This is a genomic window from Alistipes sp. 56_sp_Nov_56_25 (assembly GCF_001915285.1).
GTDB classification, from domain to species: Bacteria; Bacteroidota; Bacteroidia; order Bacteroidales; family Rikenellaceae; genus Alistipes; species Alistipes shahii.
Window position 1 is genome coordinate 1 of record NZ_MNQF01000007.1, and the last position, 50,416, is coordinate 50,416.

The 50,416-nt window shown below is 60.7% G+C and carries 45 protein-coding genes, 4 tRNA genes and 1 pseudogene; 26 read left to right on the plus strand and 24 right to left on the minus strand.

From position 1 onward, the window contains the following. A partial coding sequence (locus tag BHV64_RS03795) for a glycoside hydrolase family 125 protein (RefSeq protein ID WP_288115579.1) occupies positions 1-106 on the plus strand: 106 nt, incomplete at its 5' end. A 218-nt stretch (positions 107-324) separates the two neighbouring features. Beyond that, positions 325-1,857: a bifunctional GNAT family N-acetyltransferase/carbon-nitrogen hydrolase family protein gene (locus BHV64_RS03800; RefSeq protein WP_022061461.1), complete on the plus strand. Its 1,533-nt coding sequence runs from the start codon at positions 325-327 to the stop codon at positions 1,855-1,857. 1,346 nt (positions 1,858-3,203) lie between these two features. Here the strand turns inward: BHV64_RS03800 and BHV64_RS03805 are convergent. From BHV64_RS03805 to BHV64_RS03830, 6 genes and pseudogenes are all read right to left on the minus strand, one after another. Further along, complete coding sequence (locus BHV64_RS03805; protein ID WP_015547667.1) at positions 3,204-3,476, minus strand: hypothetical protein; 273 nt, start codon at positions 3,474-3,476, stop codon at positions 3,204-3,206. 136 nt (positions 3,477-3,612) lie between these two features. Continuing rightward, positions 3,613-4,812 carry an L-serine ammonia-lyase, iron-sulfur-dependent, subunit alpha gene (locus BHV64_RS03810; RefSeq protein ID WP_022061460.1) on the minus strand — a complete coding sequence of 400 codons (1,200 nt, stop codon included), beginning with the start codon at positions 4,810-4,812 and terminating at the stop codon, positions 3,613-3,615. Positions 4,813-4,990: 178 nt separating this feature from the next. Continuing rightward, a tRNA-Arg gene (locus BHV64_RS03815) sits at positions 4,991-5,062 on the minus strand. Positions 5,063-5,125: 63 nt separating this feature from the next. Further along, positions 5,126-6,589 (minus strand): OmpP1/FadL family transporter, encoded by a 1,464-nt coding sequence (locus BHV64_RS03820; RefSeq protein ID WP_022061365.1) that lies wholly within the window; start codon positions 6,587-6,589, stop codon positions 5,126-5,128. A gap of 502 nt (positions 6,590-7,091) precedes the next feature. Next, positions 7,092-8,288 carry a pyridoxal phosphate-dependent aminotransferase gene (locus BHV64_RS03825; protein ID WP_015547664.1) on the minus strand — a complete coding sequence of 399 codons (1,197 nt, stop codon included), beginning with the start codon at positions 8,286-8,288 and terminating at the stop codon, positions 7,092-7,094. Positions 8,289-8,314: 26 nt separating this feature from the next. Next, positions 8,315-8,581 (minus strand): annotated as a pseudogene (locus tag BHV64_RS03830) (HU family DNA-binding protein); the annotation flags it as partial. A gap of 166 nt (positions 8,582-8,747) precedes the next feature. Here BHV64_RS03830 and BHV64_RS03835 point away from each other — a divergent pair. Both BHV64_RS03835 and BHV64_RS03840 read left to right on the plus strand, forming a co-directional pair. Then, positions 8,748-8,835, plus strand: a tRNA-Ser gene (locus BHV64_RS03835). 376 nt (positions 8,836-9,211) lie between these two features. Beyond that, positions 9,212-10,072 carry an enoyl-ACP reductase FabI gene (locus tag BHV64_RS03840; RefSeq protein ID WP_022062555.1) on the plus strand — a complete coding sequence of 287 codons (861 nt, stop codon included), beginning with the start codon at positions 9,212-9,214 and terminating at the stop codon, positions 10,070-10,072. A gap of 376 nt (positions 10,073-10,448) precedes the next feature. On the opposite strand, the gene BHV64_RS03845 is transcribed toward BHV64_RS03840, so the two are convergent. The 3 genes from BHV64_RS03845 to BHV64_RS03855 form a co-directional block, all read right to left on the minus strand. Next, complete coding sequence (locus BHV64_RS03845) at positions 10,449-11,591, minus strand: cytochrome d ubiquinol oxidase subunit II (RefSeq protein ID WP_288115575.1); 1,143 nt, start codon at positions 11,589-11,591, stop codon at positions 10,449-10,451. Between the two features lie 172 nt (positions 11,592-11,763). Beyond that, the gene (locus BHV64_RS03850; protein ID WP_288115576.1) at positions 11,764-13,326 is read right to left on the minus strand and encodes a cytochrome ubiquinol oxidase subunit I; all 1,563 of its coding nucleotides are present in this window, start codon (positions 13,324-13,326) and stop codon (positions 11,764-11,766) included. 166 nt (positions 13,327-13,492) lie between these two features. After that, positions 13,493-13,708, minus strand: coding sequence for a DUF4492 domain-containing protein (locus BHV64_RS03855; RefSeq protein WP_015547662.1), 216 nt, complete (start codon positions 13,706-13,708; stop codon positions 13,493-13,495). 340 nt (positions 13,709-14,048) lie between these two features. Between BHV64_RS03855 and BHV64_RS03860 the strand changes: the two genes are divergently transcribed. Continuing rightward, positions 14,049-15,488 (plus strand): Na+/H+ antiporter NhaC family protein, encoded by a 1,440-nt coding sequence (locus BHV64_RS03860; protein WP_118406896.1) that lies wholly within the window; start codon positions 14,049-14,051, stop codon positions 15,486-15,488. Further along, positions 15,485-16,135 carry an HAD family hydrolase gene (locus tag BHV64_RS03865; protein ID WP_015547660.1) on the plus strand — a complete coding sequence of 217 codons (651 nt, stop codon included), beginning with the start codon at positions 15,485-15,487 and terminating at the stop codon, positions 16,133-16,135. The genes BHV64_RS03860 and BHV64_RS03865 overlap by 4 nt, the downstream gene beginning before the upstream one ends. A 607-nt stretch (positions 16,136-16,742) precedes the next feature. Here the strand turns inward: BHV64_RS03865 and BHV64_RS03870 are convergent. Continuing rightward, a complete protein-coding gene (locus BHV64_RS03870) occupies positions 16,743-17,876 on the minus strand; it encodes a sigma-54-dependent transcriptional regulator (protein ID WP_118406898.1) in 1,134 nt (377 codons plus the stop codon). Between the two features lie 192 nt (positions 17,877-18,068). Here BHV64_RS03870 and BHV64_RS03875 point away from each other — a divergent pair, with 192 nt between their 5' ends. The 13 genes from BHV64_RS03875 (at position 18,069) to BHV64_RS03935 (ending at position 28,300) form a co-directional block, all read left to right on the plus strand. Next, positions 18,069-18,767, plus strand: a complete 699-nt coding sequence (locus tag BHV64_RS03875) for a DUF4290 domain-containing protein (RefSeq protein WP_138266255.1) — start codon at positions 18,069-18,071, stop codon at positions 18,765-18,767. A 62-nt stretch (positions 18,768-18,829) separates the two neighbouring features. Beyond that, on the plus strand, positions 18,830-19,969 hold the full coding sequence (locus tag BHV64_RS03880; RefSeq protein ID WP_015547659.1) for a TlpA disulfide reductase family protein: 1,140 nt from the start codon (positions 18,830-18,832) through the stop codon (positions 19,967-19,969). Between the two features lie 4 nt (positions 19,970-19,973). Beyond that, a complete protein-coding gene (locus BHV64_RS03885; protein WP_015547658.1) occupies positions 19,974-20,756 on the plus strand; it encodes a UDP-2,3-diacylglucosamine diphosphatase in 783 nt (260 codons plus the stop codon). Positions 20,757-20,782: 26 nt separating this feature from the next. Further along, a complete protein-coding gene (gene thyA / locus BHV64_RS03890; RefSeq protein ID WP_044054539.1) occupies positions 20,783-21,676 on the plus strand; it encodes a thymidylate synthase in 894 nt (297 codons plus the stop codon). Positions 21,677-21,687: 11 nt separating this feature from the next. Further along, a complete protein-coding gene (locus BHV64_RS03895; RefSeq protein WP_149885808.1) occupies positions 21,688-22,335 on the plus strand; it encodes an HAD family hydrolase in 648 nt (215 codons plus the stop codon). Then, a complete protein-coding gene (locus tag BHV64_RS03900) occupies positions 22,332-22,811 on the plus strand; it encodes a dihydrofolate reductase (RefSeq protein WP_138266253.1) in 480 nt (159 codons plus the stop codon). The genes BHV64_RS03895 and BHV64_RS03900 overlap by 4 nt, the downstream gene beginning before the upstream one ends. A gap of 78 nt (positions 22,812-22,889) precedes the next feature. Next, on the plus strand, positions 22,890-23,588 hold the full coding sequence (locus tag BHV64_RS03905; protein WP_015547656.1) for a 4Fe-4S dicluster domain-containing protein: 699 nt from the start codon (positions 22,890-22,892) through the stop codon (positions 23,586-23,588). A 2-nt stretch (positions 23,589-23,590) separates the two neighbouring features. Then, positions 23,591-24,682, plus strand: a complete 1,092-nt coding sequence (locus tag BHV64_RS03910; protein WP_044054538.1) for a CoB--CoM heterodisulfide reductase iron-sulfur subunit B family protein — start codon at positions 23,591-23,593, stop codon at positions 24,680-24,682. Continuing rightward, on the plus strand, positions 24,682-25,689 hold the full coding sequence (locus tag BHV64_RS03915; RefSeq protein WP_015547655.1) for an FAD-dependent oxidoreductase: 1,008 nt from the start codon (positions 24,682-24,684) through the stop codon (positions 25,687-25,689). Before BHV64_RS03910 ends, BHV64_RS03915 begins: the two co-directional genes overlap by 1 nt. 2 nt (positions 25,690-25,691) lie before the next feature. Next, entirely contained in the window at positions 25,692-26,027 is a 336-nt protein-coding gene (locus BHV64_RS03920; RefSeq protein WP_015547654.1) for a 4Fe-4S dicluster domain-containing protein, read from the plus strand. 2 nt (positions 26,028-26,029) lie between these two features. Then, positions 26,030-27,811 carry a (Fe-S)-binding protein gene (locus BHV64_RS03925; protein ID WP_118406899.1) on the plus strand — a complete coding sequence of 594 codons (1,782 nt, stop codon included), beginning with the start codon at positions 26,030-26,032 and terminating at the stop codon, positions 27,809-27,811. A gap of 138 nt (positions 27,812-27,949) precedes the next feature. Continuing rightward, positions 27,950-28,025, plus strand: a tRNA-Met gene (locus BHV64_RS03930). Positions 28,026-28,135: 110 nt separating this feature from the next. Further along, complete coding sequence (locus tag BHV64_RS03935) at positions 28,136-28,300, plus strand: hypothetical protein (RefSeq protein ID WP_015548054.1); 165 nt, start codon at positions 28,136-28,138, stop codon at positions 28,298-28,300. Positions 28,301-28,358: 58 nt separating this feature from the next. On the opposite strand, the gene BHV64_RS03940 is transcribed toward BHV64_RS03935, so the two are convergent. After that, entirely contained in the window at positions 28,359-29,810 is a 1,452-nt protein-coding gene (locus BHV64_RS03940) for a sulfatase family protein (protein WP_229028868.1), read from the minus strand. A gap of 144 nt (positions 29,811-29,954) precedes the next feature. On the opposite strand from BHV64_RS03940, the gene BHV64_RS03945 reads away from it, so the two are divergent. Then, entirely contained in the window at positions 29,955-30,860 is a 906-nt protein-coding gene (locus BHV64_RS03945; RefSeq protein ID WP_015548052.1) for a PLP-dependent cysteine synthase family protein, read from the plus strand. A 69-nt stretch (positions 30,861-30,929) separates the two neighbouring features. On the opposite strand, the gene BHV64_RS03950 is transcribed toward BHV64_RS03945, so the two are convergent. Further along, on the minus strand, positions 30,930-32,975 hold the full coding sequence (locus tag BHV64_RS03950) for a protein-disulfide reductase DsbD family protein (protein ID WP_022061396.1): 2,046 nt from the start codon (positions 32,973-32,975) through the stop codon (positions 30,930-30,932). A gap of 69 nt (positions 32,976-33,044) precedes the next feature. Here BHV64_RS03950 and BHV64_RS03955 point away from each other — a divergent pair, with 69 nt between their 5' ends. Beyond that, positions 33,045-33,944, plus strand: coding sequence for a glycosyltransferase family 2 protein (locus tag BHV64_RS03955; RefSeq protein WP_149887104.1), 900 nt, complete (start codon positions 33,045-33,047; stop codon positions 33,942-33,944). A gap of 195 nt (positions 33,945-34,139) precedes the next feature. Here the strand turns inward: BHV64_RS03955 and BHV64_RS03960 are convergent, their stop codons facing one another. From BHV64_RS03960 to BHV64_RS04005, 10 genes are all read right to left on the minus strand, one after another. After that, positions 34,140-35,141: an adenosine kinase gene (locus tag BHV64_RS03960; protein WP_015548048.1), complete on the minus strand. Its 1,002-nt coding sequence runs from the start codon at positions 35,139-35,141 to the stop codon at positions 34,140-34,142. Positions 35,142-35,210: 69 nt separating this feature from the next. After that, a complete protein-coding gene (gene pfkA / locus BHV64_RS03965) occupies positions 35,211-36,191 on the minus strand; it encodes a 6-phosphofructokinase (RefSeq protein WP_015548047.1) in 981 nt (326 codons plus the stop codon). 138 nt (positions 36,192-36,329) lie between these two features. Beyond that, positions 36,330-37,679, minus strand: a complete 1,350-nt coding sequence (locus tag BHV64_RS03970; protein ID WP_217727678.1) for a PspC domain-containing protein — start codon at positions 37,677-37,679, stop codon at positions 36,330-36,332. A 22-nt stretch (positions 37,680-37,701) separates the two neighbouring features. Continuing rightward, on the minus strand, positions 37,702-38,496 hold the full coding sequence (locus BHV64_RS03975) for a head GIN domain-containing protein (protein ID WP_217727679.1): 795 nt from the start codon (positions 38,494-38,496) through the stop codon (positions 37,702-37,704). 21 nt (positions 38,497-38,517) lie between these two features. Beyond that, positions 38,518-38,853 (minus strand): PadR family transcriptional regulator, encoded by a 336-nt coding sequence (locus tag BHV64_RS03980; RefSeq protein WP_015548044.1) that lies wholly within the window; start codon positions 38,851-38,853, stop codon positions 38,518-38,520. A 4-nt stretch (positions 38,854-38,857) separates the two neighbouring features. Beyond that, positions 38,858-39,067 (minus strand): PspC domain-containing protein, encoded by a 210-nt coding sequence (locus BHV64_RS03985; RefSeq protein ID WP_015548043.1) that lies wholly within the window; start codon positions 39,065-39,067, stop codon positions 38,858-38,860. 4 nt (positions 39,068-39,071) lie between these two features. After that, positions 39,072-39,611: a PspC domain-containing protein gene (locus tag BHV64_RS03990; RefSeq protein WP_015548042.1), complete on the minus strand. Its 540-nt coding sequence runs from the start codon at positions 39,609-39,611 to the stop codon at positions 39,072-39,074. Positions 39,612-39,944: 333 nt separating this feature from the next. Then, complete coding sequence (locus BHV64_RS03995) at positions 39,945-40,688, minus strand: succinate dehydrogenase/fumarate reductase iron-sulfur subunit (protein WP_015548041.1); 744 nt, start codon at positions 40,686-40,688, stop codon at positions 39,945-39,947. A gap of 38 nt (positions 40,689-40,726) precedes the next feature. Beyond that, a complete protein-coding gene (locus tag BHV64_RS04000) occupies positions 40,727-42,673 on the minus strand; it encodes a fumarate reductase/succinate dehydrogenase flavoprotein subunit (protein WP_015548040.1) in 1,947 nt (648 codons plus the stop codon). Between the two features lie 36 nt (positions 42,674-42,709). Next, on the minus strand, positions 42,710-43,405 hold the full coding sequence (locus BHV64_RS04005; RefSeq protein ID WP_217727680.1) for a succinate dehydrogenase cytochrome b subunit: 696 nt from the start codon (positions 43,403-43,405) through the stop codon (positions 42,710-42,712). A 132-nt stretch (positions 43,406-43,537) separates the two neighbouring features. Here BHV64_RS04005 and BHV64_RS04010 point away from each other — a divergent pair, with 132 nt between their 5' ends. The 3 genes from BHV64_RS04010 to BHV64_RS04020 are packed head-to-tail and all read left to right on the plus strand — an operon-like array spanning position 43,538 to position 45,648. Continuing rightward, positions 43,538-44,071 (plus strand): 5-formyltetrahydrofolate cyclo-ligase, encoded by a 534-nt coding sequence (locus BHV64_RS04010; protein WP_015548038.1) that lies wholly within the window; start codon positions 43,538-43,540, stop codon positions 44,069-44,071. A gap of 3 nt (positions 44,072-44,074) precedes the next feature. Next, the gene (locus BHV64_RS04015; protein WP_044054896.1) at positions 44,075-44,803 is read left to right on the plus strand and encodes a DUF169 domain-containing protein; all 729 of its coding nucleotides are present in this window, start codon (positions 44,075-44,077) and stop codon (positions 44,801-44,803) included. Beyond that, entirely contained in the window at positions 44,800-45,648 is an 849-nt protein-coding gene (locus BHV64_RS04020; RefSeq protein ID WP_015548036.1) for a patatin-like phospholipase family protein, read from the plus strand. The genes BHV64_RS04015 and BHV64_RS04020 overlap by 4 nt, the downstream gene beginning before the upstream one ends. A gap of 321 nt (positions 45,649-45,969) precedes the next feature. Here BHV64_RS04020 and BHV64_RS04025 read toward each other — a convergent pair whose 3' ends face one another. Beyond that, positions 45,970-47,343 carry a DUF5723 family protein gene (locus BHV64_RS04025; RefSeq protein WP_149885810.1) on the minus strand — a complete coding sequence of 458 codons (1,374 nt, stop codon included), beginning with the start codon at positions 47,341-47,343 and terminating at the stop codon, positions 45,970-45,972. 13 nt (positions 47,344-47,356) lie between these two features. After that, positions 47,357-48,304, minus strand: coding sequence for a hypothetical protein (locus BHV64_RS04030; RefSeq protein ID WP_288115578.1), 948 nt, complete (start codon positions 48,302-48,304; stop codon positions 47,357-47,359). A 117-nt stretch (positions 48,305-48,421) separates the two neighbouring features. Here BHV64_RS04030 and uvrC point away from each other — a divergent pair, with 117 nt between their 5' ends. Continuing rightward, the gene (gene uvrC / locus BHV64_RS04035) at positions 48,422-50,245 is read left to right on the plus strand and encodes an excinuclease ABC subunit UvrC (RefSeq protein ID WP_022061265.1); all 1,824 of its coding nucleotides are present in this window, start codon (positions 48,422-48,424) and stop codon (positions 50,243-50,245) included. A gap of 73 nt (positions 50,246-50,318) precedes the next feature. After that, a tRNA-Leu gene (locus tag BHV64_RS04040) sits at positions 50,319-50,402 on the plus strand. Positions 50,403-50,416 lie beyond the last annotated feature (14 nt).

Sequence of the window (50,416 nt, forward strand, 5' to 3'; positions counted from 1 at the left end):
GGATTTCACCCGCGCGTGGTTCGCCTGGCAGAACACCCTCTTCGGGGAACTGATTCTCAAGCTCGTAAACGACGGGAAAACGGACCTGCTGAATTCCATATACTAACCATGAAGAAACTTACAATTTACGCCACCTTCAACGAGGAGGGTATTTCGTTCCCGTTTCCGCAACTTACGATTCTTAATTCGGGGTGATAAAGTCTGCGGCACCGGCAGAGAGGAGAGCGGTGTGAATTTCGAGTGCCGCTCTTCTTATATTTTCCTCTCTCTGGCGTTTTCGGAAGTTAAAGAGTATCTTTGTACGTTTTTTCAACCCATGTGTTTATGGAAACGTTAGAAATCAATAAAGTAGAAATTCGCAATCTTCAGAAAGAGGATTACGACCAACTGGCCAGTTCCTTTACCCGCGTCTATGCCGATGGAAGCGACGTTTTTTGGACGCCGAAGCAAATCGACAAACTGATTCGCATCTTCCCGGAGGGGCAGATCGTCGTAGTCGTGGACGGCAAGATCGTAGGCTGCGCGCTTTCGATCATTGTGAATTACGATGACGTGAAGAACGACCACACCTACGCCCAGGTTACGGGGAATGAAACATTCGACACCCACACCCGCAAGGGTAACATCCTCTACGGCATCGAGGTCTTCATCCATCCCGACTACCGGGGACTGCGTCTGGCGCGGCGCATGTACGAATACCGCAAGGAACTGTGCGAAAAACTCAACCTGAAAGCCATCATGTTCGGGGGCCGTCTGCCCAACTACCATAAGTATGCGGAACAGATGCGCCCCAAGGAATATATAGACAAAGTGCGCCAACGTGAAATTGTCGATCCTGTGCTGTTGTTCCAGCTCTCGAACGATTTCCATGTCCGTAAAGTAATGCGCAACTATCTGCCCAACGACGAGGAGTCGCGCCACTACGCCTGCCTGCTTCAGTGGGACAACATCTATTATCAGGCTCCGACCGAGGAGTACATCCTGCCCAAAACCACGGTGCGCGTAGGCATCGTACAGTGGCAAATGCGCAGCTACAAGACCCTTGACGACCTGTTCGAACAGGTGGAGTTTTTCGTCGATTCCGTGAGTGGCTATCAGAGCGATTTCGTTCTTTTTCCCGAATATTTCAACGCTCCGCTTATGGCGCGGTTCAACGATGTCAGCGAATCGGAGGCCATTCGCGGGCTGGCGCAATATACGGATGAAATCCGGGACCGGTTTATCGCATTGGCCATTAAGTTCAACATCAATATCATCACGGGCAGCATGCCCCAGATCAAAGACGACGGGCAGCTTTACAACGTGGGGTTCCTCTGCCGCCGTGACGGAACTTACGAAATGTATGAAAAATTGCACGTTACGCCCGACGAGATGAAGTGCTGGGGATTGAGCGGCGGCAAGACGATCCGCACGTTCGAGACGGACTGCGCGAAGATCGGCGTATTGATCTGCTACGACGTTGAGTTTCCGGAACTTTCACGCATTATGGCCTCCGAGGGGATGCAGATTCTCTTCGTGCCGTTCCTCACGGATACGCAGAATGCCTATTCGCGCGTGCAAGTCTGCGCCCATGCCCGCGCCATCGAGAACGAATGTTTCGTGGTGATCGCAGGCAGTGTGGGCAACCTGCCCAAGGTGCACAACATGGACATTCAGTATGCGCGCTCCGGAGTCTTCACGCCCTGCGATTTCGCTTTTCCGACGGACGGACGGCGTGCGGAGGCGACGCCCAATACGGAGATGATCCTTATTTCGGACATTAACCTGAACCTGTTGAACGAGCTGCACACCTACGGCAGCGTCCGCAACCTCAAGGATCGCCGCAGCGATCTGTACGAGGTGCGGGTGAAAAGATAATCCGGTCGCGTCTGAACCCGTAAATATTATTCGATACTCGAAATCATAACGTCGTCGAATTCTCGATTTTAACTTCAGTTTCAGCACCTCCATTTCTGCCTCTTCAGGCTCTGCCTCGGGCTTCATCTACTCCCGCAGACAAAGGTATAGGTTGTCGGAGGCTGTCAGCCCCGAGTTCCCTGTGTATATATGTTCTCTGGCTGGTAATGTTACCCGTGCTTTGACCGAGTATTTGCATTATCTCACTCTGCTTCTTTTCTCGTAGTATATGCCAGCAGCTCCTGATCTTCAAGCGGCTCAACTTGAGGAATACCCCTATCTTTGATGTCTGGACCCATGCATTCGAGTTTTAGACATCTTCTGAACTTTTTACAATCACCTTCACGCTCGCAAGTGGCGAAGAACTAATTTATCCGATTCCTGCTAGCTGTAAATCAATAGTATAGCTTTTTCGTCGATCTGGATGCCCTTCCGGGTTAAGAGAACACAATAGTACCGACACTTGTTATTACCGGCGCGACCAGATGGGACTTGTTGCGAAAATAAACGGTTATCTTTCTCCGCTCGACAAAGATAATTACGATAATTTTATGCTGAATAGCAGCAGTCAGCGGATTCAGCTTGTTGCAACTCGATGAAATCAATGTTTTCTTTCCCAGTTATATTCGGTGGAAGATATTTTCCTAATCGATGATGATGTATGAGATCAGGCGAAGAGGGGGTTTAGGCTGTATTTCAGAACAGTAGTAAACTGGGAAGGTGTTTGGTTTTTTGATGCTGAACAACCTCAATTTATCTTCGGACGAAAGGCCCCGATGACTGTACGTTGCCACGACAAGGGTACGATTCAAGCGTTCAATGATCAATTTCATTGTTTGTTGACAGAGCGAGAATGCTGCAATAGAGATAAAATCATATTGCCCGAACCCTTCTTTGAGAGGAAGAAAATAAGTGAATGATTGTTTTTATTGCGATGATTATTCGGTTGAATTTCCTTCATCATAACTGACACATAAAACTGTTCAAGCATCTTGTGTTTTGACACTAATGATAACTTCTTGTTCTATTTCTTCCAACAAGAACCTTGTATGCTTGAGAAAATGGAATATCCATGCGTTAGAATGCTGCCCTTTTAGCAAATTTGTCAAATCCGCATTTTTTTTGTATTTTGTAATCGGTTATTTGAAATGCGGTATTTGAGCGCAAGACGCTGAAAATAAACCGTTGCCTTTTCGTTACCTATTATCCCTATACAAAAATGTAATGATCCGATAAATCAGGTCGTTATGCCCTTTTAATCCCGCTCCCGAAAGGGTGCGGCTTTTTCATTGGGACGGATCGGCCGCTTATTCGAAGGCGACCGTCTGACCGTTGATTTTCACATCGCTGAAGACGGCTTCCGAGGTCTTCTTGCTGTCGCCGCTGTTGGCCGCCAGGCCGATCAGCAGTTTGTCGGGCAGTCCGCTGACGGTGACGGACTTTCCCACGCCGAAAGGATCGTCCCTGGTCCCGGCCGGCAGCGTCGTTGCGGGCGGATCGGGGGTGTCTTCGGTGGCGTCGTCGCCGCACGCTCCGGCGAGCAGCGGGAGGACCAGCAGAAGGAGTAAGAATCGTCTCATACGTATTGTGGTTTTAGGTTGACGTTTGCTGATAACAAAATTAACCCGCCGGAGGTTGTCCGACGGGGAAAATTTATCCGTTTACAGGGAAAAATCGTCACACGCCCGGAAGGATGCTTCCGGCGCGCCCGAAACCTTATCGTTTGAAGCGTTTGGCAAGGCCCCCTTCGGAGGTTTCGCGGTAGAGGCTCGGAAGGGCGTGGCCCGTTTCGTTCATCACCTCCACGACCTTGTCGAAGCTCACCATGTGCGAGCCGTCGGAGAGCGTGGCGTAGGCGTTGGCGTCGAAGGCCCGGGCTGCGGCGATGGCGTTGCGCTCGATGCAGGGGACCTGCACCAGTCCGCACACGGGGTCGCATGTGAGGCCCAGGTGGTGTTCGAGACCCATCTCGGCGGCGTATTCGATCTGCGAAGGGGTTCCGCCGAAGAGCTGGCACGCGGCGGCGGCAGCCATGGCGCACGCCACGCCGACCTCGCCCTGGCAGCCGACCTCGGCGCCCGAAATGGAGGAGTTGGTTTTGGCGACGTTGCCGAAAAGTCCGGCCGTGGCCAGCGCCCGCAGGATGCGGATGCGCAGGAAGTTGCGCGAGGTGGAGAGGTGGTAGAGCACGGCGGGCATGACGCCGCTCGACCCGCACGTGGGGGCTGTCACGACCGTGCCGCCCGAGGCGTTTTCCTCGGAGGTGGCCAGCGCGTAGGCGTAGATTTTGGCCCGCGAGGAGAGCGAGTCGGTGTAGCTTTTCGACTTGACCCAGTAGGTCGAGGCCTTGCGGGCGACCTTCAGCCCTCCGGGCAGCACGCCGTCGTTGTTCAGGCCGCGCTGGATGGTTGCGCACATCGTCTCCCAGACCGTGTCGAGGTAGTCCCAGATTTCGGGACCTTCGCAGTCGCTCACATACTCCCAGAAGGTCTTGCCCTCGTGGTAGCACCACTCCTTGATCTCCGAAATGGTCGACAGCGGGTAGATGCTCCGGGGCGTTTCGAGGCGCGAGGCCTCGTTGGCCAGCGCCCCGCCGCCGACGCTGTAAATGGTCCAGGAATCGACGACTTCGTCGCCTTTCAGCCCTTCGAACAGCATGCCGTTGGGGTGGAAGGGGAGCACGACCTCCGGTTTCCAGACGATCCGGGTCGGGGCGGCCGGTTCGAGCACCGAAAGGATCGCCACGTCCGTCAGGTGGCCCTTGCCCGTGGCGGCCAGCGATCCGTAGAGGGTCACGCGGTAGGCGTCGACGTCGCGGCAGCGTTCCGCAAACCGTTCGGCGGCCCGCTTGGGACCCATCGTGTGGCTGCTCGACGGGCCGCTGCCGATCCTGTATAACTCTTTAAGCGATTCCATAATCGTGATTTTACGGGAGCAAAGATAGGTAAAATTCCACAAGAAAAGGAGAAATAAGCCTTTCTCGCTTTTTACCCGGCATGGATGTGCGGAAGTCTCCCTTTTCAAAGGGAGGTTTGGGGGGCTGCATGGGTTCAGGGGCACAAAAAAAGGAGGGATATTGATTCCTCCTTTCTTGTAGCCCCACCGCGACTCGAACGCGAATTTAGGGTTTAGGAAACCCTCGTTCTATCCCTTGAACTATGGAGCCGTTAAAAACAATGCGGCGCGTCTGTTGCCAAACGCACCGCAAAGATAGTAAATTTTTCTGTTTTTAGAAACTGAACCCCACGCCGATGGAGAACGTGTGGGCGCGTGCGGTGTAATTGCCTGAAAAGTCGGTGATCGCGCTGGTCGTCGGATACTCGGGGGCAACGTTCTTGATCTGCTCGTTGGCCAGCGCCAGCACGGAGTTGACGTAGGGATAGGAACCCGTGCGCTCCGGATCGGCCGAATTCACATAGCCGTAGGCCAGGTCGACGTGCATCCATTTGCAAGGACGGAACGTGACGCCGGCGGTGTAGGCGAGTTTGGTCATCGAAGGCGTTTCGGGATTGAGGTAGTCGCTGCTTACGGGGCTTTCGTCGACATACATACCCATGCGGGCCGTCAGCCAGTCGAGTGCGTGGTATTCGCCGCCGAAGCGGAATGCCAGCGTGTTGGAGTAGTTTTTGTCGCTGGCGGGGATCGTCAGGACCGGAAGATTCGTCGACGGATTGAGGATCTGGACATCGAGTTGGTCGTATGCGCTCCACAGCACGTATTGCAGATCGACGGCAAACTCCCATTTCGGCACGGGGCGGAAGCTGACGCCCCAGGTCAGCGATGCCGGGAGCGGAAGTTCGGTTTTTACGATTGCCGAGGAGATTGCCGAGGGATTGATGTCGAATTTCGGAAGAAGCTGTCCCAGGACGGCCTGAATCGTCGGATCGTCGATGGTCGACATGTCGATCGAGCCGGAATTCACCTTCATCTTGAGTTTCGAACGATAGGTCATGCCGAGCGACCATTGTTCGTTGATGTCCCACATGATGCCGAGATTCACCCCGACGGCCATTTTGGCCTTGCCTTCGAGATCCAGCGACATGATGTTGCGGTCGCCTGCCAGCTCGAAGATGTTCGGAGTGCCCGGAGCTACGATCTGTATGATGTTGTTCAGCGCGACGTTTTGGGCATTCGCCGCTCCGACGGGCAGCATCGAACGCGAAAGGTCGAATTTACCCCACGTCATCATCAGGCCGGCGCCGACGGAGAGGTGTTCGCAGATTTTGAACGACACCGTAGGCTGGAGATTGTAGGCCTTGAGGTTGATGGACTGCACGAGCTGCGCTCCGGCCCAATTGTCGCCCCAGTTCATCGAAGAGCCGAAGGGGGTGTTGAAAGCCAGGCCGACCGACATCCAGTCCAGCGGCTTGTAGTTGAAATAGGCGTAGAGCGGGGTTGCGATCTTGTTGTCCGACGTGAAGTGCCGGGACTGGGTCTTGCCCGTGTAGTCGGGCAGGGTGGTATAAGTGGCTTTCGAGTCTATTCCCGTGACGCCGACCGAAAAGTCGAACTGCGTGCTTTGGAATGATGCGGCTGCGGGGTTGAACCAAATGGACTCCGAGTTGAGTTTCATGGCCGTACCTACGTGGCCCATACCGTTCTGTTTCGAGGAGAGGTTGTTTACCTGATAGCCCTCGGCGTAAGCGCCGGAGGCGATGGCTGCGGCGGCCAGAACGAGGAAAAGTTTTTTCATAACGAATTGGTTTGGTTTATACTCGGCATGCCTCCCGGCATGCAAAATCGGGGCAAAAGTAGGAAAACTATCCCCTCGGCCCAAACTTTTTGGTCTAAAATTCCCGAAAATTGTACTAAATGGTATAGGATTGGCCGAATTGGCGGGTTTTGCTCCGAGGTCTCTCCGGGAATGGATACCGATTTATAATAAGCGCCGCCGGGGGAGGCGGGGTGTGACTGCCGGAGAGGCGGGGATTGCCGGGGTTGAGGGGCCGGGGATTGCCGGGTTGTCAGGCCGGCCGGGGTTGTCGGGGGCGGCAGGATGTTCGGGGACAGCAGGGTATTCGAGGCTACACCGCAGCGGGCCGTGGACTTCCGCGGCCGAGACTTCCGCGGCCGGGGGCCGGAGATTGCCGGGGCGGCAGGATGTGGTTGCCGGGTCGTCGGGCCTCCCGTCGGGTCGTCAGGGTCTCCGGGGTTGTCGGAAATGAGCAAGACCCGCTCGCTGGCGGGTCTTGTCTTTATTTTCTGGCGTTGTAGGCTTCGAGCGCCTTGCCCAGGATCAGCAAGGCCCGTTCGAGGTCCTCCTTCTTGAGGACGTAGGCGATGCGGACCTCGTTGCGGCCGCATTCGGGATCGGAGTAGAAGCCCGACGCAGGCGCCATCATAACGGTTTCGCCTTCGTATTCGAAATCCGAGAGACACCAGGCGCAGAACTTGTCGCTGTCGTCGACCGGGAGCCGTGCCACCGTGTAGAAAGCCCCCATCGGGATCGGCGAGTAGACGCCCGGGATGCGGTTCAGTCCGTCGATCAGGCATTTGCGGCGTTCGATGTACTCCTCGTAGACCTCGGTGCTGTACGACCGCGGCGCGTCGATCGACGCTTCGGCGATGATCTGCCCGATGAGCGGCGGCGAGAGGCGCGCCTGGCAGAATTTCATCACCGCATTGCGCAGCGTCTTGTTCTTGGTGATCAGCGCGCCGATGCGGATGCCGCACTCGGAGTAGCGTTTCGACACCGAGTCGATCAGCACGACGTTCTGCTCGATGCCTTCGAGGTGGCAGGCCGAAATGTAGGGCGAACCGGTGTAGATGAATTCGCGGTAGACCTCGTCCGAAAAGAGGAACAGGTCGTATTTCTTCACCATGTCGCGGATGCGGTTCATCTCGCGGCGGGTGTAGAGGTAACCCGTGGGGTTGTTGGGGTTGCAGATCAGGATGCCGCGCGTGCGGTCGTTGATCAGCTTCTCGAACTCCTCGATCGGGGGCAGCGCGAATCCGTTCTCGATGGAGGCCACCACCGGGCGGATCACGGCGCCCGCCGAAATGGCGAAGGCCATGTAGTTGGCGTAGGCCGGTTCGGGAACGATGATTTCGTCGCCCGGGTTGAGGCACGACATGAAGGCGAAGAGCACGGCCTCGGAGCCGCCCGTGGTGACGATGATCTCCTCGGGCGAGAGCTTGATCTGATACTGCTCGTAATAGGTCACCAGCTTTTCGCGCAGCGAGCGGTAGCCGTCGCTGGGGCTGTATTCCAGCACCTTGCGGTCGATGTGTTTGAGGGATTCGAGACCCTCCTTGGGCGAGGGGAGGTCGGGCTGGCCGATGTTCAGGTGGTAGATCTTCGTTCCCCGGGCGCGGGCCGCGTCGGCCAGCGGGACGAGTTTGCGTATCGGGGAGGCCGGCATCTGCTCGGCGCGGAGTGAAATTTCGGGCATGTTACGGTGTTTTTGCGGACGGGGTGTTATTCCACCTCGGCCGTAGGACGGAACTTGATGACCTTGCGGGGCGGGATCTTCACGGCGGCGCCCGTGCGGGGATTGCGGCCCACGCGTTCGGATTTCTGCTGCACGCTGAACGTACCCAGTCCCGTCAAGGTCAGCCGTTCGCCCTCGCGGAGCGACTGCACCGTGACCCGGATCATGGCGTCGACGGCCTTGCGGGCGTCTATCTTCGAGATGTTCGCGTCGAGGGCGATGGCCTCGACAAACTGCGCTTTGTTCATGGTGTCGTGCGTGAAGAAACTAACCTCTCGGTCCTAACTTACTGACAAAGATATGCAATTTTCGGATAAAGAAGAAAATTATCGTCTGATTTTGATTTTCGGACCGCCGTTGCGGACGATAAATCGCGGTAAAGATTTGGCGGAATGGAAAAACGGTGCTACTTTTGTCCCCGGAAAGTTGGCGGAGTGGTCGATCGCGGCGGTCTTGAAAACCGTTGAACCGCAAGGTTCCGGGGGTTCGAATCCCTCACTTTCCGCCAAGAAAAAGAAACGGGTTGCAAATCGAATTTGCAACCCGTTTTGTATTTGGGCCGGGCTGAATATATTCGGGACCGGATCGAATACAAAACGAAATGCGGCAGGGCCGCCGTTTCTTGGGCTTGCAGGGACGCCCCCGGCAGGGCAGGGAAAGACGAGCGGCACGAAGCCGTCGGGCGGAGTGCAGCGAAGTCAATTCCTCAATCAAGGAATCCCGGGGATCACGGAGCGACGGCGACGTAATTCCGCGATTCTCAATTCCCGCTCGTGGCCCCGCAGCCTGCCGCATTGGGGCGCAAGAGCGTTCGTTTGAGGCCGATTGGCGGGCCAATTCAAAAATAAGTGTTATATTTGTCCGAATTTTTAAACTGAATTACGATGTCATACAATTTATTGAAAGGAAAGAAAGGTCTGATTTTCGGAGCGCTCAACGAGCAGTCGATTGCCTGGAAAGTGGCGGAACGCGCCGTGGAGGAGGGCGCCGAAATCGTCCTCACCAATACCGCCGTATCAATCCGCATGGGAACCATCTCGAAGCTGGCCGAGAAGTGCAATACGATCGTCGTTCCGGCCGACGCCACGAGCGTCGGGGATCTGGAGAACCTGATCGACAAGACGATGGAGCACTTCGGGGGCAAATTCGATTTCATGCTCCACTCGATCGGCATGTCGCCCAACGTCCGCAAGGGACGCACCTATGACGATCTGGATTACGATTTCCTCTCGAAGACGCTCGACATCTCGGCCATTTCGTTCCACAAGGCCATCCAGGTGGCCCGCAAGAAGGACGCCATCAACGACTGGGGTTCGATCGTCGCCCTTTCGTACATCGCCGCGCAGCGCACGCTCTACGGTTACAACGACATGGCCGACGCCAAGGCGCTGCTGGAGTCCATAGCCCGCAGCTTCGGTTACATCTACGGCCGCGAGAAGCATGTGCGCATCAACACCGTGTCGCAGTCGCCGACGCCGACCACGGCAGGGAGCGGCGTGCTGGGGTTGGGCGACCTGATGGGTTTCGCCGAGAACATGTCGCCGCTGGGCAACGCTTCGGCCGAAGATTGCGCGGACTACGTGCTGACGCTTTTCTCGGACCTCACGCGCAAGGTCACGATGCAGAACCTCTACCACGACGGCGGATTCTCGTCGATGGGCATGTCGCGCCGCGCCATGAAGACCTACGAGAAGGGCATGCGGTTCGAGGACGTGCACGAGAACCAGTATCCTTTCGGCAAGTAGTTTCCGATTCTCACGGGCATATTTCGCCCTGCCTTGTTCGCCCCGAATGGGAAATACTTCGGGATATCCCATCCGGAGCTTACTGCGTTATGTCGAAATATGCTTCGCGATAATCAAAAACCCATCCGCGCCCATGAGTGGTCGTATGGTTGTAATTGACAGATATTCAGAATAATCTGACGGGGCGGGCTTGTGATGCAAGTCAGGCAGCCCGAAGCTGCCAGTCGCAATGCAAACCCCGGTTCTTAACCGGGCGAACACACGAACATGCGAACAGGGGGTGTTCGCCTATGTTCGCATGTTCGCATGTTCGCGCAGCCCCTCCCCGGCATAGCCCGCAAGCGGTCCGCGCCCTCGCTCAACCGTAAGGTTCGCCTTAATACTGGTGGTCGTCGCCGCGGATCTCCTCGCGGGTGATCGGACGGCGGTTCATCGCACGCCAGGCGTACCAGATGTAGGCTGCCACGAACGGCACGAACAGCGACACCCACGCCATCGTGCGGAGCGTGAAGAGGCTCGACGAGGAGTTGCGGATCGTCAGCGACGACTGCATGTCCGCGAGCGAAGGGTAGTAGGCCGTGTCGTTCCACCCCGCGAGCAGCAGCAGCGACAGCACCGTGAGCACCGTGCCGACGCCCCCGAACCACACCGCACGGCGGCTGCCGCACCACCCCAGCCAGACGCTCCACAGCACCGAAACCACGCCGATCAGCAGCGCGGCGGCCACGTAGGGCATTTCCACGAGGTTGTGCAGGTATTTATAGGGTTCGACCGAGACCGTGCCCGCGGCGTCGACGGCCCATCCGTCGGCGAGGACGAGGGCCAGGAGCCATGCCACGAAGCAGGCGACGAACAGCGCGGCGAACGTGCGCATGCGGCGTGCGGCGCGGCGGAAGATCGCCTCGTCGTCGATGTTGTTCATAAAGTACTGGCAGGCCAGCGTCATGGCCAGCAGCGTCACCGACAGGCCCAGCAGCACGTTGCGCCACTCGGCGACGGCCTCCAGCCCGTGCCACGGCGTCGCCCACTGCGAGATCACCGCCGCGCCGCCCTGGTTGGCCAGGTTGAGGCGGTCGACGGTGAATTCCGCCCCCGTGAAGAAGGTTCCCACGGCCGTGCCGATGAGCAGCGGGCCTAACACGCCGTTGACGAGCAGGAAGGCGTTGAAGGTCCGTTCGCCGAAGACGTTGCCCGGTTTGCGGCGGTATTCGTAGGCCACGGCCTGAATGACGAAGCACAGCAGAATGGCCATCCAGACGTAGAACGCCCCGCCGAACGACGTGGAGTAGAACAACGGGAACGAGGCGAAGAACGCCCCGCCGAACGTCACGAGCGTCGTGAAGGTGAACTCCCACTTGCGGCCCAGCGAGTTGACCAGCATGTTGCGCTCCTCTTCGGTGCGGCCGATCGTGTAGAGCAGCGCCTGACCGCCCTGCACGAACATCAGGAAGACCAGCAAGGCCCCCAAAAGCGAAATGACCAGCCACCAATAGTGTTGAAGTAGGGTGATAGTATCCATAGTTGTCGTTGTTGTCGTTGTTGTCGTTGTTTTGCCGCTCTTGTCCGTCGGCGATTCACGGCGTACCGCCGTGTTTATAGATTTGACCCACCCCTAAATCCCCGCCCTGGCGGGGACTTGTGTCCGCTTGCGCGGAAGCCACGCTGCCGGTAAATTTGCGGTAGTCGGGATGTCAGTCGTCTTTAGGTCCTGTTTTGATCTGCCGGAACATAATGCTCAACTCGGCGGCGAGCAGCGCCGTGAACAGCGCCAGAAAGAGGAAGAAGGTCACCGAGACCGATCCGCTGGGGATTTTCGACGCCGCGACGCCCACGGGCATCAGGTCCTGGATGGCCCACGGCTGGCGTCCGACCTCGGCGACGACCCAGCCGGCCTGCGAGGCGAGGTAGGCCAGCGGGACGCTCCACACGGCCGTCCGCAGCAGCCAGCGTTTCGAGGCGAGGCGGTCGCGGCGGTTGAGCCACCAGACGAGGCCTAGCAGCAGGATGAAGAAGCAGCCCGCGCCGACCATCACGCGGAACGAGTAAAACAGCAGCGGCACGTCGGGCACGATCTGCTCCGGCGACGAGAGGTAACCGTAGCCGAAGTAGGCGAAATGTTCGCGCAGGAACTCCGCGCCCTGGGGCGTCGAGCGGTCGAACTTGGCCTCGATCTCGGTGATGGCCGCCGTGTCGCCCTTCTCGCGCGCCGTGCGGTAGCGGCCCAGCTCCTCGACGGCCACGCGCCCCCGTTCGATCTTCTCCGAGGCCGGCATCACGCCGTACTCCTCGTTGCCGTAGACCAGGTCGTTGATGCCCGGAACGAACGCGTCGGCCGAGCGGAAACTCATCAGCGAGAGCATCTTCGGAATGTCGATCCTGAAGTAGAAGGCGTCGCCGCCGGTCCGCTGCGCCTCGGGACGCAGGATGCCGACGGCCGTGAGCGGCGCGCCCTGCTGCCCGTCGTAGAGCGCCTCCATGGCCGCCAGCTTCATGGGCTGCACGCGGGCCACGATGGCGCCCGAACGGTCGCCCGTGAAGGCCGTGATGAGCGCGAAGACGAACCCGAAGGCCGAGGCGATGGCGATGCTCCGGCGGGCCATCAGCTGTTCGCGCCGGCGCAGCAGATACCACGCGCTGACCCCCACGACGAACAGCGCGGCGAGGACGAACGACGAGGTGACGGTGTGGAAGAACTTGTTGACCGCCACGGGCGACAGCGCCACGGCCGAGAACGAGGTCATCTCGTTGCGCACGGTTTCGAGGTTGAAGTCGCACCCCACGGGGTATTGCATCCACGAGTTGGCGACCAGAATCCACCACGCCGAGAGGTTGGCGCCGAAGGCCGTGAGCCACGTGGCCGTGAGGTGGAAACCCCGGCTGACCTTGCGCCAGCCGAAGAACATCACGGCGATGAAGGTCGATTCGAGGAAGAACGCCAGAATGCCCTCGATGGCCAGCGGCGCGCCGAAAATGTCGCCCACGAAGTGGGAGTAGTTGGACCAGTTGGTCCCGAATTCGAATTCGAGGATCAGGCCCGTGGCCACGCCGATGGCGAAGTTGATGCCGAACAGGCGCATCCAGAATTTGGTCGTGCGGAGCCAGAACGGGTCCTTCGTGCGGACGTAAAGGGTCTCCATGATGGCGACGAGGAAGCCCAGCCCGAGCGTCAGCGGGACGAACAGCCAGTGGTAGATGGCTGTCATGGCGAACTGCGCGCGCGACCAGTCGACGGTGGATAGGTAGTCGGAAAGCATAGCGTATTGGGTTACTGGTTGGTTGTCTGCGTCGCTCCGGGACGCCGGAGCCTTCTTGTTTGCGGCTTTCGGCCGCGTTTGCGGGCCCGCACCGCGCCGGCGACCCTGCCCCGGAGGGGGATTGACGCCGCGAGCGGCGGCCGGAACTGCATGATGACGGGTGCATTCATGGTTGCGGAATTTCGGGTGTCAGGTTTTCCAGCACGCAGCCGGCCTTTTCCGAGGGGCTTTTGCCCGCGAGCAGGTCGGGGAAGAAGAAGACTTTCAGCACGGCGAACAGGATGAAGAGTTTGATGAGGATGATGGCCCACAGGGTGCGTCCCACGGTCATTTCGCGGAATCCCTCGACGTAAAACCGGATCACTTTGCGGAGTGTCTCCATTTCGTTGCGTGTTGGATGTTCTACCAAAGTTAGGCAGAAAAAAGGAAATAAAAAAATTCCGGCCCCGAAAAAACACGGCCGGTGTACGATAAGGCCGGAAATGCTTACCCCCCCCCGCGTAAGACGCCGGTTTCAGGGGGCTGGCGGCTTCGGCTTGCTTTCCGCCCGGTTCTGCGCCCGGTTCTCCGCGAACACGCGAACATGGGCGAACACCCCATGTTCGCGTGTTCGTCCCTGTTCGCATGTTCGCGGTTTCTTCAGGGCGAAGACCGCAGGTCGGGCGTCCCGATGGCGCAAGTACGAAAATTCTTCGTACTTTTGCCTCTCGTAAGAAGAGAATATGAAGACGAATGCTGAAAAACTGCCGTCGCCCTGGGTGTCGGCCATTCCGCTGGCGGTGCTGACGGGACTCCTCTATGTCGTGATCCGCGCCTTCGGCGGCGAGGCCATCAACGGCGGAAGCCAGATCGCCCTGCTGTCGGCCACGTCGGTCTGCGTGATGCTCTCGATCGGCATCTACCGCTGCCGCTGGGCCGTGCTCGAAGAGGCCATCATCGACAACATCCGCGCCTCGGCGTCGGCCATCGTCATCCTGCTGCTGATCGGCGCCATCGCCGGCACGTGGATGATCTCGGGCGTGGTCCCGACGATGATTTATTACGGACTGCAAATCCTCCACCCGTCGTTCTTCCTCGTGGCTTCGTGCGCGATCTGCGCCGTGGTGTCGCTGATGACCGGATCGTCGTGGACCACCATCGCCACCATCGGCGTGGCGCTCATGGGCATCGGCCAGGCGATGGGCTTTTCGGAAGGATGGGTCGCCGGAGCCATCATCTCGGGAGCCTATTTCGGCGACAAGCTCTCGCTGCTCTCCGACACCACGGTGCTGGCCTCGTCGACGGCCGGCGTCGAGGTCTTCACCCACATCCGCTACATGCTCTACACCACCGTTCCGTCGATGCTCATCGCCCTCGGGGTCTTCACCGTCGCGGGCCTGGCGCTCGACCACGGAGTTTCGACCCATGCCGAAATGTATGCCGCGACGCTCGCCGCGACGTTCCGCATCACGCCGTGGCTCCTCGCGGTGCCGCTGGCCACGGGAATGCTCATCGCACGGAAACTCCCGGCCATCGTGACGCTGTTCTCGTCCGTGGTCTTCGCCTGTGCGGCGATGCTCCTGGCGCAGCCCGAACTGGTGGCCCGGGTGGCGGGCGTCGGGGAGCTGGACTTCATGTCGGGGTTCAAGGGGGTGCTGATGACCTGCTTCGGCCCGACGGCCATCCCCACGGGCGCGCCGCAGCTCGACGAACTGGTCGCCACGCGCGGCATGGCCGGGATGCTGAACACCGTGTGGCTGATCATCTGCGCCATGTGCTTCGGCGGGGTGATGACCGGCAGCGGCATGCTGCGGTCGCTGACGTCGATCTTCCTGCGCTGGGTGCGCCGCGCCTTTTCGGCCGTGGCCTCGACCGTGGGCGCGGGCCTCTTCTTCAACCTCTGCACCGCCGACCAGTATATCTCGATCATCCTCTCGGGGCGGCTTTTCCGCGACCTCTATGCCGACCGGGGGCTGGAGCCGAGGTTGTTAAGCCGCTCGGTGGAGGATTCCGCCACGGTCTGCTCGGTCCTGATCCCGTGGAACTCGTGCGGCATGACGCAGGCCACGGTGCTCGGCGTCTCGACCTTCGTCTACGCGCCCTACTGCATCTTCAACATCGTCTCGCCGCTGATGTCGCTGCTCGTGGCGGCTGTCGGCTGGAACATAAAACGGAAAAAATGAAAACTTCGCTCGTCATCTTCGACCTCGACGGCACGCTGCTCGACACGATCGGCGATCTGGCCGTGGCGTGCAACGCCGTGCTGGGTGTGCGGGGACTGCCGCAACACACCTATGAGGAATACTGTCATTTCGTCGGCAACGGCATCCTGCGGCTCGTGGAACGCGCCCTGCCCGAGCCGCTGCGCACGCCCGAAACCGTCGCCGCGGTGCGCGCCGACTTCGTGAAATACTACACCGAACACATCGACGCCCATACGCGGCCCTACGACGGAATTCCGGAGCTGATCGCCGAGCTGGCGCGGCGGGGCGTCGCGCTGGCCGTGGCGTCGAACAAGTTCCAGGCCGGGACCGAGAAGCTCGTCGGGCTGTTCTTCCCCGGGGTGACGTTCGCCGCGGTGCTGGGCCAGCGTCCCGGCGTGCCGCTGAAACCTTCGCCGGCGGTCGTCGAGGAGATTCTCGCACGGACGGGCACGGCGCGTGAGGAGGTGTTGTATGTCGGCGATTCGGGGGTGGACATCGAGACCGCGGCGGCTGCCGGGGTGCGCTCGGCGGGTGTGACGTGGGGTTTCCGCGACCGTGCGGAGCTGATCGCCGCCGGGGCGCGGCATCTGGTCGACCGGCCCGGCGAGTTGCTGGAGCTGCTGTGACGCCCGGTTCTTGCCACTTTTAGCCGGGCCTTCGTTTGACGGCTCCGGCATCGGGCCGGAGTCGTTCGCGGCCAGTGGCAACGTGCAGGAGGCGCAACCTCCGCATTCTCGCTTGTGGCGGAACAAGGATAACCGCGGTCTTTGCCCGCGGAAGGTGATGTACTTTTTGGCCGCAAAAAGTACCGATCGCAGTCTGCGACTGGTGTTGTTTGCCGCTTTTGGTCGGCTGTTAACCGCGGTCTTCGCCCGCGGGGTACTTTGTACATTTTGACCGCAAAAAGTACCAAAAACTCCCCGGCGGATGCCTTTGCCTACTTCGTCCCGTCTAACGTTCGAAACGGGCGCCTATTTGCGGGTTTGCAAGCAAACCGGCCCCGTTTCTTGCCACTTTTAGCCGGGACTTCGTTTCGCGGCTCCGGCATCGGGCCGGGACCGTTCGCCGCGGTTCTGTCTTTTCGGCCGGGCAAAGAAGCGAACACGCGAACAAAGGATGTTCGCCCCTGTTCGCGTGTTCGCATGTTTGCGCAGAACCGGACGGAGAACCGGACGGAGAGCGGGCCGAAGCTGCCAGCCGCAATGCGAACCCCGGTTCTTAACCGGGCGCGGGTCAGCAGTACTCCTTCACGTCGCGTGCCGTGATGCGGTCGCCGGAGAGGATGATCAGACGCTCGATGACGTTGCGCAGTTCGCGGATGTTGCCGCTCCACGGCATCCGTTGCAGCTCGGCCAGCGCGTCGGCGTCGATGGGTTTGGGGGCGGAGCCGTATTCCGAGGCGATCGTGCGGATGAAATGCTCGACCAGCGCAGGAATGTCCCCGGCATGCTCGCGCAGCGGCGGAACCCGCACCACGATCACCGCCAGACGGTGGTAGAGGTCTTCGCGGAAATTCCCTTTCTGAATCTCCTCGCGCAGGTTCTTGTTCGTGGCGGCCACCACGCGCACGTTGACCTCGATGTCCCGGTCGCTTCCCACGCGGCTGATGCGGCTCTCCTGCAGGGCGCGCAGCACCTTGGCCTGCGCCGCGAGCGACATGTCGCCGATCTCGTCCATGAAGAGCGTGCCTCCGTCGGCCTGCTCGAACTTGCCCTTGCGCTGCTTGACGGCCGAGGTGAAGGCCCCGCGCTCGTGGCCGAACAGTTCGCTCTCGATCAGTTCGGAGGGGATGGCCGCGCAGTTGACCTCGACGAACGGGGCCGCCGCGCGGACGCTCTTGGCGTGCAGCCAGCGGGCCACAAGCTCCTTTCCCGTGCCGTTTTCGCCCGTGATCAGCACCCGGGCCTCGCACGGGGCCACCTTGTCGATCAGCTGGCGGACGTGTTCGATCTCGGGCGAGACGCCGATGATCCGCTCGGCCTGGGCGGAGTGCGCCCGGCGGCGGCGCACGGGCGGGGCGGCCGGGGGCGCCTGCGCGGGCGCGGGATTGTCGATGGTGCGGTGCAGCGATTGCAGCAGCCGGTTCATGTCGATGGGTTTTGTGAGGAAATCCTGCGCTCCGTTGCGCACGGCCTTGACCGCCGTGTCGATCGACGTGTCGGCCGAGAGGGCTATGAACGGGATGCCTGCATCCGGAACCTTGCACTCCGTGTCGGACAGAATCACGTCGAACGGAATCCTCTCGCACAATGCCGAGGCCGCAGCCTCGTTCTCGACGGCTTCGGCCGAGAACCCTTCATACTCCAACCGCTCGCGCAGAATGTTTCGCACGCTTTTTGATTGGTCCAGAATTAAAACCTTTGTCATAGCTTTGTTTTTCCGAAATTTTACCTACTTTTGTCCCAAAGTTATGATTTTCCGCCGTGTAAAACGAATCCCGGAGGTCTCGCTCCGGGGTGCGGAGAGTGAGAAAAACGATCTTTAAACGGTCTATCGCAAAGGTCCGGCCGGAGGCTCCGGCGGACGAATCGCACTAATGTGCCGGACCGCAAATACAATATGAAAAAGAATTACAATTACACACGACGCAAGTTGTACCTGCCCGAGTACGGGCGCCATATCCAGGAGATGATCGACTCGCTGCTGGAGATCGAGGACCGCCGCGAGCGCAACCGGCAGGCGCGGGCCGTGATTGCCGTGATGGGCAATCTGAACCCCCTGCTGCGCGACACGGCCGATTTCACCCACAAACTCTGGGACCACCTTTTCATCATGTCTGATTTCCAGCTCGATGTGGACTCTCCCTACCCGCAGCCCTCGCGTCAGGAGCTGACCGCATCGCCCCGCCGGATGACCTATTCCCAGGGGCGGATCACCTATAAGCACTACGGCAAATACGTCGAGCGTATGATCCGCGGCCTGGCCGACGAGCGCAACCCGCGGACGGTCTCGCGCACGGTGGACAATCTGGCCCGCTACATGCGCACGAAGAGCTACGAATACAACCAGGAGCACCCCAACAACGAAGTGATCGTAAAAGACATCAAGCGCATGTCCGGGGGAGCGATCCAAATCGACGAAGTTGCCTTGAACAATCTCCGAAGCGACTATAAACAGCCCTTTTCGTCGCGTCCCCAAAAGGGGGCGCAGCAGCACCGGCAGCCCCACCAGCAGCAGCGGCAGCAGAAAAACCGCAGCCAGCAGCCCTACCGCAATTTCACGAAAAACAACGGGCCGCACCGCAATTCGTCGAAATAAAGGGCGCCTATTTGCGGAAAATTTATATCTTTGTTCTCCATTAACCGCGAAAAAGATCGTAAATGAACAAGCAAACGCTTTTCGTAACGCTCACGACGGCCGCCCTGATGTGTGGCTGCCAGTCGTCGAAAGTGAAGATTTCAGGCCGCTTCGTCGGCGGCGACGCGAAAAATATCTATCTGGAGCAGGTTCTTCCGCTGACGCAGTCGGTCGTGGATTCGGCGGCGCTGGCCCCCGACGGCAGCTACCGCATGGAACTCACGGGCGTGGCGAAGACCCCGTCCTTATACAATGTGATCTACGACGGCGAGCGCATTCCGCTGCTTCTGGCCGGCGGCGACAGGCTGACGCTCGGTTCCGTGGGCAGCGTCATCCGCAACTATACGGTGGAGGGTTCCTCCGAGTCGGAGCTGCTGCGGCAGTTCTACCAGGCCTTCGTCACGGGGGCGCAGCAGCTGGAGAACATGGGCACGGAATTCGCGCGCAAACTCACGGACGAGGAGCGCAAGTCGCTGATCAAGGAGTATACGGCCGAATACTACCGCATCCGCCGCGAGCAGCTGCGGTTCATCATCGAACACAAGGCGTCGCTGGCGGCGGTCTACGCCCTCTACCAGCGGCTTCCGGGCGACACGTACCTGTTCAACGGCGACAGCGACGTGGTCTACTACCGCACGGTTGCCGAGGCGTTGCAGGAGAGCTACCCCGAATCGCCCTACCTGCAATCGTTGCAGGCCGAGATCGCCCGCATGGACGCCCGCATCAGCCTCACGTCGCAGATCACCGAGGCGCGCCATCCGGACCTCGAACTGACGGACATCTACGGCAAGAAGATCCGTCTCTCGTCGCTGGCCGGAAAGGTCGTGCTGCTGGATTTCTGGTCGGCGGAACTGGGGTCGAGCAATGCGCTGAACGCCGATCTGAAGGAACTCTATCGGAAATATGCCGACGCACCCGTCGGGTTCGAGGTCTACCAGGTGGCCGTCGATACGTCGAAACCGCTGTGGATCACCGCCGTGCAGGAGCAGCAGCTGCCGTGGATCTCGGTCAGCGACCTGCGCGGGCGTTCGTCCGTGGCCCTCGGGCTTTACAACGTGCAGCGGCTCCCGGCCAACTTCCTGATCGACAAGGAGGGGACGATCGTGGCCAAGAACATCTACGGCAAGAGCCTCGAAGCGAAACTGGACGAGCTGACAAAATAGAATCATGTATTATTTCGCATCCGACATCCACCTGGGAGCCGGCGATGCCGCGACGGCACGGGCGGTCGAAAGACGCTTCGTGGCGTGGCTCGACGACGCGGCCCGGGATGCGGAGGCGATCTTTCTGGTCGGGGACATCTTCGATTTCTGGTTCGAATACCGCCGTGTGGTCCCCAAGGGCTTCGTGCGGACGCTGGGCAAGCTGGCCGAACTGACCGACCGGGGCGTGCGGGTGGTCTTCTTCACGGGCAACCACGACATGTGGGTCGGCGACTATCTGGCGCGCGAGTGCGGGCTGGAGATCCACACCTCGCCCGAGGTGATGACCCTCTCGGGCAAAAAGGTCTTCATCGCCCACGGCGACAACATGAAGATCGACGGGCAGCCGATGCTCAAGTTTCTGAACCGCATTTTCCGTTCGCGGACGTTGAGGTGGCTCTTTTCGTGGGGCGTGCATCCCGACTGGGCGCTGCGCTTCGGCCATTGGTGGAGCGGCAGGTCGCGCAAGGGGCACGGCGAGGAGGCGGCCCGCGGGGCGTCGCTGACCGAACCCTACACGGGGTCTTCCGAGCCGCACACCGAGCCGCTGGTCGAGTATGCCCGCGAGTATTCCCGGACGCATGCGGTCGATCTCTTCGTTTTCGGACACATGCACTTCCCGCGCGACTGCCGCGAAGGGCGGCTGCACGTGGTGAACCTCGGCTGCTGGGCCGAAAATCCCTCCTACGCCGTGCTGGACGCGGCGGGGGAGCTGACGCTGAAAATGCCGGGCAAGACCTCGGTTTAGCGATAAAACGATTAAATGACGATTCTGTGAAACAATACCTCGATCTGTTGCGCCGGATCAAGACGGAAGGCGTCGTGCGGGGCGACCGCACGGGAACCGGGACCAAGGGGGTCTTCGGCCACCAGATGCGTTTCGACCTGTCGGAGGGCTTTCCGCTGCTGACGACCAAAAAGGTGTTCCTCAAGGGGGTGATCCACGAACTGCTGTGGTTCCTGCGGGGCGACACCAACATCAAGTATCTGGTGGACAACGGCGTCCATATCTGGGACAACGACGCCTACCGCCATTACAACGAACTGTGCGTGCGCCACGGGGTGCTGCCCGTCGGCCGGGAGACGTTCCTCGCCTCGGCGGGCGTCGAGTCGCCGATCGAAGGCTACCGCTTCGGCGACCTGAACCATGTCTACGGCTACCAGTGGCGTTCGTGGCCCCGGCCCGACGGGGGCGTCGTCGACCAGATCGCGCAGGCCGCCGGGCTGATCCGCACCAATCCCGAATCGCGGCGCATCGTGGTCTCGGCGTGGAACGTCGCCGAGATCGACGCGATGGCCCTGCCGCCGTGCCATGTGCTGTTCCAGTTCTACGTGGCCGGGGGGCGTCTCTCGTGCCAGCTGTACCAGCGCAGCGCCGACACGTTCCTCGGCGTGCCGTTCAACATCGCCTCCTACGCCCTGCTGACCTGCATGATGGCGCAGGTGTGCGGCTTGCAGCCCGGCGAGTTCATCCATACGCTGGGCGACACGCACCTCTACCTGAACCATCTGGAGCAGGTCGACGAGCAGCTTTCGCGCGAGCCGCGTCCGCTGCCGAAACTGCGGCTGAACCCCGCCGTGAAGTCGGTCTTCGACTTCCGTTACGAAGATTTCACGCTCGAAGGCTACGACCCGTGGCCCGCGATCAAGGCCCCGATGTCGTTTTAAACCCGCAGCAGATGAATATCCTGATTCCGACCGTTTCGCCCGAAAGCGTCGAGGCCCTTGTTTTCGATCTGGGAGGCGTCCTGCTCGACGTGCAGCTGCAACGCACGCTCCGGGCTTTCGAGGCGCTGGACATCCGCGGACTGGGAGCCGCCGAGGTCATCGACGGGAACAGGGCGTGTTTCCGCGACCTCGAACTGGGACTTATCACGCAGGAGGAGTTCGCGGAGGCTGTGCGGCGGACGTTTCCCGCCGTCGCCGCCATCCCCGACGAGCAGCTGCTGGAGGCGTGGAACGCCATGCTGATGCCGTTCGACGTGCAGCGCGTGGAGTTGCTCCGGGAACTGGGGAAGCGTTGCCCGGTCTACCTGTTGAGCAACACCAACCTGCCCCACCGCATCCGCTTCCGGGAGTCGTTCCGCGAGCGTTTCGGCGGGAGCTTCGACGAACTGTTCGTGCGGTGTTTCTACTCCGACGAACTGCATCTGCGCAAACCCGACCCGGAAATTTACCGGAGCGTCGCCCGGCAGATCGGGACCCCGCCCGGAAAACTGCTCTTCATCGACGACAACGCCGCCAACGTCTCCGCGGCCCGCGGCGAGGGATGGCAGGCCTGTCACCTGACGGGCGGAATAACCGTAACAGACCTTTTCGAATTATGATAAGTTTGATCGTAGCCGTCGCCGAAAACGGCGTTATCGGCGACAGGAACGCCCTGCTGTGGCACATTTCCGAGGACCTCCGGCATTTCAAGGCCGTGACGACGGGCCATCCGGTCGTCATGGGCCGCAAAACCTGGGAGTCGCTCGGGCGTCCGCTTCCCAACCGGACGAACGTCGTCATCACGCGTCAGAATATCGAGATTCCCGGCTGCACGGTGGCCCATTCGCTCGAAGAGGCCGTCGCGCTGTTTCCCGCGGACGAGGAGGTGTTCGTCATCGGCGGGGCGCAGATCTACGCCGCGGCGCTGCCGCTGGCCCGGAAGTTCTACCTCACACGGGTCTTCCGCGCCTACGAGGGCGACACGCGTTTCCCGGCGTGGGACGAGCGCGAATGGCGGCTGGTGTCGTCGGAGTCGTTCTCCGGCGGGAAAGATTACCCCTGGCCGTTTGCCTTCGAGCTTTACGAACGGCGCTAAATTACGCATTTATACCACCGCCCTTCCGCCCCGGATTCCCTACCTTTGCAGTGCAAAGGTTTTTTTTGTATATTAGGTATGGGGAAGTATTTCGATATGCTCATGGAGGATGTGCGGATGAAGGAGGGTCTTCACTCGTGCATGAACTGCGGGGTCTGTACGGGCGTCTGCCCGGCGGCCGAGTTCTATAACTACGACCCCCGTCAGATCGTCTCCATCGTGCAGACGCGCGACGACGAGGCCATCGAGCGGCTTTTGAAGAGCGACACCATCTGGTACTGCGGCGAGTGCATGTCGTGCCGTCCGCGCTGTCCGCGGGGCAATACGCCGGGCTATGTGATCCAGGCGCTGCGCACGCTGTCGCAGAAACTGGGCTTCTTCGTCGAGAGCGAGAAGGGCCGCCAGCAGCTGGCCCTGAAACGCATCATCGGCGAGAACATCCTCCGCACGGGCTACTGCATCGTCCCGCGGCTGGTGAAACCCGACCTGCATCCCGAGCAGGGGACCGTCTGGAAATGGATCTACGACAACGACCGGGAGATTTACGGCCAGTTCACGCCCGTCTACATGCGCCACGGCGCCGGGGCCTTGCGCCGTCTGGACGAGGAGTCGCTCGCCGAGATCAACGAGATATTCAAGGTCAGCGGCGGCAGCGAGATGTTCGACACCATCGAGCGGCATTCCGACCGCAAGGCCCGCGAAATGGGCTACGAGGAGGGCGCCGACCAGCAGTACATGATGGATGTCTTCCTTTCGAACAGCAACGAACATTATTGACGATGACGATGAAGCGAAAGAGTTGGCAGGACTACCAGAAGGAGATCGCCGACGACCACTATTATTACGCGCGCAGCTGCATCCGGCAGAATTTCTTCCCGGGCAGCGAGAAGCTGTTTATCGACATGCTGCGCAACGACCTGGGCAAGGACCTCTCGGACGACCCCAAGCACTCGTCGTGCACGGGGATCGGCTACCATTCGGACATCGTGCCGCTGGAGACGATTATGACCGTCGTGGCGCGGCAGTTCGCGCTGATGGGCGAGGCGGGGTATGAGAACCTCGTGACTTCGTGCATCACCTCGTTCGGCGTTTACACGGAGATTCTGGCCACGTGGCACGAGTTCCCCGAGACGGAGGAGAAGACGCGCGAGAATCTCTGGAAGGCGACCCGGCGCGAGTTCAAGAAGCCCGCGAGCCTGGCCCACACGTCGGATGTCGTGTTCCATTTCCGCGAAGAGATCGCCGCGCGGGCCAAAAAACGGCTCGTCAACGCCGCGACGGGCGAACCGCTGAAGGTCGTCGAGCACATCGGCTGCCACTACGCCAAGATATTTCCGAAATCCGGGATCGGAGGATCGGAGTTCCCCTATGTGCTGGCCGGCATGGTCGAGTCGTGGGGTGGCGAGTGCGTCGACTATCCCGAACGCCGCCATTGCTGCGGATTCGGGTTCCGCAACTACCTCGTGCAGGCCAACCGCGGCTATTCGATCGCCAACTCGCACAAGAAACTGGAGAGCATGGCGCCCTACAAGCCCGATTTCATCGTGGCCAACTGTCCGGGCTGCGCGATGTTCCTCGACAAGTGGCAGTACGCCATCGCCGAGATGGAGGGCACGACCTACGGCCAGAACGGCCACGGAATCCCGGTGCTGACCTACGAGGAGATGGCCGGGCTGGTGCTGGGCTACGACCCCTGGGAGCTGGGCATGCAGATGCACCAGGTCGACGTGGAACCCCTGCTGGACAAGATGGGCGTCGAGTACGATCCCGCGGCCAAGTATCTGGGCCGCAACGGGAAATATATCGGAAAACCCGAGTCGGCGGTGGTCAACTGCTGCCCGACGGATACGATTTACGACATCAGAGAATAATGAAAAAACGAGTTATCATTATAGGCGGCGGCGTTGCGGGCATGCAGACGGCCCTGCGTCTGGCGGAACAGGGCGTCAGCCCGGTCATCATCGAGAAAGAGGCCGAACTGGGCGGCAAGCTCCGGGGCTGGCACGTGCTGTTTCCGTCGTTCACCCCGGCGCAGGAGGTGCTGACCGAGTTGCGCCGCAGGGTCAACGAGAGCGGCATCGAGGTGATGACCTCCACGGAGGTCGCGGGCTTCACGAAGGAGAGCGTCACGCTCGCCGACGGGCGGACGCTGCCGTGCGATTCGGTGGTCGTGGCCAGCGGCTTCACGCTCTTCGACGCCTCGATCAAGGAGGAGTACGGCTACGGCATCTACGACAACGTCTTCACGACGGCCGACATCGAGCGCATGTTGAACGAGGGGCGCGTGGCCAAGGCCGACGGATCGCGCCCCAGGCGCATCGCCTTCCTGCACTGCGTGGGTTCGCGCGACGAGAAGGTCTGCCAGCAGCACTGCTCGAAGGTGTGCTGCATCACGGGCGTCAAGCAGGCCATGGAGATGAAACAGCTCTTCCCCGAGGCCGACGTTTTCAATTTTTACATGGACATCCGCATGTTCGGTCCCGGTTACGAGGAGATGTACCGCGAGGCGCAGCAGAGATACAACATCCACTTCCTGCGCGGACGCATTTCGGAGGCCAGCCCGACGATCGACGGACGGGTGCAGATCAAGGCCGAGGACACGCTGACGGGCCGCCCCCTGCGCATGAGCGTCGACATGCTGGTGCTGATCGTGGGCATGCGGGCCAACGACGACAACGAAGCGTTTGCCGCAGGCGCCGGGCTGAACCGCGCTCCGAGCGGCTTTCTGGCTCCGCGCGACATGTTTCTCGGCAATGTGAAGAGCAATGTCGACGGCATTTTCTACGCCGGGACCATTACGGCGCCCAAGAACATCGGCGAGTCGTTGAACGAGGGCATCGCCGCAGCCGACGCCGCGGCCAAATACGTGGAGGCATAGCAATGGCGGCGATCAATTTCGGATACACCATTTCGAAGCCCCGGGCCATCGACATCGACCGCAACAACCTGCGCAAGAGCGACGAGATCCTGCGCGAGATGCCCGAGTTGCAGACCTGCATCGGCTGCGGGGCCTGCACGGCGGTCTGCACGGCGGGCAACCTCACGGAGTTCAATTTCCGCAAGGTCCACACGCTGGTGCGCCGCGGCGAATACCAGGGGGCCTACGAGGAGATGAACAAGTGCATGCTGTGCGGCAAATGCCGGCTGGTGTGCCCGCGCGGCATCAATACGCGCGGCGTGGTGATGCTTATCAAACGTAAACTGGGGGATTTCTGACGATGACTTTCTACGCGCCATTCTGTCTGCCGTTCATCATCGGCGCTGCGGTGATGTTCGCCGTCCTGGCCTGGAAGTGGGGGACGTGGCTCTACCGCCTGCCCCGCGCCGACAAGAAACGGATTCTGTTCGGACTGCCGACGCGCCGCACCTTCGGGGCGGCGTGGGAGGTGGTGAGCGAGTCGCTGCTCCACCGCCGCATCTTCCGGGTCAACCCCCTGCTGGGGTACATGCACATGTCGCTGGCTTTCGGCTGGTTCCTGCTGATCGCCGTGGGGTGGGCCGAGACGATCGCCTATCTGGGCTTCCGCTACGTGCCGTTGCAGGGACACGTCTTTTTCAAGTATTTCGCCACGGGGCTGGAGCATAAGCCGTTCTTCGATTTCACGATGGACCTCCTGCTGCTGTTCGTCCTCTCGGGCGTGGCGCTGGCCTGGGGCAAGCGTCTCTATTCCCGGGCGATGGGCATGCGGCGCACGACGAAGCACGTCCCGGGCGACCGGGTGGCCTTGTCGGCGCTGTGGTTCGTGTTCCCGGCGCGTCTGGTGGCCGAAAGCGCCACGTGCGCGCTTTACGGCGGCGGGGGATTCCTCACCGGGAGCCTCGGGGAGTGGATGTCCGGGCATATCGGCGTGATGCCGCTGATGAATCTCGAAACCGCGGCGTGGTGGTTCTATTCCTCGTGCCTCGGCGTGTTCTTCGTGGCGCTGCCGTTCTCGCGTTACATGCATATTTTCACGGAGATACCCCTCATCTTCCTGCGCCGTTACAACCTGCGCTCGGGCGAAAAGGAGTCTTCCTACGATAATTTCCAGGTCGAGGCCTGCTCGCGCTGCGGCATCTGCATCGACCCCTGCCAGTTGCAGAGCGTGCTGGGCGTCGACGACGTGCAGTCGGTCTACTTCCTGCGCGACCGCCGTTACAACATGCTGCGCCTCCAGACGGCCGACAACTGCCTGATGTGCGGCCGCTGTGCCGAGAAATGCCCCGTCGGCATTGATCTCAACACGCTCCGCGTCAACTCGCGCGACAAGATGCACAACGTGCCCGACGAACGCCGCTACGGCTATTTCAAGGGTCTCGACCGCTCCGAAGGTGCGGGCAAGGTGGGCTATTTTGCGGGCTGCATGACCCTGCTGACGCCGCGCACGATGTCGGCGATGTCGGCGATCTTCGAGGCCGCGGGCGAGGAGGTCTGGTGGGCCGACCGCGAAGGCGGCGTCTGCTGCGGCCGGCCGCTCAAACTGGCCGGCGAGACCGATTCGGCGCGCAAGATGATGAAATACAATGCCGACCTGTTCCGTAAGCACGGCATCACGACGCTCGTCACGTCGTGCCCGATCTGCCTCAAGGTCTTCCGCGAGGATTACGACCTGCCGGGTATCGAGATCCTGCACCATTCGGAATATATCCTGCGGCTGATTCGTGCGGGCCGCCTTTCGCTGGAGCATGGCGCGATGCGCTTCACCTACCACGACCCCTGCGAACTGGGGCGCGGCAGCGGCATCTACGACGAGCCGCGTGCGGTGATCGAAGCCGTGGGCGAATTGCTCGAACCCGCCTCGACGCGCGAGAACGCCCTCTGCTGCGGCTCTTCGGTGGCCAATACGGCCATCTCCGACGGCCAGCAGGTGCAGATCGCCCGGTCGGTCGCCGCGCAGCTCGACGCCACGGGGGCCGAGGTGATCGTCACCGCCTGCCCGCTCTGCAAAAAGGCCATCGGCCGCGGCACGAAGAGCGAGGTGCGCGATCTGGCGGAGATCGTGGTTGCAGCTATAAAATGATTCGATCCTCTAACCGGTTGACAAACAGCGTGCAGGGTGTGTGAAGGAGTTTTTTCGCTGAAATTAATTTGCCGGAATGGAAAATTTGTCTTATCTTTGCACACGCAAAAGCGATAGATCATCGGTCTAAAGATATATCGCGGGATGGAGCAGTTGGCAGCTCGTCGGGCTCATAACCCGAAGGTCGGAGGTTCGAGTCCTCCTCCCGCTACCAAAGCGGACAATTCTACGGAGTTGTCCGTTTTTTTTGTTTGCCGGAATGAATGGTCGGGCAAACGGCGCGCTATTTGCAGCAGGAGTCGATACCATAAAATTTCCAAAGCCATGAAAGAGAACAAAGACACCGCCTGCGAACCTTGCGAGCAGAATTTCGAGCGTAACATCAATCGTTTGGTTAAAGAGGGCAAGGCTCCGACGCCCAAAGCCCGTCAGCAGAAAGAGCATGAAGTGAAATCGGCTTTCGCCGAAACCGGGAAGGAGCGTAAATAGTCCGTTTCCCGCGCCGCAAAGGCAAGGGGCGGGTCCGGGCGGACCTGCCCTTCGTCGTTTATTCGGCCCTGCCTGCCGGACGCCTGTTCCTGCCGGGCATTCCCCGCAGGTCGTCGCCCAGGTCCTCGCGCGCTGCATCGGCAATCCGCATCAGCTCCTCGACCACTTCGGGATGCTGGTTCTGAACGTCGTAGCGTTCGCCGGGGTCGCGGCGCATGTCGTAGAGCGCCAGCGGGAATTCGTGCCCTTCGGCCACCTTGCCCGGGCGTCCGCCGTTGCCGGGCGGGAATGCTTCGTAACTGCGGCCCGGATGGGCGAACACGAGTTTGTAGCGTCCGTCGCGCACGGCTTCCAGGCTGTTTTTTCGGTAGTAGAACAGGAACGACGTGCGCGGCGTGGCGTCCGGCACGCCCTCGAACAGGCTGCGGATGCTTACGCCGTCGATTTGCTTCGCCGGGAGCGGCGTGCCCGCGATCTCCGCGAAGGTCGGCAGCAGGTCGATGGACGAGGCCAGCTGGTTGCAGATCGTTCCGGCGGGTGTCGTCCCCGGCCACCACACGATGCACGGCACGCGCTGCCCGCCTTCGAAGGTGGTTCCCTTGCCTTCGCGAAGACCGCCCGTCGAGCCGGCGTGGTCGCCGTAGTTGATCCACGGCCCGTTGTCCGAAGTGAGCACGACGATCGTATTGGAGGCCGCGCCGCTCTTTTCCAGCGCCTTGAGCACTTCGCCCACGCTCCAGTCGATCTCCATCATCACGTCGCCGTACAGTCCCTGCTCGCTTTTGCCCTTGAACTTGTCCGAGACGAAGAGCGGCACGTGCGGCATGGAGTGGGCCAGGTAGAGGAAGAACGGGCCTTCGGACCTGCGTGTGATGAAGTCGACGGCATGTTCCGTGTACCGGGTGGTGAGCTGCGCCTGGTCTGCGGCCGAGACCGACGGGTTGACGACCTTGCGCCCTTCGTACAGCGGCAGCGGCGGATAGGACGACGTCTGCGGATGGTGGGGCCACATGTCGTTGGAGTAGGGCAGCCCGAAGTATTCGTCGAAACCGTGGTCGAGGGGCATAAGCCCCGGGCGGCATCCCACGTGCCATTTGCCGACGATGGCGGTTGCGTAGCCGGCTTTCTTCAGGTTTTCGGCCATGGTCTCCTCGTCGGGGTTGAGTCCTGTTTTCGATTTCGGACCGAGCGCCCCGGCGAATCCGATGCGGTTGGGGTAGCATCCCGTCAGAAGCCCGGCGCGCGAAGCGCTGCTGACAGCCTGGGCGCTGTAATAATTGGTGAAGCGCATGCCTTCGGCGCAGAGCCGGTCGATGTTGGGTGTCCGGTATCCGGTGGCCCCCGTTGCGGTCAGGTCGCCGTAGCCCATGTCGTCGAGGTGGATGAGCACGATGTTCGGCGGCTGTTGTCCGGGGCGTTTCGGGTGTGCGTCGGCGTGCTGTGCCGCAGGAATTCCGGCGAAGGTCAGCAGCGCCATGCCGGCGGCCGGCCTGAATCTCGATGGGTTCATTCGGGTAGGGTGGGTCCTTGTCCGGGGATGCCGTTTCGTGAGGCCGGGACCCGTTTGTCTTCACGAGACGGACATGACATTTCACAAAATTAATCTTTTTTCCGGAAAATGATTATCTTTACGCGGTTTAATGAGCGGTGATTTATGGTTAAAAAGAATATTCTGGGGACCATCGGCACGACCCCGATGGTGCGGATCAACCGGCTGTGCCCCAATCCGAACGTGAAAATATTCGCCAAACTCGAAGGCTTCAATCCTACGGGAAGCATCAAGGACCGCATTGCGCTGCGGATGATCGAGGCCGCCGAGCGGGACGGACGGCTGACGCCCGGCAAGACGATCATCGAACCCACATCGGGCAACACGGGCATCGGGCTGGCCATCGTGGGGATCGTCAAGGGCTATCCCGTGGAGATCGTGATGAGCGAAGCGGTGTCGATCGAACGGCGGAAGATCATCCGCTCCTACGGTGCGAAGGTGATTCTGACGCCCGCCGAGGAGGGGACCGACGGGGCGATCCGCCTGGCGCGGAAAAAAGTCGCCGACGCTCCCGGCAGGTATTTCATGCCCGACCAGTTCGCCAACGCCAGCAACTACCTGGCCCACTACCAGTCGACGGCGCTGGAGATCTGGCAGCAGACCGGCGGCAACATCGACTACCTCGTCTGCGCGATCGGGACTTCGGGGACGCTGATGGGTCTTTCGCGTTTCCTCAAGGTGATGAAGCCCGACATCAAGGTCGTCTGCGCACAGCCGATCCGCGGCCACTACATTCAGGGGCTCAAGAACATGGAGGAGGCCATCGTGCCCGACATCTACGATCCGTCGCAGATCGACGTGCAGGAGATGATCGAGAGCGAGGAGGCGATCTCCATGGCCCGGGAAATCATCCGCAGGGAGGCGATCTTCGCCGGCATGTCGAGCGGCGCGGCGATGCTGGCGGCGGTGCGTACGGCGCAGAAGATCGAGCGGGGCAATATCGTCGTGGTTTTCCCCGACCGGGCCGAGAAGTACTTGAGCACGACGATGTTCGACGAGTTCTCGGACTGATCCTCCGTCCGGAATACTGAAAAAGCCTGCGGCCGTTTCGGCCGCAGGCTTTTTTCGGGGAGGGAATCCCTATTTCTGCCTGTCGTAGGCTTCGACGCCGCTGCGGAGGAAATCGACGAATCCCTGCACGTCGAGGTCGTAGCCGCGGGGCGGAACCAACTCCTTCCCGCCGCGCCCCTGCAACACGTAGTAGGGCTGGGCGTTGACCCCGAAGGTCTTCAGCGCGTAGTAGGAGTTGATTTTGCCGAGGCTCTTGAGCACCTTGCCCGCATCGGTGGTCACCCATTCGCTCTCGGGAAGCACTTTCTTGTCGTCGGAGTAGAGCGCCACGATCACGTAGTCGTTGCGCAGGATGTCCAGCACCTGCGGGTCGGACCATACGCGGGCCTCCATTTCGCGGCAGTTGACGCATCCGTGGCCCGTGAAGTCGATGAAGAGCGGCTTGCCGACCTTGGCGGCGTATGCCTCGGCCTCCTTGAGATCGAAGAATCCTTCGAGGTTGTGCGGCAGGTGGAGGAAGTCGCTGTGTTTGGGTTTCTGTCCGTCGACGGTCAGCAGCATGCGCGCCTCGCCGCCTGCCGGGGCCGGTCCGGAGCCGTCCTGTTGTCCGATGACGAAGTCCTGCGTGTGCAGGGGCGGCAGGTAGCCCGAAAGACCTTTGAGCGGGGCGCCCCACATGCCGGGGACGAGGTAGACGACCAGCGAGAAGGTGACGATGGCCAGCGCCAGGCGTCCTACGCCGAGGTAGGGCATGTCGCTGTCGTGGGCGAACTTGATTTTGCCCAGCAGGTAGAGACCCAGCAGCGAGAAGGTCACGATCCACACGGCGAGGTAGATCTCCCGGTCGAGCAGTCCCCAGTGGTAGGTCTGGTCGGCCACCGAGAGGAACTTCATGCCCAGCGCGACTTCGATGAATCCCAGCACGACCTTCACCGAATTGAGCCATCCGCCGCTCTTGGGCAGCTTCTTGAGCATCGAGGGGAAGAAGGCGAAGAGGGTGAACGGCAGCGCGAAGGCGACGGAGAAGGCCAGCATCGTCACGATCGGACTCCAGAACTCTCCGGCGGTGGATTTGATCAGCACCGAGCCGACGATGGGTCCGGTGCACGAGAACGACACCAGCACGAGCGTCAGGGCCATGAAGAAGATGCCGGCAAGGCCTTTGGAGTCGGCTTTGGAGTCGGTTTTATTGACCATCCACGAGGGCATCGTGATCTCGAACGCGCCGAAGAACGATGCGGCGAAGACCATGAACACCAGGAAGAAGAGGATGTTCGGGAGCCAGTGCGTGGCCAGCCAGTTGAAGATGTCGGCCGTCACGGCGTCGCCGCCCACCAGGCGGGTGATCAGGATGATCGCCGCGATGGGCAGCGTGTAGAGGGCCACGATGAAGAACCCGTACATGCCGGCGCGGATGCGGCCCAGCGCGGGGCTTCCGGAGCCTTTCATAAAGAACGAGACGGTCATCGGGACCATCGGGAAGACGCAGGGGGTCAGGAGGGCGGCGAAGCCCCACAGAATGGCTTCGATGATCAGCCCCCACAGCGAGCCGCCGCCTGCGGCGTCCTTCTGTGCGGGAGCGATTTCGGCCGCAGGGACGGTTTCCGGTGCCGCGGCGCTCTCCTTGGCCGGAGTTTCCGCGGGCTGCACGGCGGGCGTCGCACCTGCGGGCAGGGTGATCGTCAGTTCCGTGTCGTCGGGCGGCAGGCAGCTCGTATCGTTGCAGATCATCCATGCGAGTTCCGCTTTGACGGTCGCCTGCGGGGCCGTGAGTTTCACGCTCTGGGCGAACTGCGCCTTTCGGGCGAAGGTTCCGATCTCCATTCCGAACGTTTTGTCGTAGTGGCGTTCGGGACGGGTCAGCTGCTCGACGCCTCCTTCGAGGACGGCGCCTTCGCCCGGGGTGAAGGTGATCGTCGTGGCGTTGGGCCCGCCCTCGTAGGGTCCCATGTCGTACATGTGCCAGGGAGCCGGAATGGATGCTTCCAGCACGATCCGGTAGGTCTGGCCGTCGAGGTGCTGCACCGAGCTTTTCCAGCTGACGCTCTGCGCCGAGACGGTCGTGGCGATCATTGCGGCAAGGACCGGCAGGAGGGTGCGAATCAGTTTGTACATAGTCGTGTCGCTTTTTATATTTCGGACAAATATACGGGTTTTTTACGGATAAATTGCTACATTCGCACGATGATTCGAATCTCGCTCGTCATTCCCACCCACAACCGTGCCGCACAACTCGTTGCGGCGCTCGAATCCGTCGTGCGGCAGGATCTTCCGCGCGACGAGTGGGAGTGCGTGGTGGTGAGCAACAACTCCACGGACGACACCGAGGCGCGTTTCGCGGCCTTTGCCGCGGCGCATCCCGGGTGCGGCCTGCGGCTCGTCGCGGAGGAGGGACCGGGGGTGTCGTACGCCCGCAACCGCGGACTGCGGGAGGCGCAGGCGCCGCTGGTGGCCTTCATCGACGACGACGAACGGGTCAACGAGGGGTTTCTGCGCGCCTATCTCGAATTCTTCGAAACCCGTCCCGGGGCCGTCGTGGCCGGGGGGCGCATCGTCGCCGAATACCCCGCGGGACGTCCGGCGTGGATGTCGAAATACGTCGAAATGCCGATCGCCAATCCGATGGATTTCGGAGAGCGGGTGCGTCCGTTCCCGGCGGGACGCGTTCCCGGGGGCGGCAATATGGCTTTCCGCCGTGCGGGGCTGGCCAGTTACGGGGGGTTCGATCCGACGCTGGGGCGCGTGAACGGCGAGTTGATCGGCGGCGAGGAGAACGACTTTTTCGAACGTCTCCTGCTCGGCGGCGAGACGATCTGGTATGTGCCGGGGGCGGTGATGTGGCACATCATTCCGCCGGCGAAACTCACCGGGGCTTATTTTCGGCGGTTGAGCTACAACGTCGGGGTGAGCCAGCGGCTGCGGGCCGAAATCCACCGCCGGCTGCCGAAGACCTTCGTGCTGGAGATCGCCAAATGGGCGGCGACGCTCGTGCTCTGCTGCACGATGCCGCCCCGCAAATCGCGGTGGCTGCTGCGCATGCGTCTGGAAATCAGCCGGGGGCTGTTTACGAAAATTAAAAATTAGGAGTTGCAGGCTTTGGTCGCATGCGATAAGCCCCTCCCGAGGGAGGGATTTGGGGTGGGGCCGAATTGTAAATACGGCAGAACGCCGTAAGAACGCCGGGCGACAGCGAATTCTCCGGAAGAAAATTGGTTGTGATTCCGGTATGCGCTGCTGTTTTAAATACAAAGGGCTGAACATTTGTTCAGCCCTTTGTATTTAAAACAGGTACTTTTCGTTTTTGACCTTGTTCACCAGCCGGTGGATGTCGGCCCAGGCCTCCTCGCCGAAGGTCGTGCCGACGACTTCGATCACCTTGCCGGCGGTGATGGCGCCGATCGTGCCGCACTGGCGCAGCGAAAGTCCGTCGCAAAGCCCCGCCAGGAATCCGGCGGCGTAGAAATCGCCCGCTCCCGTGGTGTCCACGCGCTTGGCCGCGGCCATGATGCCCACGTGTACGACCTCCTCGCCCTGTTTGATCAGCGCGCCTTTCGTGCCGATCTTCACGACGGCCAGTTCGCACATCTGCGAAATGGCCTGGAGGGCGTTCAGCGGCTCGGCCTCGCAGGTGAAGGTCTTGGCCTCGTCCTCGTTGGCGAAAACGATGTCGACGTGCTCGCTCACCAGCCCGCGCAGGAATTCGAGGTTCTCGGCCACGATGTTGAAGCTGGCCAGGTCGATGGCGACCTTCAGGCCGCACTTCTTGGCCGTACGGGCGGCCTTGAGGATCAGGTCGTGGTTCTGCACCAGATAACCTTCGACGTAGAGGCAGTCGTACCCCTCGAAAATCGACGGCTCGATCTCTCCGGCCGAGAGTTCGAGCGCCGCGCCGAGGTGGGTGACCATCGTGCGCTCGCCGTCGGCGGAGATCAGCGACACGCATTTGCCCGAACGCTCCCTGCCCCGGAAAATGATCGGCTCGATGCCGAGGTTGTCCAGCGCCTGCACGAAGAAGTCGCCCGTGGTGTCGGGGCCCACCTTGCCGATGAACCCGACGCTGCAACCCAGTTGCGCCATGGCGCGGATGGTGTTGCCGGCCGATCCTCCGAGCGAGAGGGAATAGGGGAGTCCGGCCACCGATTTCGAAATTTCGGTCTGGAGCCGGGTGTCCACGAGGCTCATCGAGCCTTTGGCTAATTTGAACCTCCCCAGCACGGAGTCGGTTTTCAGGTTGACCAGCATGTCGGTCAGGGCGTTGCCGATGCCAATTACGCGTTTCATTCGCTTATGTTCGGGTTTTTGTTGAATTCGTTTGCATTGCGGCCGTTCGCGGCGGGCAGGCGGAGCCGTCTAAATCGACAGGATTTTCACCAGTTCCAGCGCTCCGCGGTCGATGCCTTTGTCGTGTTTGATGGCCTTGGCGAAGGGCACGTAGACGATCTTGCCGTTCATCGTGCCGATCATCACGTTGCGCTGTCCGTCGAGGATCGCCTCGATGGCCGCTTCGCCCATGCGCGAGGCGAGGATGCGGTCCACGGCCGTCGGCGAGCCGCCGCGCTGGATATGGCCCAGAATCGTCACCCGCGCGTCGTACTGCGGGAACTCCTTCTTCACACGTTCGGCCAGCGCCGTGGCGCCGCCCGTCTTGGGATTCTCCGCGACGATCACGATCGCCGAGTTCTTGCTCTTGCGGAACCCGTGGTTGATCAGTTCCGCAAGCTGGTCGACCTCGGTCTCCATCTCCGGGATGATCGCCGCCTCGGAACCCGTCGCGATGGCGCTGTTGAGCGCCAGGTAACCCGCCGTGTGGCCCATCACCTCGACGAAAAAGAGGCGTTCGTGGCTCGACGCCGTGTCGCGCAGTTTGTCGACCGACTCCATGATCGTATTCAGCGCCGTGTCGTAGCCGATCGTCGAGTCCGTGCCTCCGAGGTCGTTGTCGATCGTTCCGGGAAGCCCCACGATCGGCACGTTGTATTCCTCGGCGAAAAGTCCCGCGCCGGTCAGCGATCCGTCGCCGCCGATCACCACCAGAGCGTCGATGCCCGCGGCCACCATGTTGTCGTAAGCCGCCTTGCGGCCTTCCACGGTCTTGAACTCCTCGCTGCGGGCGGTTTTCAGAATCGTGCCGCCCAGCTGGATGATGTTGCTCACGCTCTGCGATTTGAATTCAACGATCTCGTTGAATACCAAACCTTTGAATCCGCGCATGATTCCTTTTACGGTAAATCCGTTGTAGATTGCGCTGCGCGTCACCGCGCGGATTGCCGCATTCATGCCCGGCGCGTCGCCGCCCGATGTCAGAATGCCTATGCTCTTGATTCCGGCCATACTCTCATTTGTTAAAAACAAAACCGTTCAAAGGTACGAAAATATTTCAAAAATTTCAAAAATACGGGCGGCCCAAAAAGGATGCCGCCCGTATTTCCGTGAACTTTTTATTTTAACGCGAATGATTTCCGGCTTCGCTTACCGGGACCGGGCGGCGCTGCCGCGGGTCGTTTTTGCGCTGTCGGCGGCGTCGGTTTCCCGGCGGATCGTCACCGAGGCTTCGTCGCCGGTCTCGGAGGCTTTGACCGAGACCTTCCGGCCGTCGGCGTTGACCCGCAGTTCGCCCTGCTTCTTGTCGACGGTGATGTCGATGGATTTCGAGGGCACGGAGATGTGGAGCGTCTTGCGGCCCTCCTCGATCACGCTTTCGTCGTCGTAATCTTCCAGCAGGCGTTCGAGGGTGGTGGTGTCGCCGTCGATGACGATTTCGCTCTGGAACACCTGTTCGAGAACCCTGCGTTTCGTCCGGAACTTGTCGCCCACGTTCTCGCGGATGGCCACGCACGATACGGCGATGATCGAGGCCAGCCACAGCAGGAAGATGGCCAGCACGGTCTTGCCGCCGGGTTTGCGCGAGGCGATCAGGCACATCAGCACGTAGATCAGCAGGATGATGGGGATGAGCGTGGCCAGGATGCCCAGACTCGCGATCCAGATCGACACCGTGTTGCCGAAGACGGCGGGCGTGAAGAAACCCTCTCCGCCGACGATCAGGGCGAACATGCCGATGATCAGGGCGCAGGCCGCCATGATGAGTCCGAAGACGATGAACCCGGCGATGATTTTCAGCAGGATCAGCACCACCTTGCCGAAGACCGATACGACTTCGGCGACGATCGGTTTGGCCTTGGCGTCGGGTTCGGCGCAGGTCGTGGCGGTGGCCGCGGTGACCTCGCCGATGGATTGCGCGGTGATTTTCTCGCCGTTCATTTCGAGTTTCTGCCGCGCCGAACGGGCCGCCGGAACGGCGAACCACATGATGAAATAGCAGATCAGGAAGATGCCGAACAGGTTGCCGAACATCGGGCTGAACCAGTGCAGGAAGGGAATCCACCCGAAGCAGGTGAACAGCAGGGGCAGAAACAGCCCGAGGCGCACCCACACGGGGTCGATGTCGAAATATTTGCCGATTCCGGCGCAGACGCCGCCCAGCTTGGCGTTTTCCGTGTCGCGGTAGAGCCGGCGGGGGATGCGCGGCGTGTCGCAGTGCAGGTCGCGGTCGACGCTCTCCCGGGAGATGTCCTCGGCCGAGCCCATCTGCCGGATGATGTTCAGGATCAGCGGTTTCTCCACGATGCGGGTGTTATCCTGCGCCGAGAGGATCAGTTCCGCGATGCGGGCTTCGATGTCGGCGACGATCTCCGCGCCGTCGGCCGTGTCCTTATAGGTTGTCTTGAGGCTTTCGAGATAGGTTTCGAGGGCCTCGTAAGCGTCGGCGTCCATCGTGAACGCCACGCCCGAGATGCTGCATTTTTTAACCTCTTTCATGGTTGTCGCGTCGTTTCGGAATTCAGAGTTTGCGGATGCTGCCGCCGCTCGACTTTTCCAGCGAAGTCCGGCAGTCGCCCGAGTAGCGGACCGACGAGCCGCTCGATGCGCTGGCGGTGAGTTTTCCGCTGCAATCGATCGAAGCGCTGGCGGCGCTCGACGTGTCGATCGTGGCGTTGACGGCCGAGAATTTTTCGGCGTTGAGTTTCGATGCCGAACTCATGTCGGCCCTGAACGTCCCGGCGGAACCTTCGAGGATGATTTTCGATGCGCTCGATGCGTCGAGCGAACAGCTTTCGGCCTCAATCGAGGCCTCGACCTTCGAGGCGCTCGATGTTTCGATGGTGCAGGAGACGGCTTCCACCGCGGCTTTGATCTTGGCGGCGCTCGAAGCCTCTATGCTGAATTTGCCGGCTTTGAGCGTCGTCTCGCCGATGATCTTCGAGGCGCTCGAAGCGTCGAGCGAGCGGATTTTCCCGTTGGCCGGGACGGTGATCGTGACGTTGCCGTTCTGGATGTTGTTCACCTTTTGATCGAGGGTGGCTTCGAGTTTGCCCTTGACGGCCCGGACCACCACCAGGTCGATCAGGTTGTCGTCGGCTTCGATGCGGATGTCCGACACCTTGTCCGAGATGACGACTTTCACGGCGCGCGAGGCTTCGATGCCGTCGAAATCGGGCGCCGGAACGGTTTTGGCGACGATCTTGCCGCTGCCCTTGATGTTTTTGCCCAGCAGGGGCGCTGCGACGCAGGCGACATAAGCGGTTGCGGAGAGGCAGGCTGCGATCAGGACGGCTATCAGCAGGAGTTTTTTCATGGTTTTATTTTTTTGGGGGGCTTAATTGTTTTTTCCGTGGCGGATGAGTTGGATCTGTCCGACGAGTTCATCCCAGGCTTCGTCGAGCGTTGCGAGGTATTCGCGGCCTTTGTCCGTGAGCGTGTAGTACTTGCGGGGCGGACCCTGCGGGGATTCCTCCCAGCGGTAGGTCAGCAGTCCGGCATTTTTCTGCCGGGTGAGGATCGGGTAGAGCGTACCCTCGACTACGATCATCTCGGCCTGCTTGAGTTCGGCGATGATCTTCGGAGCATACGAGTCCTCGCGGGAGAGAATGGCGAGGATGCAGTACTCCAGAATTCCTTTGCGCATTTGCGCCTTTACGTTGTCTTCAGCCATGGTGCTATGCGTTTAACCTTTTGGGGGCTTTGGGAACGATCAGCCAGAGGATGATGTAAACCCAGAGCGAGAGACCTCCGAAGAAGATCAGGAGCAGGGTTGCGATGCGTACCAGTGATGTATCGAGTCCGAAGAATTCGGCCAGGCCGGCACAGACGCCTGCGATAATGCTGTCTTGGGAACGGAATAACCGTCTGTTTTCGTTCGTTGCCATGATTTTATCGGTTTTTGCTGTTGATATTGAATTTTCGGGCCGGCTCCTCGGGAATGACGATCCAGAGGATGATGTAGGCCCAGATCGAAAGTCCGCCGAAAAGGATCAGCAGGAGCATCAGCAGCCGGATCAGCGTCGGGTCGGAGTCGAAGTACGCGGCGAGACCCCCGCAGATGCCGGCGATCGAACGCTCGGTGCGCGAGCGGTAGAGTTTGCGCAGGGGCGGCTGTTCGGCGGATTCGGTTCCGGTCCCTCCCTCGGCGGACTCGGACCGCTCCGCGCCGCGGGGTTCGCCGAAATCGGCCGGACTGCCCATCTGGGCCATCGTCGCACGGACGACGTCGAGCGTAATGACCCGCATGGGCGAGGCGACCCGCTCGCGGAATATCTCCGCCACACGGGCCTCGATGTCGCCCATCGTTTCGGCGTCACCCTCCGGCAGGCGCCGCCGGATGTCGTCGAAATAGCTGCCCAGTACCCGGTAGGCGTCCTCGTCGAGGATGAATGCCACGGAGCCGATGTTTACGTTTACAGTCTCTTTCATGGTCGTAAAAGTATTGTCGCGGTTTGATGTTTTGCGGGTTTTACTATTATTACAATGCAAATATAATACGAATTTTAGTATTATGTAATACAGAGTACCTCATTTTTTGAAATTATTTTTCATACCTATATTTAGAACGGCGGCAATTTGGGGTTCGGGGGGGGGTATGCGCCGGAGAGGAACTCGCGGTTCGGCGGGGTCTCTTCTCCCCCCCCCTTTCAAAGGGAGGCCGGGAGGGATTGTCTGTCTGGATGCGCGACGCGCATATCGCCCGGCATAAAAAGGGCCGGAGCAACGCTCCGGCCCTGGTCGTTATCGCTGCTGCGACAGTCGTTAGTCCTCGAACTTCGCCGAGAGGAACTCGCGGTTCAGACGGGCGATATGCGCAATGGAAATCTGCTTGGGGCACTCGGCCTGGCAGGCTCCCGTGTTGGTGCAGTTGCCGAAGCCCAGTTCGTCCATCTTGGCGACCATCGCCTTGGCGCGGCGCGCACCCTCGACACGGCCCTGGGGCAGTTTGGCGAGCGACGACACGCGGGCGGCGACGAAGAGCATGGCCGAACCGTTCTTGCACGTCGCGGCGCAGGCTCCGCAGCCGATGCAGGCGGCGGCGTCCATCGACTCCTCGGCGTCGGCCTGCGAGATCGGAATGGCGTTGGCGTCGGGCACCGAGTTCGTGCGCACCGAGATGAAGCCTCCGGCCTGCAGAATCTGGTCGTAAGCCGAACGGTTCACCACGAGGTCCTTGATGACGGGGAACGCTGCCGAGCGCCACGGCTCGATGGTGATCGTCGCGCCGTCCTTGAACTTGCGCATGTAGATCTGGCAGGTCGTGGCGCCCTGGCTGGGACCGTGGGCCTGTCCGTCGATGTGCAGCGAGCACATGCCGCAGATACCCTCGCGGCAGTCGTGGTCGAAGGCCACCGGCTCCTTGCCCTCGTGGATGAGATTGTTGTTCAGGATGTCGAGCATTTCGAGGAACGAGGTGTCGGCCGAAATGTTCTCCACCTTGTAGCTCTCGAAAGCGCCTTTGGATTTAGCGTCCTTTTGACGCCATATCTTTAATGTAAAATTCATGGTTTCGATTCGATATTAAAGTTCAACGTCAAATGGCCTTAATCTTTGTAGTTGCGCTGTGCGGGGTGCACGAACTCGAAGTTCAGCGGCTCCTTGGTGAGTTCCGGAGCCTGGTCCATGCCCTTGTACTCCCATACGGCGGCGTATACGAAGTTCTCGTCGTCGCGCTTGGCTTCGCCCTCCTCGGTCTGGTGTTCCGTGCGGAAGTGGCCGCCGCACGACTCCTCGCGGTTGAGGGCGTCGCGGGCCATCAGCTCGCCCAGCTCCAGGAAGTCGGCCAGACGCAGCGCCTTTTCAAGTTCGACGTTGAAGTCGTTCTCCTTGCCTACGACCTTCACGTCCTTCCAGAACTCCTTGCGCAGGGCCTGAATCTCGGTGATGGCCTTTTCGAGGGACTCTTTCGTACGGGCCATGCCGACGTTCTCCCACATGATGTGGCCCAGCTTCTTGTGGATGTCGTCCACCGACTGCTTGCCGTTGATCGCGAGAAGTTTCGCGATCTTCTCCTTGACGCCCTTCTCGGCCTCGTCGAAGGCCTTGGTGTCGGTCTTCACCTTCGGGGCCTGGATCTTGTGCGAGAGGTAGTCGCCGATGGTGTAGGGCAGCACGAAGTAACCGTCGGCAAGACCCTGCATCAGGGCCGATGCGCCGAGGCGGTTGGCGCCGTGGTCCGAGAAGTTGGCCTCGCCGATGGCGTAGAGACCCGGGATGGTGGTCATCAGGTTGTAGTCGACCCAGATGCCGCCCATCGTGTAGTGCACGGCGGGGAAAATCTGCATCGGCTGCTCGTAGGGGCTGACGTCGGTGATCTCCTCGTACATGTCGAAGAGGTTGCCGTAACGCTGCTTGATAATGTCCTTGCCCAGACGCTCGATGGCGGTCTTGAAGTCGAGGTATACGGCCAGACCGGTCTCGTTCACGCCGTAGCCTGCGTCGCAACGCTCCTTGGCGGCGCGCGAAGCCACGTCGCGCGGCACGAGGTTGCCGAAGGCCGGGTAGCGGCGTTCCAGATAGTAGTCGCGGTCCTCCTCGGCGATCTGCGAGGGTTTGAGCTTGCCGGCGCGGATGGCCTTCACGTCCTCGAGTTTCTTGGGAACCCAGATACGGCCGTCGTTACGCAGCGACTCGGACATCAGCGTCAGCTTCGACTGCTGGTCGCCGTGAACGGGGATGCAGGTGGGGTGGATCTGCGTGAAGCAGGGGTTGGCGAAGCCGGCGCCCTTGCGGTAGCACTGGAATGCGGCCGAGCCGTTCGACGCCATGGCGTTGGTCGACAGGAAGAAGACGTTGCCGTAGCCGCCCGTGGCGATCACGACGGCGTGGGCGCCGTGGCGCTCGATCTCGCCCGTCACGAGGTTGCGGGCGATGATGCCCTTTGCCTCGCCGTCCTCGATGACGATGTCCAGCATCTCGTGGCGCGGGTAGCTCTTCACCGAACCGGCCGCAATCTCCTTGTTGAGGGCCGCGTAGGCGCCCAGCAGAAGCTGCTGGCCCGTCTGGCCGCGGGCGTAGAACGTACGCGATACCTGCGCGCCGCCGAACGAACGGTTGGCCAGCAGGCCGCCGTACTCGCGGGCGAAGGGGACGCCCTGGCCCACGCACTGGTCGATGATCAGGTTCGAGACCTCGGCCAGACGGTAGACGTTGGCCTCGCGGGCGCGGTAGTCGCCGCCCTTGATCGTGTCGTAGAACAGGCGGTATACCGAGTCGTTGTCGTTCTGGTAGTTCTTCGCTGCGTTGATACCGCCCTGGGCCGCGATCGAGTGGGCGCGGCGGGGCGAATCCTGAATGCAGAATACCTTGACGTTGTAGCCCAGTTCGCCGAGCGAAGCGGCTGCGGAGGCACCTCCCAGACCCGTACCGACGATGATGATGTCGAGCTTGCGCTTGTTGGCGGGGCTTACGACCTTGATAGCTGTCTTATGGTTGCTCCACTTTTCGGCCAGAGCACCGGCAGGAATTTTAGCATCTAATTTTAAAGCCATATCGTTTGTGTGTTTATTATTCTACAAAGGGGGTGATTAGCATGCGCCTGCGATGCAGGGGCAGAAGAAGTAGACGAGCACCACGGCGGCGAATCCGAGGAATATGATCGTGGCCACGATGTTGGCGATGCACTTCAGGCGGGGATACCACGTGTCGTTGGCCCAGCCCACGGTCTGGAACATCGACCATACGCCGTGCGTGAGGTGGAACCACAGGGCGGCGAACCATACGAGGTAGATCACCACGTAGTACCACTGCGAGAAGGTGTAGGCGATCAGCGAAGCTCCGTCCGCGGGGTCGAGTCCCAGCGAGTTCTCGTGCCCGCCCAGAATCTCCACGAGCTGCATCTTCGACCAGAAGTTGAACAGGTGGATCAGGAGTCCGCCCAGGATGATGAAGCCCAGTACGAGCATGTTTTTCGAAGCCCATGCCACGCCCGGCTCCTGCACCGTCACGGCGTAACGCTGCGAACCGCGTGCCTTGTAGTTGTTCAGCGTGAGGATGACGGCGTAGAAGAAGTGGACGAAGACGCCCAGCGCCAGAACGGCCGTTCCTGCCAGCGCGTACCAGTTTGCGCCCAGCAGTTCGCAAATCATGTTGTACGCTTCGGGCGAGATGATCGCCGCGATGTTCATCGACATGTGGAAGAGGATGAAGAGCACGAGGAACATGCCCGTCACGCTCATTACTAACTTCTTGCCAAGCGAGGAATTAGATAGAAAACAGCTCATAATGATTTTAATTTGTTATATTTGTTAATGATTTGTGTTCCGGCGCTTTTATTTTACGCACGCAAAGATAGCCATTGTTTGCGGAATAACAATAGAAACGGACGGGAATTTTATGCCTGAAAGGAGGGTTTTATGACCAAAAAAGAACTGCGCGCCGCGATGCGCCGGCGGAACCTCGGAATGGACGCTGCGGAGCGCGCCGAAGCCTCGCGCCGGATATTCGGCCGGGCCGGGCGGCTGGAGGCTTTCGGCGCGGCCCGGACGGTGGGTGTTTTCTGCTCGCTTCCCGACGAGCCGGACACGGCGGAGACGCTGGCGCGGTGGAGCGCCGTGAAACGCATCGTGGTTCCGCGCGTCGAAGGGGATGTGATGCGATTCTGCGAATACGACCCGCAGACGCTGCGTCCGGGGGCTTTCGGCATCGCCGAGCCGGGACCCGAGGCGCAGACGTGCGACCCGTCGGAGATCGACCTCGTGATCGTTCCCGGCACGGCGTTCACCGCCGCGGGCGCCCGTTGCGGCCGCGGCCGGGGTTACTACGACAAATACCTCTCCCGGCCGGACGTGCACGCCGTGAAAGTCGGCGTGTGCTTTGCCCACCAACTGGTCGGGGAGCTGCCTGCGGAGCCGCACGACGTGGCGATGGATTACATAATAACGGATTGAATGATGGATGCGAAAGAGTTTGCCTCCGCCTATGGCGAGGCGTTCGGACCCGCCGCGGGACTGCCGCTGCTGTTCTGGTATTCGGACGGGCCGGTGCGTGCCGTGCCCAAAGTCGAAGGATGTTTTTTCAAGGCGCTGGCCGAAGCCCGCGAGGGGTCGGCGGTGAGCCTCAATGCCGCCAATATCGGCTGCGGGGGCGGGAAGTTCTACACCGGCTTTGCACCGATGCCGCCCTTCGTGCCGGCCTTCGTGTCGCAGAAGGAGCACTACAAGCAGACACCCGAAATGGTGCTGGAGTTCATCGGGCGGCTCGGCGTGCCGGAGGCCTCCGGTGCGTGGCTCAATTTTGCGCGCATTGATACGCCGCAGGCCGCGGAGGCTTTCGGTACGGCCGACGGGGCGCTGTTTTTCGCCACGCCCGACATATTGTCGGGACTGGTGTCGTGGGCCGTTTACGACAACAATGCCGACGATGCCGTGTGCGTGCCCTTCGGGTCGGGATGCAGCGCCGTCGTGACGCAGGCCGTGCGGGAGAACCGCCGGGGCGGACGCAGCGTCTTCCTGGCGTTGTTCGACCCTTCGGTGCGTCCGTGGGTCGACGCCTCGGAGCTGGGGTTCGTCGCGCCGATGTCGCGTTTGCGCGAGATGTGCGGCACGATGCGTGCAAGTTGTCTTTTCGGGACCCATGCGTGGAACAAGGTCCGGGTCCGCATTAATGGAGGGAATATATGAAAAAGAGAAGAGTGGCGCTGGTGCTGGCAGGCGGCGGCGCACGGGGTGTGGCCCATATCGGGGCCATCGAAGAGTTGGAGAGGCAGGGATTCGAGATCAGCGCCGTGGCGGGGACCTCGATGGGTGCGCTGGTCGGGGGCGTGTATGCCTCGGGGTACCTCGAACCGTTCAAGGAGTGGATGCGCGCACTCGATAAATACAAGGTTTTCAGCCTGGTCGATTTCGCGTTGAGCACCGAAGGGCTGGTCAAGGGAGACCGGGTGATGGAGGCGATGAAGGAGTTGGTCCCCGACGTGCAGATCGAGCGGATGCCCGTGCCTTTCGCCGCCGTGGCGGCCGACCTGCTGACGGGCGACGAAGTGGTGCTCGACAGCGGGGGATTGTACGACGCCATCAGGGCTTCGATCTCGATTCCTTCGGTTTTCAGGCCCGTGCACCGCGACGGCCGGGTGCTGGTCGACGGCGGCACGGTCAACCCGCTGCCGCTGAACCGCGTGCGGCGCGAGGAGGGCGACCTGCTGGTCGCCGTGGACGTCAGCGCCCGGTTCGGGGCCGATTCCGTCCGCCGGGCCAATGCGTCGCTGAATTATTACAAGGTGCTGATCGCTTCGTCGCAGATCATGCAGCAGCGCATCACGCAGCTGATGTGCCGTCTGTACAAACCCGACATCATGGTCGGGCTGCCCGCCGACAGCTACGGCATGTTCGAGTTCTACCGTTCGGAGGAGATTCTCGAGGCGGGGCGTGCGGCGACGCGCGCGGCACTGGAGCGGCTGGAAACCGACGGTGAAAACGGTATGGTTTTTGCTGAAAGCGAAGAAAAGATTGCGACGGCCCGTTTTTGAAGAATTCAAAAGTAGTGACGCAACTTCACACAGATTTTAGGGCCGTCGCAATGTATTCGAGGATGAAGGAGATGGCGGAAAACATTTCCGGATTCCTTACGGGGCAAAGATAGAGAAAGTTTCCGGATTTGCAATCGCTTTGCCCGAAAGTGATATGGGTGCGTCCAAAATTCCGAAGGGGCGGGCCTTTTTCGCGTGGCAAATCCGTTTTTTTTCGCGCTGCGGCCGCCTGTCCGGGTGCCCGGTCCGGCCTGCGGGACGCATTCGCAAAGCAAATTCCCGGCTCATCGAGCCGGGAATTTGCTTGTTTGCGGGGTGGGGTCAGCGTCTGTCGCCTTCGCGGACGTAGGCCGCGATACGGTGGCTCCGCTTGCCGATGGGGATGCCCAGGCCGAGCGTTACGTTCATCGAACTCTGCTTGATGGGAACCCACTGCGGCGTGTGCTTCGAAGTCAGCACGTCGGTTGCCAGATAGAAATTGATCCAGTTGGGGCAGAGGTTCAGCGCCAGGCCGACGGCTCCGCCGCGGTTGTCGATCACCGAATAGCTTCCCGACACCGTGAACCAGCGCACGGGGTGGAAATTGACCGATCCGGTGATGTTGTGCATGGTCTTGTATTTCCAGACGCGGGCCGTGTAGAGCAGGCCGATGCCGATTTTGTGGCGCCACACTTCGTATTCGAGTCCGGCGTTGACCGACGCGCGGAGCATCTTGGTCGTGCTGCGCCCGTCGACCTGGTTGAATTTCAGCATTTCGAGGTCGAAATCCGGAACCGGCTCCGAGGCGTTTTCCGGAACCGTGGCGCCCGTGAATTCCGTCTCCTGCGTCGAGACGCCCATGACGGAGTTTTTCTTGCTCCAGCTGATGAATCCCAGGTCGGTCACGGCCAGCGACGCTTGCAGGTTGGGCAGGATGTCGTACGTGGCGCCCAGATCGAGGGCAAAGCCGTATCCTGCGGGTTTGGTGGGTTTGAAGTCGAGATCGCCGATCTCGAAGGTCTCGCTGTCGGGGTCCGTTTCGACTTTGGCCCCGGCGGCCGTGAGGTCCAGCGTGCCCTGGGTGAGAACGGCCCAGCGGTCTTCGCGGAGCGAGATGTCGAAGCGGTCGTAGGTGACCAGCGCACGGGCGAGTCCGGCGAGGAACTTACCGCGGATGCCGATGTAGAGGCGGTCGTCCATCAGCGGGAACGAGTAGCTGAAAGCCGCCTCGAGGTAGGAGTCCGTCGAGGTGCCGAAGTTGCGGATCTGGCCCTCCTTGCCGAGTTTGATGAATTCGAAGAGCGAGTAGGGCAGGTTGGCGTCTTCGTTGACCCGCACGTTGAGGTCGAACGACCAGAAATTCTTGTGGTTTTTGGTAAAGGCGCCGAATCCGATGACGTTCATGCGGAAGTCCATGCCCAGCAGGTTGTTCTGCTTGAGGCCCGAGAGTGCGTCGGCGGCCGACACGGAGCTGTCGAGCAGCGTCACCAGCTTGCCGTCGCGGGAGAAGAGGATGTTGTCCACGGCGATGTTGCCGCCCACGTTGATGTTCACGCCGCCGATGGCCGGGATGTTGACGTAGCCGCGCAGCGGCGCGAAAGCCGGGTTGAACTGGCTGCGGAAGGTCGAACCCTCCATGAAATAGGCCGTGGGGTTCTGGGCTGCGGCGCCGGTCGCCAGAAGCGCCGCCGCGATGAGGGTGTATATTTTTTTCATAATGGAGTGCGGTTTAGATGTCGAGTTTCAGTCCTCCGTTCTTGAGCAGGCTCAGGCTGATGACGATCTGGTACCGGTCGTCGCTGAATCCTTTGCCGGGATAGTATTCCGTGAGCGTCACGGGAATCCGGATCGTGATGCCCTCGACGATCTGCCGCAGGTCTTCGGCGAAAAGCTGCGTTTGGGGAATGTCGTTCGATGCCTTGTCTGCGCCGACTCCGACCTGGAACGTGATCTCCGTGGGCGAAAAACTCGGATCGAGGAGCAGCGAAAGGGGCAGCCCGCTGGTGATCTGGCCGTAGAGGAACAGCGTGTTTCTGGCGTTGGGCGTGCCCTCGGGGTCGAGGTTGTCGGCGAGCATGTCCACTATGTCGCTGCTGATGTCGATATGGCCGACTTCGTATTCGAGCTGGTCTATTCCGAGCGAGCCGGTCAGGTAGGTGCGGGCCAATGCGCTGACTTCGTCCGCGAGCCGTTCGCGCAGCGATGCGTCGTTGCGGTAGGCGGTTTTGAATGCTGTCTTGAAGGTTTGCTCGTCGGGAGCCGTCAGGTTGAGAAGCAACAGAAATTCCGCGGCGTATTTGTCCCAAACCAGATCGACGACCGATGCGAGTTTGGCGTCGCTGGCCTGCATCTCCTCGCGCAGCGTTCGGAGCAGCGTATTTACATACGTCTGATCGTCTTTGTCCTGCAATTTGACGAGGTCGACGAATTTGCCGTCGGGCAGCTGGGAGGGAAACCAGATGTCGGCTTCGCGGAAGATCTCTTCGATGTTGCCGCCGTTGTTTTTGATCTCGTCCTTCGAGACGAGCACCTTGACCAGCGGGATGCGGAACTGCGACCCTTCGTCGCCGATGGCGATGTTGTCGGTGTCGATGTTTCCCAGATCGTAATCTTTGTCCACGCATGCGGTGGAGAGCATGCCGGACAGGAGCAGGAGGATAAGTTTTCTTATAGGCATGGCGTGTAGTGAAATAGCGATGTGCAAAGATATGATTTTCGGACGAATTAAACAAAAAAATGCGACCTTTTTATAGACTTTCCGATTTGCAATATATTTGCTAAATTTGCAGGGCGTATGGCTGAAACGGAAAAACCGGATCTCAAGGAGCAGGTGGCCCTGCTGCCGCTGTCGCCGGGCGTCTACCAGTTCGTGGACCGCTCGGGGACGATCATCTATGTGGGTAAGGCCAAGAGCCTGCGCAAGCGGGTGTCTTCGTACTTCGTGCAGTCGAAGGAGCACAGCGCGAAGGTGCGTGTGCTGGTGAAGCAGATCGTCGAGATCCGCCATATCGTCGTGGGGAGCGAGACCGACGCCCTGCTGCTGGAAAACTCGCTGATCAAGAGCCTTCAGCCGCGTTACAACATCCTGCTCAAGGACGACAAGACCTATCCGTGGATCGTCGTGCGGCGCGAGCACTTTCCCCGCGTGCAGTCGACGCGCATCCTGACGCGCGACGGGTCGCAGTATTTCGGCCCCTACGGATCGGTGATGATGCAACGCAGCGTGCTCGACTTCATCCGCGAGGTGATCCCCCTGCGGACCTGCAAACTCAACCTCGCCCCGGAGTTGATCGCCAAAGATAAATATACGGTCTGCCTGCAATACCACCTGGGCAACTGCAAGGCCCCGTGCGTCGGGCGGCAGTCCGAGGAGGAGTATGCGCAGCTGGTCGGCATGGTCGTTTCGGTGCTGAAAGGCGACCTGCGTCCCGTGCGCCAATACCTCGAAGGGGAGATGGCGCGTGCGGCCGGGGAGCTGAAATTCGAGCTGGCGCAGCGGTACAAACAGCGGCTCGACGCCCTGGACAACTATGCCGGACGGTCGGTGATCGTCAGCGCGAAGATCGTCGACGTCGACGTTTTCTCGCTGCTGCCCGACGACGACGTGGCCTGGTGCAACTTCGTGCGCATCCGCCACGGTTCGGTCGTGGGCGTGCAGACCGTGAAACTCTCGACGGGCGTCGGGGGCGACGAGCGCGACATGCTGACGCTGGCCATCCAGCACATCGTCGAAAACATCGCCGGGGGCGAACTCTCCCGCGAGGTGATCGTGCCGCTGCTGCCCTCGACGACGCTGCTGTTCGAAGGCGTGACTTTCACGGTCCCGAAGCGCGGGGAGAAACTCGAACTGCTGGAATTCTCGCGGAAGAGCGCCCGCATCTACCGCGCCGAGCAGTTGAAAAACCTCGAAATCAAGAATCCCGAACGGTATACCGAGCGGCTGATGAATGCCGTTCAAAAGGAGCTGCGCCTCGACAGACAGCCGCGGCACATCGAATGCTTCGACAACTCCAACCTGCAGGGCGCTCATCCGGTGGCTTCGTGCGTGGTGTTCCGGGATGGAAAACCCTCCCGCAAGGAGTACCGCCATTTCAACATCAAGACCGTGACGGGGGCCGACGACTACGCCTCGATGCGGGAGGTCGTCTTCCGGCGTTATACGCGGCTGATGGCTGAAGGGGCCGAAATGCCCGACCTCATTATCGCCGACGGCGGAAAGGGGCAGATGGGAGTCATTCACGAGGTGCTGGAGCGGCTCGGGCTGGACATCCCCATTGCCGGACTGGCCAAGGACGACCGGCACCGCACCGCCGAACTGCTCTGCGGCTTTCCGCCCGTGCTGGTCGGCATCCGTCCCACTTCGCCCCTGTTCCACTTTTTGGCGCACATTCAGGAGGAGGTGCACCGTTTCGCTGTTTCCTTCCACCGGCAGAAACGCAGCAAGGCGTTTATCCACAGCGAACTGGAGCAGATCGAGGGGGTCGGAGACAAGACGGTCCAGACCCTGCTGCGCCATTTTCGCACGGTGGAAAAGGTCCGTGCGGCCAACATCGAAGAACTTTCGGCGCTGGTCGGGGCGGCAAAGGCGAAAAAAATCAGGGCCTTTTTCGAAAAATAGCCGTATTTTTTGAAAAGTTACGAAAATCACCTATCTTTGTCCACCCGATTCGCCGTGTAACGCTCGCGGAAATGCCCGGATGGCGGAATCGGTAGACGCGTTGGTCTCAAACACCAATGACAGCAATGTCGTGCCGGTTCGACCCCGGCTCCGGGTACAAGTAAAATCGCT

Coding starts and splice junctions, on each gene's coding strand:
- BHV64_RS03800 (WP_022061461.1), top strand. CDS start 325: ATGGAAACGTTAGAAATCAATAAAGTAGAAATTCGCAATCTTCAGAAA.
- BHV64_RS03805 (WP_015547667.1), bottom strand. CDS start 3,476: ATGAGACGATTCTTACTCCTTCTGCTGGTCCTCCCGCTGCTCGCCGGA.
- BHV64_RS03810 (WP_022061460.1), bottom strand. CDS start 4,812: ATGGAATCGCTTAAAGAGTTATACAGGATCGGCAGCGGCCCGTCGAGC.
- BHV64_RS03820 (WP_022061365.1), bottom strand. CDS start 6,589: ATGAAAAAACTTTTCCTCGTTCTGGCCGCCGCAGCCATCGCCTCCGGC.
- BHV64_RS03825 (WP_015547664.1), bottom strand. CDS start 8,288: ATGCCCGAAATTTCACTCCGCGCCGAGCAGATGCCGGCCTCCCCGATA.
- BHV64_RS03840 (WP_022062555.1), top strand. CDS start 9,212: ATGTCATACAATTTATTGAAAGGAAAGAAAGGTCTGATTTTCGGAGCG.
- BHV64_RS03845 (WP_288115575.1), bottom strand. CDS start 11,591: ATGGATACTATCACCCTACTTCAACACTATTGGTGGCTGGTCATTTCG.
- BHV64_RS03850 (WP_288115576.1), bottom strand. CDS start 13,326: ATGCTTTCCGACTACCTATCCACCGTCGACTGGTCGCGCGCGCAGTTC.
- BHV64_RS03855 (WP_015547662.1), bottom strand. CDS start 13,708: ATGGAGACACTCCGCAAAGTGATCCGGTTTTACGTCGAGGGATTCCGC.
- BHV64_RS03860 (WP_118406896.1), top strand. CDS start 14,049: ATGAAGACGAATGCTGAAAAACTGCCGTCGCCCTGGGTGTCGGCCATT.
- BHV64_RS03865 (WP_015547660.1), top strand. CDS start 15,485: ATGAAAACTTCGCTCGTCATCTTCGACCTCGACGGCACGCTGCTCGAC.
- BHV64_RS03870 (WP_118406898.1), bottom strand. CDS start 17,876: ATGACAAAGGTTTTAATTCTGGACCAATCAAAAAGCGTGCGAAACATT.
- BHV64_RS03875 (WP_138266255.1), top strand. CDS start 18,069: ATGAAAAAGAATTACAATTACACACGACGCAAGTTGTACCTGCCCGAG.
- BHV64_RS03880 (WP_015547659.1), top strand. CDS start 18,830: ATGAACAAGCAAACGCTTTTCGTAACGCTCACGACGGCCGCCCTGATG.
- BHV64_RS03885 (WP_015547658.1), top strand. CDS start 19,974: ATGTATTATTTCGCATCCGACATCCACCTGGGAGCCGGCGATGCCGCG.
- BHV64_RS03895 (WP_149885808.1), top strand. CDS start 21,688: ATGAATATCCTGATTCCGACCGTTTCGCCCGAAAGCGTCGAGGCCCTT.
- BHV64_RS03900 (WP_138266253.1), top strand. CDS start 22,332: ATGATAAGTTTGATCGTAGCCGTCGCCGAAAACGGCGTTATCGGCGAC.
- BHV64_RS03905 (WP_015547656.1), top strand. CDS start 22,890: ATGGGGAAGTATTTCGATATGCTCATGGAGGATGTGCGGATGAAGGAG.
- BHV64_RS03910 (WP_044054538.1), top strand. CDS start 23,591: ATGACGATGAAGCGAAAGAGTTGGCAGGACTACCAGAAGGAGATCGCC.
- BHV64_RS03915 (WP_015547655.1), top strand. CDS start 24,682: ATGAAAAAACGAGTTATCATTATAGGCGGCGGCGTTGCGGGCATGCAG.
- BHV64_RS03920 (WP_015547654.1), top strand. CDS start 25,692: ATGGCGGCGATCAATTTCGGATACACCATTTCGAAGCCCCGGGCCATC.
- BHV64_RS03925 (WP_118406899.1), top strand. CDS start 26,030: ATGACTTTCTACGCGCCATTCTGTCTGCCGTTCATCATCGGCGCTGCG.
- BHV64_RS03935 (WP_015548054.1), top strand. CDS start 28,136: ATGAAAGAGAACAAAGACACCGCCTGCGAACCTTGCGAGCAGAATTTC.
- BHV64_RS03940 (WP_229028868.1), bottom strand. CDS start 29,810: ATGAACCCATCGAGATTCAGGCCGGCCGCCGGCATGGCGCTGCTGACC.
- BHV64_RS03945 (WP_015548052.1), top strand. CDS start 29,955: ATGGTTAAAAAGAATATTCTGGGGACCATCGGCACGACCCCGATGGTG.
- BHV64_RS03950 (WP_022061396.1), bottom strand. CDS start 32,975: ATGTACAAACTGATTCGCACCCTCCTGCCGGTCCTTGCCGCAATGATC.
- BHV64_RS03955 (WP_149887104.1), top strand. CDS start 33,045: ATGATTCGAATCTCGCTCGTCATTCCCACCCACAACCGTGCCGCACAA.
- BHV64_RS03960 (WP_015548048.1), bottom strand. CDS start 35,141: ATGAAACGCGTAATTGGCATCGGCAACGCCCTGACCGACATGCTGGTC.
- pfkA (WP_015548047.1), bottom strand. CDS start 36,191: ATGGCCGGAATCAAGAGCATAGGCATTCTGACATCGGGCGGCGACGCG.
- BHV64_RS03970 (WP_217727678.1), bottom strand. CDS start 37,679: ATGAAAGAGGTTAAAAAATGCAGCATCTCGGGCGTGGCGTTCACGATG.
- BHV64_RS03975 (WP_217727679.1), bottom strand. CDS start 38,496: ATGAAAAAACTCCTGCTGATAGCCGTCCTGATCGCAGCCTGCCTCTCC.
- BHV64_RS03980 (WP_015548044.1), bottom strand. CDS start 38,853: ATGGCTGAAGACAACGTAAAGGCGCAAATGCGCAAAGGAATTCTGGAG.
- BHV64_RS03985 (WP_015548043.1), bottom strand. CDS start 39,067: ATGGCAACGAACGAAAACAGACGGTTATTCCGTTCCCAAGACAGCATT.
- BHV64_RS03990 (WP_015548042.1), bottom strand. CDS start 39,611: ATGAAAGAGACTGTAAACGTAAACATCGGCTCCGTGGCATTCATCCTC.
- BHV64_RS03995 (WP_015548041.1), bottom strand. CDS start 40,688: ATGAATTTTACATTAAAGATATGGCGTCAAAAGGACGCTAAATCCAAA.
- BHV64_RS04000 (WP_015548040.1), bottom strand. CDS start 42,673: ATGGCTTTAAAATTAGATGCTAAAATTCCTGCCGGTGCTCTGGCCGAA.
- BHV64_RS04005 (WP_217727680.1), bottom strand. CDS start 43,405: ATGAGCTGTTTTCTATCTAATTCCTCGCTTGGCAAGAAGTTAGTAATG.
- BHV64_RS04010 (WP_015548038.1), top strand. CDS start 43,538: ATGACCAAAAAAGAACTGCGCGCCGCGATGCGCCGGCGGAACCTCGGA.
- BHV64_RS04015 (WP_044054896.1), top strand. CDS start 44,075: ATGGATGCGAAAGAGTTTGCCTCCGCCTATGGCGAGGCGTTCGGACCC.
- BHV64_RS04020 (WP_015548036.1), top strand. CDS start 44,800: ATGAAAAAGAGAAGAGTGGCGCTGGTGCTGGCAGGCGGCGGCGCACGG.
- BHV64_RS04025 (WP_149885810.1), bottom strand. CDS start 47,343: ATGAAAAAAATATACACCCTCATCGCGGCGGCGCTTCTGGCGACCGGC.
- BHV64_RS04030 (WP_288115578.1), bottom strand. CDS start 48,304: ATGCCTATAAGAAAACTTATCCTCCTGCTCCTGTCCGGCATGCTCTCC.
- uvrC (WP_022061265.1), top strand. CDS start 48,422: ATGGCTGAAACGGAAAAACCGGATCTCAAGGAGCAGGTGGCCCTGCTG.